Origin of the sequence: Micromonospora halotolerans, from assembly GCF_032108445.1 — a bacterium.
Taxonomy (GTDB): Bacteria; Actinomycetota; Actinomycetes; order Mycobacteriales; family Micromonosporaceae; genus Micromonospora; species Micromonospora halotolerans.
In genome coordinates, this window is the sequence record NZ_CP134876.1 from 2778902 (window position 1) to 2835302 (window position 56401).

The window sequence follows — 56401 nt, forward strand, 5'->3', positions numbered from 1 at the left end:
CAGCTCGGCCGCGGAGCTGGTGACCAGCCGGACCGGCCCGAGCGCGTCGGTGCGCGCCGGGTGGTGGGCGTGCGGCAGCCACTTGACCCACTCCCACCCCGCCCGGCGTTCCGGCCCGGCGCAGACGGCGACGAGCAGTTCGTCGGGGGCGTGGAAGACGGCGAGCTGGGTGAGCACCGCCCGGGCCAGCGCCTGGGCGGCCGGGGAGCCAGCCCCGCGGACCTCGCCGGCCGGGCCGCGGACGAAGACCCGGGCGAAGCTGCGCAGCGAGAGCGCCACGGGCAGGTCGGGCACCACGGAGTACGCGTCCAGGAAGCGCCGCAGCGCGCCGGCGGTCATCGGCTCCAGCTCGTCGAGCGGCCGGGTGACCGGCGGGAGCAGCGGGGTGGCCAGCGTCTGCGGCCCGACCCCGACCCGGACCACGGCGAAGTCCGGGTCGCCTGGCCGGCGTTCCCAGACCCGGTGGCTGTCCACCGTCGACCAGAGCCGCCCCGGGTCGGGGTGCCGGTAGTAGAGCCCGGCCCGCTGCGCGCCGGCGGTCTCCCGCACCCGCCGGCGCAGCGCGGCGAGGTGCCGGAGGTACTCCCGGCGGGCGGCCATCATCTCCGACTTCTTCGGGCCGGCGCTGCCCCACGAGGTCACCAGCATCGCCACCGAGGAGAGCCCGAACATGCCGCCCACCACGTACGAGTAGGCCCCGCCGCCCCGGCCGAACATCATGGCCATGGCCACCGTCCCGCCGAGCATCGGCAGCACCATCAGCGCCTGCTGCCAGCGCCCACCGGCCACCGCGGGGATCTCCGGCGGCGCCTCCACGGGCAGCTCGCCGGCCGGGATCTCCGGGGCCGGGCGGCGTGGCGGCCGCTTGACGACGACAGTGGACACTCGGCCTCCCCATGGCTCTCGGTAACCTGAGCCTGGCTCATCGTAGGTAAAGTCCACTCGTCCGTCAGCCACCGTTCCCGCTCGATATGGAGAGACATCGATGACAAGCGGGCTGGCCCGGGTCACGATCAGCGCCCCCCGGCGGCGGGTCGACGTGGCCCTGCCGGAGCAGGTTCCCCTCGCCGAGCTGCTGCCCGAGGTGCTCCGGCACGCCGGGGAGGGCCTGGCCGACGACGGCGAACGGCACGGCGGCTGGGTGCTGCGCCGCACCGACGGGGCGGTGCTCGCCACCGCGCAGGCGCTGCTGCCCCAGGGCGTCCGCGACGGCGAGGTGCTGCACCTCGTCCCGGCCCGCGCCCAGTGGCCCGAGCTGGAGTACGACGACGTGATCGAGGCGATCGCCGACGGTGCCCGCCGGCGCGGAGCCGCCTGGTCGCCCCGGGCCACCCGGGCCGCCGCGCTGGCCGGGGCGGGCGTCCCGCTGGCCGTCGGGCTGCTCGCCGTGCTGGCCGCCGGTGCCGGGCCGCACCGCGGCTGGCCGGTCGCCGCCGCCGTGGCCCTGCTCCTGGTGCTCGCCGCCACCGCCGCCTCCCGGGCCTACGGCGACGGCCCGGTCGGCGCCACCCTCGGCGGGTACGCGCTGCCCTGGGCCGCCGCGGCCGGCGCCCTGGCGGTCGGCTCCGGCGACCCGGTCGGCCCGTTCCGTCCGCTGCCCTGGGTCGGCGCGCCCGAACTGCTCGCCGGCTCGGTGGCGCTGCTGCTGGTGTCGGTGCTGGGCCTGCTCGGGGTGGCGAGCCGGTCCCGGGTCTTCCTGGCCGGCGCGACCACCGGCGCGGCCGGCGCGGCGGCCGGCCTCGGCGGGCTGTTCCTCGACCCGGCCGGCACCGCCGCCGTGCTGCTCTGCGCGCTGGTCTTCGCGCTCGGCGGGCTGCCGCTGCTGGCCATCCGGCTCGGCAAGGTGCCGCTGCCGCCGGTCACCCTGCCCGCGCCCGGCGTCCGTGACCTGCCCGACCGGGCCCGGGTGCACGCGGCCGTGGCCCGCACCGAGGAGATGCTGACCGGGATGCTGCTCGGGCACGCGGTGCTGGCCGTCGCGGCCACCGCGGTGCTCGTCACCATCGGCGGGCTCGCCGGTCGGCTGCTGGCGGCGGTGGGCTGCGGGGTGCTGCTGCTGCGCTCCCGGCTCTTCGTGGCGGTCCGCCACCGGGTGCCGGCCGTCGCCGCCGGACTGGCCGGGTACGCCCTGCTCGGCGCGGTGCTCGCCGACCGGTCCGGTCCGGCCGGCCGGCTGGCGCTGACCGTCGGCGGGCTGGCCCTGGCCCTGGTGGCCGTCGCGGCCGGCGCCACGTACGCCCGCCGGCCGGTCTCCCCGTACCTCGGCCGGCTGGCCGACCTGACCGACACCGCGCTGGTGGTCGCCGTGGTCCCGGTGGCCTGCGCGGTGCTCGACCTCTACGACCGGGCCCGCGGCCTGCTCGGCTGACCCGCACGCACGAGGGCCCGGGTCGCTCCGTGGAGCGGCCCGGCCCGTCGGCGTGGATCAGATCAGTGCAGGGTCTCGCCGCGCTCGGCGGCCTCCTTGGCACGCTGGTACGAGGCCACGATCTCGGCCTCGGCCTCGGTGCGGCCCACCCAGGTGGCGCCCTCGACCGACTTACCCGGCTCCAGGTCCTTGTAGACCTCGAAGAAGTGCTGGATCTCCAGCCGGTCGAACTCGCCCAGGTGGTGGATGTCCCGCAGGTGCTCCTGGCGCGGGTCCTCGTAGGGCACGCAGAGGACCTTGTCGTCGCCGCCCTTCTCGTCCGTCATCCGGAACATGCCGATGGTGCGGCAGCGGATCAGGCAGCCCGGGAAGGTGGGCTCGGGGACCAGCACGAGCGCGTCCAGCGGGTCGCCGTCCTCGCCCAGGGTGCCCTCGATGAAGCCGTAGTCGGCCGGGTACTGCGTGGAGGTGAAGAGGGTGCGGTCCAGCCGGATCCGGCCGGTCGCGTGGTCCACCTCGTACTTGTTGCGGTGACCCTTCGGGATCTCAACCGTGACGTCGAAATCCATCTCCCACGCTCCCTCGTTTGCCCACGCTGGCTGACGGAAACCAGTGGCGCCGCCCACCGGACGGGGTGAACGCTCCCCGCCGGCTCCGGCCGCCGCATAGTGTTCGGACCGAAGTAGTGTCACCCAAGGCGCTTTTGAGCGGGGGAGGAGGGGGTCGTGGGGAGGGAAGATTCACACTACCGCCCCGAGGGAGTTGACGGGCGCGGATCCGCGGGTCCCGCCTCCGGCGGGGCCACCGGCCGCGTCTCGATCCCCGGCACCAACCCCGCCCACCGCCCCGGGCCGGCCGCCGGGTCCGCCCCGGTGGGCCGCGCCAACCCCGGGGAGTACGGCCACCCCGGCCCGCGGGACCACGGCCACGCCGACCCCCGGCAGTACGGCGCCGCGTCGCGCGACCACGGCCACGCCGACCCCCGGCAGTACGGCCAGGCCGCCCCACAGGATCACGGGCGGGCCGCCCCACGGGACTACGGGCGGGCCGCACCGCGCGAATACGGGCACGCCGCGCCGCGCGGCTACGGGCAGGCCGCCCCGCAGGACCACGGGCCGGGTGCGGCCGCGCCGGTGAGCTGGCCCGGGTACGACGCGCCCGGCGGCATCCCGGTGAGCCCGCCGGTGCCCCCGGTCGGGGCGGCCCCGCCTCCGCCGTCGCCCCCGCCTCCGCGCCCGCGCCGCCTCCGGCTGGTCGCGGTGCTGGCCAGCGTGCTGATCGTCGCCCTGGCCGCGGTCGGGCTGGCCGTGGTCCGTCCCGGCCCGCTGGCCGGCTGGCTGGGCGGGGACTCGCCGACCGCCGCCGCGCAGTCGCCCGAGCCGGACCCGCCCGTCGTGCTGGCCGGCGCGGACGGCAACGCGCCGCTGCCCACCCCCGACGGGGTACGCGCCGCGCTCGAACCCCTGGTCCGCGCCGCTGCGCTCGGCGACCGGGTGAACGTCTCGGTGGCCGACGTGGCGACCGGCCAGGCGCTCTACGGCACGGGGCAGGACAGCCCGACCGTGCCCGCGTCGGTGACCAAGCTGGCGACCGGGGTCGCCGTGCTGGCGGCCCGCGGCCCGGCGTACCGGATTCCCACCCGGGCGGTCGCCGGCCCGACCCCCGGCGAGGTGGTCCTGGTCGGCGGCGGTGACCCGACCCTCGCGGTCGACAAGAACGGCTTCTATCCCGGCGCGGCCCGGCTGGACGACCTCGCCGCCCAGGTGCGCAAGGCGCTCGGCGGCACCGCCCCGACCAAGGTCACCGTCGACTCGTCCCTGTTCAGCGGCCCCGTGTACGAGCCCGGCTGGGACTCCGACATCCCCACCGGCGGGTTCGGCGCGGCGATCACCGCGCTGATGACCGACGGCGCGCGGCGGGACGCGGCGGAGGCCCGGCGCACCGCCGAGGCCACCAACCACGCGGCCGAGCGGGTGCCCCAGCCGGACCTGACGGCCGGACGGCAGTTCGCCAAGCTCCTCGGGCTCTCCGGAGCCGACGCCGAGGTGAAGCGGGGCACCGCGCCCGCCGCCTCCGGCGAGACGGCGTCCGGGACGCCCGCTCCCGGCGCCGAGCTGGGCAAGGTCCAGTCGCTGCCGATGGTCCGCCTGGTCGACATCATGATCAGCGACAGCGACAACGTGATCGCCGAGGCCATGGCCCGCCAGGTCGCGCTCGCCAAGGGCAAGCCGGGCTCGTTCGCCGGTGGCGCGGCCGCCACCGACCAGGTGCTCGGCGAGCTGGGGCTGCCGGCCGACGAGATCAGCCTGGCCGACGGCAGCGGGCTGTCCCGCACGAACCGGATCAGCCCGTCGCTGCTCACCGACCTGATCACGCTCGCCGGCAACGGCAGCCATCCCGACCTGGCCGCGATCTTCGGCGGGCTGCCGGTGGGCGGCTGGTCCGGCACCCTGGACGAGCGCTACCAGGCGGCGGTGACGAAGGCCGGCGCGGGCGTGGTCCGGGCGAAGACCGGGACGCTCAGCGGGGTGAACGCCATCGCCGGGCTGGTGACCACGGCCGACGGCCGGCTGCTCACCTTCGCCGTCCTCACCGACCGCACCCCGGACACCCTCGACGAGACCCGGCAGGCCCTCGACCGGATCTCCTCGGCGCTGGCCGGCTGCGGCTGCCGCTGACCGTTCCGCCCGGTGCGGCCGGCGTCGATCGGCGCTCGTGAGCCCGGGTGGGGGTGTCGCGGCGCGGGTACGGTGGGTTCATGGCGCAGTTCGTGGACTGGGATCTGGCCGCCGCGACCGCGGGGGCGCTGGGCAAGTCGGGCCCCCGGGTGTCGTACGCCGAGGCCACCGACGTGGTGGGCGAGCTGCGCCGGCTGACCGAGGAGGCCGCCGGTCACGTCGCTGACTACACCGGCCTGCGCCCCCAGGTCACCCACCCGCCGGTCCGCGTGGTCGACCGCCGGGACTGGGCGGCCGCCAACATCGCCGGCCTCCGCGAGGTGATCACGCCGCTGGTGGACCGGCTCTCCGGCGACAAGCGCCCCGGCCCGCTCACCGAGGCGATCGGTTCCCGGCTCACCGGGGTGCAGGCCGGCACGGTGCTGGCGTACCTGTCCGGCCGGGTGCTCGGCCAGTACGAGGTCTTCGCCGGTGACCCCGGCCAGCTGCTGCTGGTCGCCCCGAACATCGTCGAGGTGGAGCGGAAGCTGGGGTGCGATCCCCGGGACTTCCGGCTCTGGGTCTGCCTGCACGAGGTGACCCACCGCACCCAGTTCACCGCCGTGCCGTGGATGCGGGCGTACTTCCTCAGCGAGGTGCAGGCGTTCGTGGACGCGTCGCAGGGCGGCGAGCACCTCCTGGAACGGCTGCGCCGCGCGGTGGCCACGCTCTCCGACGCGGTGAAGGACCCGGACAGCCGGGCCAGCGTGCTGGACATCGTGCAGACCCCCGCGCAGCGGGCCGTGCTGGACCGGCTCACCGCGCTCATGACCCTGCTCGAGGGGCACGCCGAGTTCGTCATGGACGGCGTCGGCCCGCAGGTCATCCCCAGCGTCGAGTCGATCCGGGCGGCGTTCAACCGCCGCCGCGAGTCCGGCAACGCGCTGGAGAAGGCGATCCGCCGGGTGCTCGGCATCGAGGTCAAGATGCGCCAGTACGCGGAGGGCCGCAAGTTCGTGCACGGGGTGGTGGACCGGGTCGGCATGGCCGGCTTCAACAAGATCTTCTCCTCGCCGCTGACCCTGCCCCGGCTCGACGAGCTGGGCGACCCGGACGCCTGGGTGGCCCGGGTGCACGGCGGTGCGGCGACCATTCCCCCAGCCGCCGGCTGAGTTGGTGAGCGCGAGGAGTGAGCCGGGGTTGCGAGCCCCGCAGTCGCGAACGAAGACGAGCACCGTGAGCGCGAGGAGTGAGCCGGGGTTGCGAGCCCCGCAGTCGCGAACGAAGACGAGCACCCCTGTTGCCCCGCCGGTCGCCGCCGTCCGGCTCGCCGTGCGCCGGGCGTTGACCGGGCTGCCCGGGGCCGGGCCGGTGCTGGTCGCCTGCTCCGGCGGTGCCGACTCGCTGGCCCTGGCCGCGGCCACCGCCTTCGTGGCGCCCCGCCTCGGCCGCCGGGCCGGCCTGGTGACCGTCGACCACGGCCTGCAACCCGGCTCGGCCGAGCGCGCCGAGACCGTGGCCGGCTGGGCGCGCGACGCCGGTCTCGACCCCGTCGAGGTGGTTCCGGTGCGCGTCGCCGGCCGGCCGGGCGGCCCGGAGGCGGCCGCCCGGGAGGCCCGGTACGCCGCCCTGCTGGCCAGCGCCCGCCGGCACGGCGCGGCCGGGGTGCTGCTCGGGCACACCCGGGACGACCAGGCCGAGACGGTGCTGCTCGCGCTGGCCCGGGGCGCCGGCCCGCGCGGCCTGTCCGGCATGCCGCCCCGCCGCGAGTGGGACGGGGTGCCGCTGCTGCGCCCGCTGCTGGACGTCTCCCGCGACGACACCCGGGGTGCGTGCGCCGCGCTGGGGCTCACGCCCTGGGCGGATCCACACAACGCCGACCCCGCGTACGCCCGCTCGCGGGTCCGCGCCGACCTGCTGCCGGCGCTGGTCGAGGCGCTCGGTCCCGGTGTGGTGGGCAACCTGGCCCGGACCGCCCGGCTGCTGGCCGCCGACACCGCCGCCCTGGACGACCTCGCCGCCGCCGCGCTCGCCGAGGCCCGGGCGGCCGAGGGTGGGCTCTCGGTCGACGCTCTGGTCGCGCTGCCGGCGGCCGTCCGTACGCGGGTGCTGCACGCCTGGGCCCGGGAGCTGGGCGCCTCGCCGGCCGCCCTGTCGCACCGGCACGTGGCGGCGCTGGACGCCCTCGTCACGGACTGGCACGGGCAGGGTCCCGCACACCTGCCCGGCGGCCTCTGCGTGCGCCGCCACGGCGGCCGCCTCACCACCTGACCCCTCCGGCGGTGCCGCGTCGATCCACCAGCTCGGCGAGGTGGCGGTATCCCAGGCCGACCCGGGGTCGCCGGGAGCCGCCGGAGGCGGTAGACAGGGCTCATGGCGTACCCCCGGCAGCCGCTGCTGGCCCCCCACGGCGCCGTCGCGACCAGCCAGCCGCTCGCGGCGGCCGCGGGTCTGGCCGTGCTGCGGCGCGGCGGCAACGCCGTCGACGCGGCGCTGGCCACCGCGATCACCCTGACCGTGGTGCAGCCGCCCTCGAACGACATCGGCGGCGACCTGTTCGCCCTCGTCTGGGACGGCGAGCGGCTGCACGGCTTGAACGCCTCCGGCCGCTCCCCGGCGGCGCTGACCCGGGAGGTCGTGCTGACCGCGACGGGCGGGCGCGGTGCGGCGCCGGTCGACGCGCTCGGCGGGGCGCAGGGCGACGGGCCGGCCGTGCCGGCCCGGGGCTGGCTTCCGGTGACCGTGCCGGGCGCCCCGGCCGGCTGGCGCGACCTGCACGAGCGGTTCGGCTCGCTGCCCTTCGCCGAGCTGTTCGCCGACGGGATCGGCTACGCCGAGCACGGCTACCCGGTGGCCCCCGGCACGGCCGCCGCCTGGGCGCGCGGGGTCGCCGCGCACGACGCGTTGACCGGGGCGGAGCACGCCGAGTTCCGCCGGGTGTTCACCGTGGGCGGGCGCGCCCCGGGGGCGGGCGAGTGGTGGCGCAACCCCGCCGCCGCAGGCACGCTGCGGCGGATCGCGGAGAGTGGGGCGGTGGACTTCTACCGGGGGCGGATCGCGGCGGCGATCGACGACCACGCGGCCCGGACCGGCGGTTTCCTGACCGGCGACGACCTGGCCCGGCACGCCTCGACCTGGGTCGACCCGGTCTCGGTGCGCTACCGGGGGCACGAGGTGTGGGAGCTGCCGCCCAACGGGCAGGGGATCGCCGCGCTGCTGGCGCTCCAGGTGCTCGACGGGGTGGATCTGGCCGCGCTGTCCCCCGAGGAGCGGCTGCACTGGCAGATCGAGGCGGTGAAGCTGGGCTTCGCCGACGCGCACGCCCACGTGGCCGACCCGGAGCGGGCCGACGTGCCGACCGCGGCGCTGCTCGACCCGGGCTACGCGGCGGTCCGCCGGGGCCTGGTCACCGGGCGCGCGGGCGACCCGGTGGCCGGCAAGCCGGAGCGCGGCGGCACCGTCTACCTCTGCACCGCCGACGCGGGCGGCATGATGGTCAGCCTGATCCAGTCGACCTACCTGGCGTTCGGCTCGCACGTGGTGGTCCCCGGGCACGGGTTCGCGTTGCAGAACCGGGGCCTCGGCTTCCGCCTCGACCCCGACCACCCCAACGTGGTGGGGCCGGCGAAGCGGCCGTTCCACACGATCATCCCGGGGTTCCTGACCCGGGACGGGGCGCCGGTCGGCCCGTTCGGCGTGATGGGCGGGCACATGCAGCCGCAGGGGCACGTGCAGCTCGTGTCGGCCACCGTCGACGCGGGGCGCAACCCGCAGGCGGCCCTGGACACCCCGCGCTGGTACTGGCACGCCGGCCGGACGCTGCTGGTCGAGCCGGATCTCGACCCCGAGGTGGTCGCTGGCCTGCGGTCCCGGGGGCACGAGATCACCGTCGCGGCCGAGCCGTCGGTGTTCGGGTACGGCCAGGCGATCTGGCGGGCGCCCGGTGGCGGCTACACGGCCGGGTCGGAGTCCCGGGTCGACGGCGCGATGCTCGGCTGGTGATCAGGCGCCCACCCGCTCCCGGAACGTGGTCCGGTACGCGAGCGGGGTGGTGCCGACCCGCCGGGTGAAGTGGTGCCGCAGCGCCGCCGCGTCGCCGAACCCGGCCTGGTCGGCGACGCTCTCCACGCTCAGCCGGGTCTCCTCCAGCAGCCGCCGCGCGAGCAGCACCCGCTGGTTGGTCAGCCAGTCGTGCGGCGTCGTGCCGGTCTCGGCCCGGAAGCGGCGGGCGAAGGTGCGGGGCGCCATGCCGGCCCGGGCGGCCAGCTCGTCCACGGTCACCGTCCGGTCCAGGTGCCCCATCAGCCACTCCAGCACCGGCTCCAGGGTGGGCGCCTCGGGCGCCTTCGGGATGGGCGCCTCGACGTACTGGGCCTGGCCGCCGTCGCGGTGCGGCGGGACGACCATCCGCCGGGCCAACCGCGTGGCCGTGGCCGAGCCGTGCGCTTGGCGGACCAGGTGCAGGCAGGCGTCGATGCCGGCGGCGGTGCCGGCGCTCGTGAGCAGCCGCCCGTCCTGGACGTAGAGCGAGTTGCAGTGCACCCGGGCCGCCGGGAACCGCTCCTGCAGGTCGTCGACGTGCCGCCAGTGGGTGGTGCAGTCGCGCCCGTCGAGCAGCCCCGCCGCGCCGAGCACGAACGCCCCGGAGCAGACGCTGAGCAGCCAGGCGCCCCGGTCGGCGGCCCGGCGCAGCGCGGCCAGCACCGGCTCGGGGACCGCCGTCATCCCGTCCCCGTGGGCGGGCACGGCCACCAGGTCGGCGTCCTCGACCGGGGCCAGGTCGGCGGTCGGGGTGAGCAGGAAGCCGGACCGGCTGCGGACGGGCCCGCCGTCCACCGTGCAGACGTCGAACCGGTAGCCGGGGAAGCCGTCGGCCGTGCGGTCGGTGCCGAACACCTCGGCGACGACACCGAGTTCGAACGCCGCGACCTCTTCGAGGGCGACGACGGCGACCGATCTGAGCATGTGACGAGGGTAACCCCACGGGTGGCAGGAAATCGAGGCTCGGTGGCATTCCTGCCACTGTCCGGCGGGGGCGGCGGCCCGCAGACTCGATGGTGTCCGGTGCGCACCGGCGGCGAAAACCACCTCAACCATGCGAAAGCGAGCGCCGCCATGACCGTTCTGCTGCTCCTGCTCTTCCTGCTCCTCCTCGTCGCCGCCAGCGCCTTCGGCCTGACCGCCGACACCCGGGACTCGGCCGACTGGAAGCCGACCGAGGACGGGCGCCGCTGGCGCTCCGGCACCTGCTGAGGTGATTTGCTCCATCTGCGCCGTCAATCCTCGGCGGGACCGCGCCAAAAGGGGCGGCCCCGCCGACGGAGGCCATCTGGCGTACGGCAGGCTAGGAGCATGGCTGACGGCTCCTGGTACGACGCCGACATCGACCACGTGATCATTTCCGAGGCGCAGATCCGCGAGAAGACCGCGGAACTGGCCAAGCAGGTCTCGGCGGACTACGCCCACGTCGAGGACGGTCTCCTGCTCGTCTGCGTGCTCAAGGGCGCGGTCATGTTCATGGCCGACTTCGCCCGCGCGCTGGGCCGCCAGGGCCCGCCCGCCGAGCTGGACTTCATGGCCATCTCCTCGTACGGGCAGGGCACCACCTCCTCGGGCGTGGTCCGGATCCTCAAGGACCTGGACCGGGACATCGCCGGCCGGCACGTCGTGGTCGTGGAGGACATCGTCGACTCCGGTCTGACCCTCTCCTGGCTGCTGCGCTACCTGGAGTCGCGCTCCGCGGCCAGCGTCGAGGTGGTCGCCCTGTTCCGCAAGCCGGACGCGGTCAAGGTGCCGGTCCCGGTGAAGTACGTCGGCTTCGACATCCCGACCGAATTCGTGGTCGGCTACGGCCTCGACTTCGGCGAGCGCTACCGCGAGGTGCCCTACGTCGGGGTGCTGAAGCCCGAGGTCTACGCCCGGGCCTGACCCCGGCGCCCGGCTGGTCGTCAGCCGACGTTCAGCGGGCTCTCAGCCTTCCGGTCTACGGTAGAGGCCGGTGACGTGGAGGCACCCTCCATGCCCGACCCCTCGAACCGCGTGACCGTGCGGTCGGGTGGCGGGTGGGGAGCTCCCCGCCACGCCGGCTCAAACCCGGGTTCGCCGTACGCGTAAGTGCCGGGCTCGCAAGCTCACATCTGGCGCGAACGGTGTACCGTCGAATGACCGCGGCGCGGCAGTTGAGGCGCCCCGGGGTCGGGGCCGGCCCGCACGGCGGCTGCGGCCGCCGCCCGAGGCGGCGACACCATTCAGACGGTCAGGACGTCGATCAGGAGGATGCGGGCGCCTCGGTGCCCGACAACAGCATGGAACGTACGCGTTTCTTCCGCCGACCGGTGGTCTGGATCATCCTGGTCATCCTCGGCGCCGTTGTGCTCAGTCAACTTTTCACGGCTGGCCCGAGCTACCACCGCGTGGACACGTCGGTGGCGCTGGACCAGCTCCACACCGCGAAGATCAACAAGGCGGTCTTCCAGGACAAGGAGCAGACGCTCCAGCTCGACCTGGCCCAGAAGACGAAGTTCGGCGACACCACGACCGACCGGATCGAGGCCCAGTTCCCCTATGAGGTGGGCGGCCAGGTCTGGAACGAGGTCCTGGACGCCAAGGCGGCCAACCGGGTCACCGGCCCGGCCGACACCAAGGTCTCCTCGGACAGCATCTGGGTGAGCCTGCTGGTCAACCTCCTGCCCATCGCGCTGCTCGTGCTCCTGCTGCTGTTCTTCATGTCGCAGATGCAGGGCGGCGGCTCGCGGGTGCTCAACTTCGGCAAGTCCAAGGCGAAGATGATCACCAAGGACACGCCGAAGACGACCTTCGCGGACGTGGCGGGGGCGGACGAGGCCGTCGAGGAACTGCACGAGATCAAGGACTTCCTGCAGAACCCGGCGAAGTACCAGGCCCTGGGCGCCAAGATCCCGAAGGGCGTGCTGCTCTTCGGCCCGCCCGGAACCGGTAAGACCCTGCTCGCCCGCGCGGTCGCCGGCGAGGCCGGCGTGCCGTTCTACTCCATCTCCGGCTCGGACTTCGTGGAGATGTTCGTCGGTGTCGGCGCCAGCCGGGTCCGCGACCTCTTCGAGCAGGCCAAGTCGAACGCGCCGGCGATCGTCTTCGTCGACGAGATCGACGCGGTCGGCCGGCACCGCGGCGCCGGCATGGGCGGCGGCCACGACGAGCGGGAGCAGACCCTCAACCAGCTGCTGGTCGAGATGGACGGCTTCGACACCAAGGGCGGGGTCATCCTGATCGCCGCCACCAACCGGCCGGACATCCTCGACCCGGCGCTGCTGCGCCCGGGGCGCTTCGACCGGCAGATCCCGGTCGACGCCCCCGACATGGAGGGCCGCAAGGCCATCCTGCGGGTGCACGCCAAGGGCAAGCCGTTCACGCCCGACGTCGACCTCGACTCGGTCGCGCGGCGCACCCCCGGCTTCAGCGGCGCCGACCTGGCCAACGTGATCAACGAGTCCGCGCTGCTCACCGCCCGCAAGGACCAGCGGGCGATCACCAACGACTCCCTGGAGGAGTCGATCGACCGGGTGATCGCCGGTCCGCAGCGCCGGACCCGGGTGATGAGCGACCAGGAGAAGAAGATCACCGCGTACCACGAGGGTGGGCACGCGCTGGTCGCCTGGGCGCTGCCGCACGCCGCGCCGGTGCACAAGGTGACCATCCTGTCCCGGGGCCGGTCGCTGGGCCACACCCTGGTCCTGCCGACCGAGGACAAGTACACCCAGACCCGGGCCGAGATGATCGACACCCTGGCGTACGCGCTGGGTGGCCGGGCCGCCGAGGAGCTGGTCTTCCACGAGCCCACCACCGGCGCCGGCAACGACATCGAGAAGGCCACCCAGCTGGCCCGCGCGATGATCACGCAGTACGGCATGAGCTCCAAGCTCGGTGCGATCAAGTACGGCACCAGCGGTGACGAGCCGTTCCTCGGCCGGAACATGGGCCACGAGCGGGACTACTCGGACGCGGTGGCCGCCGAGATCGACGGCGAGATGCGGGCGCTGATCGAGCTGGCCCACGACGAGGCCTGGGAGATCCTGGTGGAATACCGGGACGTCCTGGACAACATCGTGCTCGAGCTGATGGAGAAGGAGACCCTCTCCACGGCCGACATGGCCCGGATCTGCGCCCGGGTGGCGAAGCGCCCGCCGATGGCCCCGTACCACGGCTTCGGCAAGCGTCAGCCCTCCACCGAGCCGCCCGTGCTCACGCCCGCGGAGAAGGAGACCCTCAAGGCGCAGGCCCAGGCCGACGGCGCCGCGGTCGGCGGGGCTCCCTCGAACAACTCGGACGGTACCCACTGACCACCGACCCGACGGCCAGCTCCCCCCACCGGGAGCTGGCCGTCTCCGCGACCGAGCCCGACGGGGACGACGCGCTCGACTACGTCGCCGCGCGCCTGATCAGCGGCAAGCTGACCGGGCGGCCGGTGGAGGAGAGCGTCGACCTGGCCCGCATCGAGAAGGCGGTCCGGGAGATCCTGATCGCGGTCGGTGAGGACCCGGACCGGGACGGCCTCCGGCAGACGCCGGCCCGGGTGGCCCGCGCGTACGCGGAGCTCTTCGCGGGCCTGCGGGTGGACCCGGCGCAGGTGCTCAGCACCACCTTCGAGGCCAACCACGAGGAGTTGGTGCTCGTCCGGGACATCGACGTGATGAGTCTCTGCGAGCACCACCTGCTGCCGTTCCGAGGCAGCGCGCACATCGGCTACATCCCGGGGCCGGACGGCCGGATCACCGGCCTGTCCAAGCTGGCCCGGCTCGTCGAGGTGTTCGCCCGGCGCCCGCAGGTGCAGGAGCGGCTCACCTCCCAGATCGCCGATCTGCTCATGAACAAGCTGGCGCCGCGCGGCGTCGTGGTGGTGCTCGAGTGCGAGCACATGTGCATGGCGATGCGCGGCATCCAGAAGTCCGGCGCCAAGACGATCACCTCGGCGGTTCGGGGCACCCTCCAGCACGACGCCAAGTCGCGCGCCGAGGCGATGTCCCTGATCATCCCGCGCTGACCGCACCGACACCGGGCCCTTCCCCCACGGGAGGGGCCCGGTGCCGTGTCCGGAGTCAGCCGGCCAGCATGGCCAGCAGCAGGCCGGCCGTGGTCAGCACTGCCGGGACCAGGCAGACCAGCGCGCCGAAGCGCGGCGTCCGGTCCACCCGGTCGGCCGGGCGGGGCCGGAACAGCCGCCCCACGGCCAGCCAGCCCAGCATGAACGCGACCGCCGGCAGCGGCAGCCCCACTACCAGCGCGACCACCGTCACCGGACCCGTGCCGGCGACGAGGAGCAGCGTGAGCTGGATGAGCGGCACCACCAGCGCCAGCGGCCCGTAGACCAGCAGGTTGCGCGGATACGCCGGCCAGCGGGCCAGCCGGGGCAGGCCCCGCGCGGCGAGGCTGTCGTCCGCCGCGTCCGCCCAGCCCCGGGCCGTCCGCAGGGCCGCCAGCACGGCCGCGGGACCGGCCGCCATCGGCCGGGCCGCCTCCGACACCTCGGGGGGCGTCGGCACCAGCGAGATCGCCGGGACGCCCAGCTCCCGCAGCCGGGACTGCTGCGGGGCGAGCCGCTCACGGACCGCGGTCAGCTCCTCCCGGGCGGCCGCCACGGACCGGGCCTGCTCGCCGGCGGCGGTCGCCGCGGCCCGGCGTACGCCGTCTAGCTGCCGGGCGGCGGCCACGTAGTCCGCCCAGGCCGCACCGGCCGGGTCCAGGTCGACCGTCGGGCCGCCGGACCGGGGCGCGGGCACCGCCGTGCCGGTCTCACTCATGGGGCGTCCTCCCCGAACGGGACCAGCACCGTGCCCTGCTCGCCCGGGCCGTCCCAGAGGACCGCCCGGCCCGGCCGGGGTCGCCAGAGCGTCGGCCGGTCGAAGAGCTGCTCCAGCCGGCCGCCCGGCACGTCGGTGACCACCACGGCGGTCAGCTTGTCCACCTCGCCCTCCGGGCCGAGCAGCCCGGCCAGCGGCGCCGCCGTCCGCCACCAGCCGAGCAGGTGCCGGCCGGCCGGCGGCCCCTCCAGCAGCAGCGCGCGCAGCAGCTCGGGGGGCAGTTCGGTCGCGTCCGGCACGTCCAGCCCGAACACCACCAGGTAGCCCGGTTCGTCGGCTGCCATCGCCGCCCGCAGCCCGGTCACGTCCACCGTCTCCACCCGGTGCCGGCCGGCCAGCTCGGCGGCGAGCACGCCGGCCGGCTCGGCCGACCCGTTGGCCAGCGGCGCCAGCACGAACCGCGCCGCGCCGGGGTGGGCCGCCGCCGCGCTGCGCACCGCCGTGACCAGCAGCCGCTCGGCCTCCTCGTCCCGGCCCAGCACCGCCAGGTTCCGGCCGGCGGCCGGCCCGAGCGGCACGGCCACCGTGGAGCGTCGGACGTCCACCGCCCGGCCGAGCAGCGCGGCCGGCGCGTGCGCCCGGCCGGCCAGCGCGGCCCGGTGCCGGGGATCGTTGGCGAGCAGCGGGCGGGCGAACCCGGCGAAGACCACCGGCGGGGCGGCCCCCTCGGGCCGGGCCGACCAGAGCCGGTGCCGCAGGTCCGCGAGGACCGCCGGGTCCTCGTGCGGATCGGGGAACCGGATCATCCGCTCGTGGCCCCGGGTCGCGCCCCGCGGGCCGCCCAGCCCGCCGGCCGTGTTCACCACGGCGGTGCCCACCGGCAGGCCGGCGGCCGAATCGTTGGTCGGCTCCAGGACGGCCGAACCGCCCGGCAGCGCCACCCGGACCGGGAACTGGCCGAGCAGCGGGTCGCGCGGGCCGCCGATGCCGAGGTCGCCCTCGCCGGCCAGGACCAGGTGGATCCCGTACGACCGGGCGGCGCGGGCCAGCCCGTCGAGCCGGGCCAGCAGGTCGGCGGCGAGCCGGTCCCGCTCGCGCAGCAGCAGCGGGAAGTTGTCGATCACACAGACGATCCGGGGCAGCGACTGGTGCTGGCGCAGCTCGGCGTAGCGCTGCCCGCCGGCCCGCCGGGCCGCCTCCTCCCGGCGGTGCAGCTCGGCCTCCAGCACGCCGAGCAGGTCCGCCACGTACTCGCGGTCGGCGGCCATCCCGGCGGCCCGGACCTGCGGCACCCAGGACCGGTCCCGCTCGGTCTGGAGGAACTCCACGAAGGACTCGCCGTCGTCGAGGTCGGCCAGGTAGAGGACCAGCTCGTCCGGGCCGTAGCGGGCCGCCAGGCCGAAGAGCGCGTCGGTGAGGAACGCCGACCGCCCGGCCTGCGAGCGGCCACTGACCAGCCAGTGCGGGGTCAGCTCGGTGAAGCCCAGGCTGACCGGCCGGCCGGCGGCGTCGCCGACCGTCGTGGTGAGCCCGTCGACCGAACCCTCCGCCCAGAGGTCGCCCTCGGGCAGCAGGTCGGTGAGGGCCAGGCGGGAGCCGTCCTCGATCTGCCGGGCCAGCCGCCGGCACACCCCGGCGACCAGCTCGGCGGCCGGATCCTCGTCGAGGAAGACCGGGCAGTTCAACCCGCCCGGCGACTCCGCCCCCGGGCTGCTGAACCCGGCAGTGGGTGGGTCGCCGACCAGCGCGTACGCGGTGCGCACCGCGAGCGGGGTGGCCTGCGGCAGCGGCACCCCGGCGGGCCAGCCGGCCACCACGAGGTGCAGCCCGGCCCGGGGACCCTGGGCGGCCAGCTCGGTGAGCCGGTCGAGATCGGACGGTGCGGCCCCGTCGGGCAGGGCGGCCACCATGAGTAGCAGCGTGCGGTCGTGCCCGCGCTGGCGGGCGGTGCCGGCGGCCACCCACTGCTCGGCCTCGGCCAGCACGGCCCGGAGCCCGGCCTGGTCGGTGGCGGACGGCGGCAGCAGACCCGCGTCGGCCAGCGCCGCGTACCCGGCGAAGGTGTCGCCCGGGGCGCCGTCGACCGCGCGGGCCAGCAGGGCGCCGGCCGGACTGGCCGCGAACAGCCGCAGCAGCAGGGCCCGGAGCAGTCCGGCCACCCGCGGGTCGCCGGCGTCGGCGTCGATGCTCAGATGTCCACTGCCGAGCAGCGGCACCAGTGCGGGGAACCGGGCGTCGTCCAGCGGCGCGGCGGCGCCCACCCGGACGAAGGCGGGCGGACCGTCCCCGGGCGGGGCCGTCGGGGTCAGCGTCTCCAGCGGGTCGCCGGCCCAACCCGGCGCGGCGACCGCCGCCGCGGCACGGAGCCGCTCGGCCAGCTCGTACTGTCGGTGGTGGTCGGCGGGGGCGGGCCGGATCTCGTCGAGGATCCCGGCCGCCGCGGTCGCGGTGGCCTCGGCCCTGCGGTGCAGCGCGGCGGCCCGGCCGGCGCGCGCCTTCGGACTCGCCACCCGTCCACCTCTCTTCCCGAGGCCGACATCTCCTCCCCGGTGGTGACGGTATCCCAGCCGGCGGCCGTCCTCCGGGATGTCGGTCGGCGCGGTGTCCGGCCTCCGCGGTGAGCAGCCTCACCCGCCAGGGGTTCGCCACGGCCTTCATTCGGACGGAGCGCCGCAGGGCGGTGCGGAGGCCGAACTATGCCGCAGATCCGCCAGTTCTGAGGCATTGGGTACGCGGCGCGCAGCCGATAGCCTCAGGAGGTGGAATCAGTGCAGCCCCCCGCCGGTTCCCAGGTCTCCCGCGTACCGGCGCAGCGGACCCCGCCGGAGCAGTCGGTGCCGCTCGCGCCCGCTCCGGCGCCGGTACCCCCCAAGCGGCGGCTGCGGACCGTGCTCGCCGTGGTCGCCGGGGTGCTGGCCCTGGTCTGTGCGGGCGGCGGCATCGTCGGGTTCGTGCTGTACGACCGCGCCACCGCGCCCGACCGCAGCGCCCCAGATGTGGTGGTGGCCAACTACATCCAAGCGTTCATGGCGGACCGCAACGACACTAAGGCGCAGGAGTTCACTTGCGAGGGTCCGACCGATTTCGACGGCTTGCGGGCAGTGCGGGATGATCTAGTAGCGCGCGAGAAGAGATTCGACACGACGATCTCGGTGAGCTGGGGCGCGTTGAGCACCGAAAAGTCTGGTGATGAGGCCCTTGTTCAAGTCGACCTCATAATCTCGGCCTACGTCGACGGAATCTCCCAGAGTGACCGGCAGGCCTGGCGGTTCAAGACCAGGCGAAGCGACGGCTGGGGCGTCTGCGCGGCCGAGCGCATCGGCTGAGGCCCTACTCCAGCCAGAGCAGGTGCACCGGAACCTCCAACGTGGTCGGCGCCTGGCCGCGCCAGGCCCATCGGTACCACTCCAGTTCCGGGGCCACCCGGACGCAGATGTCCCCGTCCGCGCCCGAGTAGGTCTCGGTGACCGCGCGCAGGTCGCGCCGCTCGGTCGACCCGGCCACGTGCACGACCCGCCGACCCGTGACCGCGTCGGCCTCGAACACCGGAGTCGGTGGGCGCCGGGTGGGCACGTCGAGCGAGACCAGCCGGATGCCCGACTCGGCCGGTGGTCGCCGCTCGCCCACGGTCTCCACCCAGACCCGCTCCACCGGGACCAGCGGCGCGAAGACCTCCACCTGCTCGGACTCGGCGCGGTACCACTCGTGCTCGGGGATGACCGGCACGTAGGTGCGGCTGCCCTGCACGACCCGTTCGTCGGCGCGCAGGTCGCCGCGCCAACCGAGGCCGGGCAGGCCGACCAGCACGCGGCGGCCGCGCAGCTCGATCCGGCCGGTGGCCGGGACGACCTCGACCGGGCGGGGCGGCTGCGGGGCCCAGTCGGGCCGGTCCGCGAAGGGGTCGGGCAGCGGGTTGCTCATGTGCGCGTGCGCCTCACGAGGTCCCGTCCACCGGGGCGCCACGCTCGCGCATGAACGGCACCGGATTGATCGCACCCCGGCTGGACCGGTCGCTGTCCACATGCACCTCGAAGTGCAGGTGCGGGCCGGAGGAGTTGCCGCTGCTCCCGGAGAGCCCGATCTGCTGGCCCGCCGCCACCATCTGCCCGGGCACGACCTGGGGTCGGTGGATCATGTGGCAGTAGCGGGTGATGTAGCCGCCCGCGTGCAGGATGTCCACGAACCAGCCGCAGCCACCCTTGCCCGGCCAGCCGTCCCGGTCGCAGTCGCGCTTCCCCGAGTGGTCGGGGTCGCAGCGGGCCACCAGCACCCGACCGGCGGACGCGGCGTGGATCGGCGTCTCCTTGTCGGCGTCGAGGTCGACCCCGTTGTGGCTGGGCCGCTGGGTGGTGCGGAAGCCGGAGACCACGCCGCCGGGAAGCGGGGCGGTCCAGCCGGAGGCGGCGATCCGGGCGCCGGCCGCGGCGTCGCAGACCGCCTTGCCGGCGATCTCGACGGTCCGGGCGGCCCCGCCGGCGAGCGCGTCCACGATCCGGCCCGCCAGGTCCTCGTGCTTGGCGTAGGCGTCCGGGAAGGCGCTGACCTGCACCCGCTGCGCCACCACGGTCAGCGGCCGGTCCTGCCAGTTCCGCACCTTGACCATCTTCTCGTAGAACTTCCGAGCCGTGTACGAGGGCGTCATCCGCTGCTCGACGCTGCCCCACCCCGGCCGCTGCTGGAACAGGCCGAGCGAGTCGTGGTCGGCGCCGACGCCCTCGTGCGGCAGGGCCAGCGACGCCGGCACCTTGCGGTTGGCGAGGTTGCGCAGCCCGGACTCCTGCATCGCGGTGGCCAGCGCGATGACCCAGCCGCGGGCGGGCACCTTCATGTCCTGCCCGACCTTGATGATGACGGCGGCGTTGCGGAGTTGGGCGTCGCCGTACTCGGTGAAGCGCGGCATGTCCCCGGTGAGGTTGACCTGGTAGGTCGGGTCACAGTTCAGGCCGGCGAGCACCCCGTCCTTCTGGTCGCCGCCCAGTTCGGTGAGGAGGAACGCGCCCGCGCCGCCGACGCAGCAGAGCAGGGTGAGCACCGTGGTGACCGCGGTGAGCAGCACGCCGACCCGCAGCTTGCGGCGGACCGGCGCGGTGACGCCCGGCGCGGCGTTCACTGCCGCTCCCAGTCGACCGCGTCCACCAGCCACCGACCGTCGGTGGCCACCAGTTCGAGCCGGAGCCGGCCGTCGTCGAGGGGGATCAGCGCCTCCACGAAGGACTCCGTCCGGGGCCGGAGGGTGACCGCGCCGGCCACCCGGCTGGCGGGCACGCTCTCCGGATCGGCGCCGGTCATCTTGTCGAGGAGGGCGGGCGTGGAGAGCGGCCGCAGGCGCGACTGCCACGCCTCGCCGCTGCTGCCCGGACCGGTCAGCCACGCGGTGGTGAACCGGCTCGCGGTCTGTTCCGGGGTGGCCTCGCCCGGTCGGGTCTTCGGCGAGACCGCAGCGGGCGGGCTCGACACGACCCCGTCGTCACCGACGTGCGGGTCCACCGTGCTGATCGGCTGGGTCGGGCGGGTGCTCAGACCGAGGGTCGGGTCGACCGGGCCGGAGACCAGCCGGGCCGCGCCGATCACGCCGAAGACCAGGACCGCGATCACCAGCGCGACGCCGAGCCGGGACCGCAGTATCCGGGTGACGAGGAATTCCAGTGCCCGTCGCACCGGTCTCACCGTGCCTCGGAACGGATCCGCGGTGCCGGCTTCGGCGCCGGGGCGCGCCCGGCCGAGTCCGGCCGGTAGACGGCGAAGGAAGGCGCCTCCTCGGGCACGTTCGGCCCGGTCCAACCCGCCGACCCGCGGCGCTGCCGGGGCGCGGCCGTGCGGCCCGAGCCGCGCTCGGCCGGTGGGGCATCCTCGGGCCGGTCCCGCCCGTCGGGCCGGTCCCGCTCGACCACCCTCGCGGTGTGCGCCGGGTCCTCGTGCCGGGCCTCCGGCCGCAGGCTGCGCTGGTCGGCCGTCACGGCGCGCCGCCGGCCCATCGCCGGCTCGGCGGTGCCACCGGGCTCGGCCACGTCGAGGCGGGCCGCGATGCGCATGTCCCGGAAGAACCGCCGGTGCCAGGACCCGGCCGAGCTGACGGCCTCGCTGCTGTCCTTGCCGCCGAGCTGCGTGATCCGCCGGTACGGGCGGAGCAGCAGCCAGCCCACCACGCCGCAGAGCCAGACCAGGACCACCTGGAGCCAGCCGGGCAGGGTCGGCGTGTTCATGATCAGATCCACGGCGAACAGGTAGATGGCCGCGCCGGTGCCGAAGATGGCGATGTTGAAGACCGCGGCGACCACGGCGTTGGCCAGCCGCCGCAGGCCGGCGCTCGCGGGACGCATGAGCCCGACCGTGCCCAGGATCGGCGCGGCGATCACCGCCCACCGGAAGATCAGGAAGCCGAGCAGCACCAGCACCGAGGCGGTCAGGTCGAACATCGCGAAGAGCAAGGAGGCCAGCACCGCGATGAATCCGGCCCCGATTCGGTCCATGTCCCGGACGCCCTGGAGATACTCGTACGCCTCCGGGTCCTCCGACTTGATCTGCTCGGCCACCCGGGCCCACTGCTGCTGCTTGGCCTTGATGACCACATCACGGGTCGCGGGGTTTGCGCGGACCGACTCGGCTTCATCCCAGGTCAGCGACTTGGCGTCATAGAGCGCCGCGCCGTACTTCTTGGCGGTCTCGCTGTCGGCGGAGCCGAGCACTCCCCGCAACCAGTTGCGGTAGAGCATCGTCTCGGTCGCCGTGTCGCTGGCCCGCACCGCCGGCGGGCGCTTGTCGACACAGGCGTTCGGGTTCGGCAGGGCGCACTTGTCCGGGGGGATGTCCTTGGACGCCGGGCCGACGGCGTCGTGCACCACGCCGAGGGTGGTGATCAGGGTGCTGTCGGCGATGTTCGCCGACTTGACCGGCCAGGCGGCCAGGGCGGTCACCGCCACCATCACCAGGATCGCCCAGCCGGCCGTGGTCATGGCGTTGCTCATGTCCGACTGGCGCGAGCGCCACAGCAGGTAGAGGCCGACCACGCAGATGGTGATGATGCCGAAGACGCTGAACACCTTCTGGTAGACGGCCTTGGTGGCCTGCTCCACCAGCGGGTCGGCCCAGCGCCACATCGTCCGCGGGTCCCAGGCACGCTCACGCAGCGCGTTGGACGCCCCGATGATCGCGTTGGCGAACATGAACTCGCCGTTCGCGACCATGGTGGTGAAGCGGTAGTCCGGATGCAGCACCGAGGAGGCGCAGCCGCCGTCGACGTCGTACGTGGTGTAGCTGTATCCGGCGTACCCGTAGTCGCTGTAGAGGCCCTTGGGGCCGGGCTGCTTGGCGGAGTCGGGACGGGAGGCGAACCAGCCGGCCAGGCCGGAGTCCGGCGCTCCGGGCACGGGAGCGTTGCGGCACTCGACCTGGTCCTCGCTGACCGCCTTGAGCTTGGCGACGCAGGCGCGGAAGTCGGCCTGCCACTGCTTGGTGCTGCACAGCTCGGCCCGGGCCTGGGCGGTCGGCGTGGCGGCGTACGCGGGTGTCGCCCCGACCAGCGGCCAGGAGATGGTGGCCCCGGCCAACAGGCCGAGTGCGAGGAGGAGCGCCGCGATCCGTGCCCGGGCCCTCGCCATGTCACGCCTCCAGATCAGCCAGGACGGTCGGCAGCTGCCCGGCGGCCTGGGCGACCGCGGCGGGGGTGGTGTCCAGGTGGTCGAGCAGCCCGTCGACGTACGACACGTCGACCCGGACCTTCTGCACGCGACCGTCGACGTCGCGCATGACGAACTCGCGGAAGCCGAGCCGGGCGGCCGAGCCGCTGTCGGCCTGCGACAGCGAGGCGAGGGTGGCCTCGTAGCCGTCGTTGACCGGCACCCGGAGCAGGCGCAGCGCCTCGGAGGCGATCTCGGTGTCCTCGGCGATGCGGCCGACGAAGACGGTGGAGACCAGGTTCTGCACGTCGAGCCCGAGGATGTCCTTCGGGTTCTGCGACGCGACCAGCGCGGCGAGGTTCCACTTACGGGAGTCGCGGGCCAGGCGGACCAGGAACGACCGGCCGGAGCGCCAGCCCTCCATGAAGTGCGCCTCGTCCAGGCCGACCAGCTTCCGGGAGGACATCGAGCCGCCGTAGCAGCGGCGGACGGCCAGCCGGTGCGCGGTGTGCAGCATCGGCAGGGCCAGGGCCTCCTCGGCCGACCAGTACTCCCGCTCGATCTTGAGGTCGGGCAGTCGGAGCCCGGCCATGGTGATCACGGTGAGCGCCGCGTCGGCGCCGAGCAGCCCCTCCGGTGGCCGGCCGAAGAAGAGCATGGCCAGCGGCATCTCGGCGGTGTCGAGGAGCAGGTTGGCCAGCTCCCGGCCGGCGTCGTCGTCGAGCCCCTGCAGGCAGGCGACCACGTCGTCCAGGGTGGAGGCCTCCTCGGCCGGCACCTGGCGGACGGCGTGCCGGAACAGGGTGGCCGTGGACGCCTCCCGGGCCACCTGCGGCGGCACCAGCATCATGCAGATGTCCTGCACCAGCATGCGGCGCTCGGCGCGGGCGTTGGAGACCGCGATCTCGAACTCCCGGTCGCCGGACGCCCCGGCGCCGAACTCGCTGCGCAGCGGCGTGGGGATCAGCGCGTACGGCGCCAGCGTGCCCTGCTCCGAGCCGGTCAGGTTGAGCACCCGCGAGTAAGGCGCCAGCTCGGGCATGGCGCAGAGCCGGGCCAGCGGGCCGGACGGGTCGAGCAGGGTCACCTGCACGCCGCGCCGGGCGGCCAGGTAGCCGAGTGCGCCGAGCAGGGTGGACTTGCCACCGCCCGGCTCGGCGACGAAGACGGCGAGGCCGGAGCGCTCGCGGACCTCCATGGGGAAGTGCAGGTCGAGGAAGACCGGGCGGCGGCAGGTGCCGGCGGTCCGGCCGATCAGGTCACCGCGCCGGTCGCCGACCGTGGAGGCGGCCTGGGGCAGGGCGGCGGCGAGCAGGTTGACCGGCATCCGCCGGACGTAGCCGGTGTTGGCGATCGGCTCGCCGGGGATGAACTCGCGGGCCAGCCAGTCCTGGTTCTTCGGGTGCTGGAGCGAGATGCGCAGCTCCCGCGAGTAGAGCTGGATGAGCCGGCGGGCCCGCTCCAGGCACTCCTCACGGGTCCGGCCGCCGACCGCGATCCGGTGCCAGCCGTGCGCGCGGGCCGAGTCCACCGGCAGGCCGGTGGTCATCTCGTCGCCGATCACCAGCGCCCGCTTGGCCAGCCGCTCCAGCTCGGGCGGCGCGTCGATGCCGTGCTCGGCGTAGTCGAGCTGCTGCGACCGGATCATCCGGAGCCGGTGTTCGAGGTTCCGGAAGGAGTCGCCGGGGCCGAGGATGTCGACCCGGGTGGAGAGCTCCATGGGCCACGGCAGCCGCTCGTGGAAGTGCAGCCAGGGTTCGTGCCGCTCGGGGATCTCCAGCGGCTCCATCCGGCCGACCGCGAGCACGGCCACGTGCCGCTCCTCGCCGGTCATCCGGTTGACCAGCTTCACGGTCGAGCCGTACGGGGTGCGGTAGCGCTCGACCTGCTCGGTGAGGGCCAGCAGGTCGCCGCGTTCCCACCGCCCGTTGGTGATGGGAGACAGCACGCCGGGCGGCGCCATGCACAGCGCCACCGAGCGGTAGAGCAGCCACTCCAGCTCCTGGGCGGTGACCCGGCGGCCGCGCATGCCGAACGCGCCGAGCACCTCGTCGAACTGCTCGACGGTGCGGCCCAGCCGGCGCCGCTCGCCGTCGGCGGTGCCCCGGCCGAAGGTGCGCAGCAGCCGCTCGGTGAGCGAGTCGCCCAGCGATCGGCGGGCGAAGGTGACGCCGAGGTAGGTCTGCCCCTCGGCGTGGTTGACGGCCATGAGGTGCCGCTGCGCCGCGACCAGGTGGTCGGCCCAGCCGGTGGTGCCGGGCACGTCGGGCAGCGGCGCGGCGGTGTGCGCGTCGATGGTGCGGGCCCACTCGTCGGCCGGGAACGGCCGGGTGGTGCGGCGCAGGTGCAGCCGGAAGCCGGCCAGGCCGGCGTACTGCTCGGAGATCGCGGAGAGCAACGCCTCGCGCTCGGCGTCGGGGCGGAACGCCCAGCGCACCTCGGGCAGCCAGTACCAGGCGGTGACGGTGTTGGGGGTGAAGGTGAGGTGGCCGGCGATCTCCGTGATGGCCAGCTCGACCGAGGGGTCCCGATCGCCGAACTTGATCTTCGGGGCCCGGACCCGGACCGGCTTCGCGGGCCTGCCCCCGCGCTCGGGGGACCGCTGCCGGGGCGTGGCCACCTCGCGCGCGGGCGGCGGGGCCAGCTCGCGGGTGGGTGCGGTGGCCATCTCGCGTCCGTTCGGCCGCGCCGGCTCGGCGGTTCGCCGGTTGGTCCGACGGGCGGGGCGCTCGACCGGGCTCTCGGGCTCGGTCGACTCCGGCTCCACGGTGGACCGGAGCGCCGGCAGCCGGTCGCCCACCTGGTGGGGCACCCGGGTCCGGGTGGCCGGCGCCGGTTCGAGGGCGGGCTGCTCCGGCGGTTCGGGGGCGGCGTGCGCCGCCGGGCGGGCGGCCTCCGGCGCCTCGCGCGGCCGGCCCACCGGGCGGACGCCGGGCGCGCCCTCGCGGAGCCGGCCAGCGGGCGGCTGCCCCTCCGGCAGGGCGGGCACGGCCGGCGGGGACGGCAGGGCGGGTTCGACCGGAGCGGCGTGCGGAACCGGCAGGGCCGGCTCGACCGGAGCGTTGTGCTGGTGCGGGATCGGCAGCGCGTCCCGGCCGACGCCGCGCCGCGGCGGGGCCACGACCGGCTCCACCGGGGCCGGCGGGCCGGCGGGCGGGTTGGCCGGCCGGCGGACCCGGGGCTGCGCGCCGCCGAAGAGGTCGAGGAAGGGGGAGTCGATGTCACCGCTGTCGCCGGCCACCGGCTCCCGCTGCTCGGCACCGCGGGGAGCCAGCGGCCGGGGCGGCTGGAAGACCCCGACGCGACCGTGCTGGGGACTGGTCACCAGGGCCGGGTCGAGGGTGGCCTCGTCCAGCTCCTCGTCCGGTGGGTAGTCAAACGACCGCGCACGGTTACCGTAGGGCCCGGCCGGACGTCCGGCCGGGGAACCCGGCGTGGAAGAGCGACTCATGCGACCGCCTCACCCGCGTCGTTCGTCTGCGCCGTCGGCGTACGCCCGGTCATGCCAGTTCCTCCCGGATCCTGATCCGGCTCGCGACGAGGCGCGGGTCGCGCAGCTCGGCGGCCGGCTCCCGGGTGCGTCGCCAGTCGGTCAGCGCGGTCCGGATGACCATGCGCGCCGGCCGGTCCGGGTCGACGTACCGGAAGATGAACGAGGTGGTCACGATGGCGAGCGAGATCTCCCAGGCGGGAAAGAGCTCGACCTGGAGCGTGAACAACCAGTGGATGAACATGTAGAGGGGTACGAGCAGCATGAACAGGCCGTACTGGGCGTACGGCAGGTGGACGGGAAGGGTGTACCCGGGCGGCCCCAGGTAGACGAGGCGTGCCCGGTAGATGTCGTCGTCGGTGCGCAGCCGCATCGTCGCCCAACGCCTATTCGAAGATCAGCTTGATGAGGTAGTCGCCGACGAAGAAGAGTGTGGCGGCGCCGGCGATGAAGGCCAACCCGATGATCGCGATGGCGGAGCTGGTCAGCACCTTGGAGATCTCGCCCCGGCTGGCCCGGCCGATGAAGATCACGCCGAGCACCGCGAGCAGGATCGGCGCGATCTTGCTGGCGAAGAAGGAGACGACACCGTTGGTGTCGATGCCCTTGGGGGCCGGCTCGGCGAGTGGAGTCGACGCCAGGGTGTGGAGCGCGTGGTCGACGGCGGTGGACGCCGTCCCCATGAGCTCGATGGCGATCACTGGAAAACCTCCCCAAGGTCGCGGCCGGCGGCGCCGCGGTGGTGCATGTGGGCAAAGCCTGGCGGGATGGTGCTCGTTCCACACAGCGTCGGCGACGCTGCGTTCGTCACCCACCACACAGGGTGGCGAGCTTTGGGGGAATTCGTCCCGCTTCGGCCCTCCCTCCAGGCTTCGCCATCTCGATGCTGGGCAATTCCAAAGCGTACGGCCCGGCCCCCTTTGCGACAACCCGCGAAGAGTCGACCCGGAACGGTCCCGAAGACCGATCGTACACCTGTTCCAATCGGCACGTCAGGGGCGCCGTCCGGCGGGGTCGCCCGGGCCGCCGGAAGCCCCCGTGGCGACCGGTACTGTCGGGTCCGTGACCGATCTGGTACGGGCGGAGGCCCCGGTGGTGATGGGCGTCCTCAACGTCACGCCCGACTCCTTCTCCGACGGTGGCAGATACGCCGACCTGGACGCCGCCGTCGCACACGGAGTGCGACTGCGGGCGGCCGGCGCGGACCTGGTCGACGTGGGCGGCGAGTCGACCCGCCCGGGCGCCGAGCGGGTCGACGCGGAGACCGAGATCGCCCGCGTGCTGCCGGTGATCCGCGAGCTGAGCGCCGCCGGCATCCCGGTCAGCATCGACACCAGCCGGGCCCGGGTGGCCGAGGCCGTCCTCGCCGCCGGCGCGGACGTGGTCAACGACGTCTCCGGCGGCCTGGCCGACCCGGACATGGCCCGGGTGGTCCGGGACGCCGGCTGTCCCTGGGTGCTGATGCACTGGCGGGGCCACTCGCGCGAGATGCGGGACCTGGCCCGGTACGCCGACGTGGTGGCCGACGTGCGGGCCGAGCTGAGCCGGCGCGTCGACGAGGCCCTGGCCGCCGGGGTGTCCGCCGACCGGATCATCGTCGACCCGGGGCTGGGCTTCGCCAAGACCGCCGCGCACAACTGGGAGCTGAGCGCCCGCCTGCCCGAGCTGGTCGACCTCGGTTTCCCGCTGCTGTTCGGGTCGAGCCGCAAGTCCTACCTGGGCCGGTTGCTGGCCGACGCCGACGGCAACCCCCGGCCGACGGCCGAGCGGGAGGCGGCCACCGTCGCCACCAGCGTGCTCGCCGTGGCGGCCGGCGCCTGGGGGGTGCGCGTGCACGACGTGCGGGGCACCGCCGACGCGCTCGCCGTCTGGCGGGCCACCGGCCGCCCGCGCCTGGCCCGGCCCACCACCGAAGGGGAAGAGCGATGACCGACCGGATCGAGCTGACCGGCCTGCGCGCGCACGGCCGGCACGGCGTCTACGACTTCGAGCGGGCCCAGGGCCAGGAGTTCGTGGTGGACGCGGTGCTCGAACTCGACCTCGCCCCGGCCGCCCGGTCGGACGAGGTGACCGACACCGTGCACTACGGCGAACTGGCCGAGAAGCTGGTCGCCGTGGTCACCGGCGAGCCGGTCAACCTGATCGAGACGCTCGCCGACCGGCTGCTCGCGGTCTGCCTGGCCGAGCCGCTGGTCGCCGCCGCGACGGTCACCGTGCACAAGCCGGAGGCCCCCATCCCACACACCTTCCGGGACGTGGCGGTGACGATGCGGCGTACCCGATGACCCGGGCCGTGCTGTCGATCGGCAGCAACCTGGGCGACCGCCTCGCCCACCTGCGCGCCGCGGTGGCCTCGTTCGGCGACACCGTCCTGGTGGTCTCCGGCGTCTACGAGACTCCACCGTGGGGGGACGCCGACCAGCCCGCGTACCTCAATGCGGCGGTGCTGGTCGGGGACCCGGCGGCGACCCCGCGCGACTGGCTGGCGCGGGCCCGGGCCGCCGAGGCGGCGGCCGGGCGCACGCGCGACCCGGAGCGGCGGTACGGGCCGCGCACCCTGGACGTGGACGTCATCGCGGTCTGGGACGCGGCCGGGGAGCCGGTGCGCAGCGGCGATCCGGAACTGACGCTGCCGCACCCCCGGGCCCACCTGCGCGCCTTCGTGCTGCGGCCCTGGATCGACATCGAGCCGCACGGCCGGCTGCCCGGGCACGGCTGGCTGACCGACCTGCTCAACGCCGAGCCGCTGGCCTCCGACGCGCTGGAACTCAGTCCGCGCCCCGATCTGGCGTTAGAGTCGGACACATGACCCTGTGGAGCCGGACGGCATGAGCCAGGCGCAATCCCCACGGGACCCGGACCGTTTCCGGATGGGTCCGACCCGGATCTCCACGCTGGTGGTGGCCGCGCTTGCCGCCGCCGCGCTGGCCTGGCTGCTGATCAGCGCGTTCTACTACGAGATGGCGCCCGACCTGCCCTGGCTGCCGGTCGTCACGCTGGCCGGCCTGGCCGTGCTGGAGGGGTACGCGGCGGTCAACACCCGCGGTCGCATCGAGCGCCGCCCCGGCCGTGACCCGGTGAACCCGCTGCTGGTCGCCCGGTTCGTGGTGCTGGCGAAGGCGTCCGCCCTGGCCGGGGCCATCTTCGCCGGCTTCTACGCCGGGCTGACCGGCTGGCTCTTCGTCGAGCGGACCAACGCCGCCGTGAGCGACCGGCCGGCCAGCGGGGCCGGGTTTCTCGCGTCGCTCGCCCTGGTCGCGGCGGCGCTCTGGCTGGAGCGCTCCTGCCGGGTCCCCGAGCAGGAGGACGACGAGGACCGCGAGCCCGGCGACCGGGAGACTCCGCGCGGCCGCCTCTGATCAGGGGGTTCCCAGCGTCTCCCCCCGCAGGTACCGTGCCTGGCGACCGGAGAGCAACGGCCGCCGCCGGTCCGCCCGCGCGTCGGACCACGCGGCCGGCCATGTGGGAGGCGCGGGCCATGGGGTACGACGAGACGGGCCGGACTGCGCCGGTGGAGACGTCGTCCGGGGTGCCCGCGGCCGTGCTGGAGAACGTCTTCGACGACCCCAGCCACGGCGAGCCCGGCCGGGACCGGATCGGCGTGCACGTGGTCTGGGAGTTCCTGCTGCTGCTCGGGCTGGCCGCGCTGACCTGGCTGCTCTGGCGCGAGGACGCGGACGCGCTGCGGGGCGGCGCGCTGAAGACGCTGCTGGTCGACGTGGCCGGGCTCGGGCTGCTCACCCTGGCCGCCGGGCTCAGCCTGCGGGCCGCCGTCGTGAACCTGGCGGTCGGGCCGGTCGCGCTGGCCGCCGCGCTGCACTTCGCCGAGCAGGGCGACCGCGGCCTGCGGGAGGCGCTGCTCCCGGCGCTCGCGGTGGCGGCGCTCGGCGGGCTGGCGCTCGCGCTGGCCGTGGTGGTGCTGCACGTGCCCGCCTGGGCGGCCAGCCTGGCCGGCGCGGCCGGCGTGATCGTGTACATCGAGCGGCGGACCACCCCCATCGTGGTGCAGGGCGGCTACGACCCCCGCCGCACCGCCCTCTACCTCTTCGTCGGTTTCGCCGCGGTGGCCGTCCTGGGCGGGCTCTTCGGCGCGATCAAACCGGTCCGCCGGCTGCTCGGACGGTTCCGGCCGGTCGCCGACCCGGCCCGGCGGCGGGGTGCCGCAGCCGCCACGGTGGCCGCCCTGGCCCTGATCGGCTCGACCGTCCTGGCCGTGCTCGGCGGGGTGCTCATCGCCGCCAACGCGGACGGCCCGGTGGCGCCCACCACGGGCCTCGACTGGTCGGTGCTGGCGATCGGCGCCGTCATGCTCGGCGGCACCAGCGCGTACGGGCGCCGGGGCGGGATCTTCGGAGCCCTGCTGGCGGTCTGCGCCGTGGAGGTCTTCCTGGCCTGGGCCGTGGCACAGGACTGGACGATCAGCCGGTGGGCCGTCGGCGGGGCTACCCTCGGCGCCGGACTGCTGGTCACCCGGCTGGTCGAGACGTTCGGCCGGCCCCGGCCGGCGCCGCCGAACGCGCTCCCGGCCGGCCCGACCGGTCCCGCCGGCGATGGCGCGATCAGCACCGGCTGGGCGCTGACCTCCCCGCCCGAGCCGGGGGACGCCTGGCCGTCGGTGCTGCCGGTGCGGACCACCGACACGGTCGACTCGTGGGAGTCGCCGCGCTGGGAGAGCGAGCCGCGCCGCTGGGACGCCGGGGACCGCTGACCCCGGCGGCCGCCCGGTGCCGCCGCCGAGTCCGGCGGGCCGGAGGTGATCTCGCCGGTTAGGCTCGGCGGCATGACGGACACTCCTGCCCCCGGCGGTCGTACCTTCGACGAGCTGGACAAGCTCTCCACCGAGGACCTGCGCGAGCAGGCGTTCCACCTGGCCCGGGAGCGCCGCGACGTCGAGTTCTTCTGGTCGGTGCTGCGGCACATGCCCAACGCGGACGAGGCCGCGATCCTGGACGGCGCCCCCAACTCCATCGGGCCGATCGTCGACGAGGCCAACGCGCTGTGGCGGGAGATGACCGGGCACGGCTACGAGGAGCCGGAATCCACGCCGCTGCTGCGGGCCGCCTTCATCGACTACCTCATGAAGCACTGAGCGATGGCCACCCGCCGGCCCTCGGCGGTGGACCGGGTACGCAGGTTTGCCCGGCGCGGTGGGCCGGGAACTGACCGCCCCATGGCCCTCACCAACCGCTCCCGCACCGTGGCCTCGTACGGCACGGCCGCCGGCACCGGCACGCTCGCCGTGCTCCTGCTCGTCGCGGTAGGCGGCAGCCCCACATACGTGGGATGGGTGCAGGACCACACCGAACCGACCGGGGCCGGTGGCTGGTTCCTCCGGCTGCTCGCCTGGCCGGCGTGGCGGCTGCACGCGGACGACCCGTCGCAGGGCGTGCTCGCCACCAACCTGCGGGCGATCCTGCTGGTCGTGCTGGCCGCGACACTGCTCTACCTGCTGCCCGGCCCGCAGGTGGCCCGGGTGGAGAGTTCGGGCAGCCAGTTCTTCTCCGGCTGGGGCGCGTACGCCCTGGCCGCCGGGGTCACGGCCCTGCTGGCCACCCTCCTCGGGCCGCACGGGTCGCTCTTCGCCGCCTTCCAGTCCGCCAGCACCGGGGTCACCTACGGCTTCTTCGCCGGCTGGATCGTCGGCCTGGCCAGTCTGGGCGGCCGGGCCTGACCGCCGGATCGTCGGCCTGGCCAGTCCGGTCCACCCGGCGCGGCCGGGCCTGACCGGTCCGTGCGCCCTCTAGTCCAGCACGCCGAGGCCGAGCACCCGGGCCCGGCTGAGCAGCCCCACCGGCTTGCCGTCCTCGGTGACCACCGCGTGCTCGGCGCCCGAGGTGAGCAGCCCGCCCAGCGCGTCGTACGCCGAACCGCCCAGGGGCACGGTCGGCAGGTCGGCCCCGCCGTCGGCCGGGAGCGGGTCGAGCACCTCGCGGGTCACCGGGGTGACGGCCAGCCGGCGGATGCCCCGGTCGGCGCCGACGAACTCGCGGACGAACGGCGACGCGGGCGACCCGAGCAGGGCGGCCGGGACGTCGTACTGCTCCAGGCGGCCGCCCTCGGAGAGCACCGCGATCCGGTCGCCCAGCCGGACCGCCTCGTCCAGGTCGTGGGTCACCAGCACGATGGTCTTGCGGACCTCGGCCTGGAGCCGGAGGAACTCCTCCTGGAGGCGGGTCCGGACGATCGGGTCGACGGCCGAGAAGGGCTCGTCCATGAGCAGCACCACCGGGTCGGCGGCGAGCGCGCGGGCCACGCCGACCCGCTGCCGCTGGCCGCCGGAGAGCTCGTGCGGGTAGCGGCGGCCGAACTGCCCCGGGTCGAGGCCGACCAGCTCCAGCAGCTCGTCCACCCGCGCCCGGGTCCGCTCCCGGGGCCAGCCGAGCAGACCCGGCACGGTGGCCACGTTGGCGGCGACGGTCTGGTGCGGGAAGAGGCCGACGTTCTGGATGACGTAGCCGATGCGGCGGCGCAGCGTCACCGGGTCGACCCGGGTGACGTCGTCGTCGCCGAGCAGGATCCGCCCGTCGGTGGGTTCGATCAGCCGGTTGATCATCCGCAGGACGGTGGACTTGCCGCAGCCGGACGGGCCGATCAGCACCACCAGTTCGCCGGCCTTGACCTCCAGGCTCAGCTCCCGCACCGCCTCCGTGCCGTCCGGGTAGCGCTTGCGGATGCGCTCCAGGGTGATCGAGGCCGCGCCGTGTCCGGCGGCCGGGGTAACGTCCACGTGTGTCCCTCCACCTGAGCTACCGGGCCGCGCCCGGTAACCCGTGGTTCTCCTGGCAGTACGTGCGGGACAACTCTGACACGATCCTCGCCGCCTTGCGTGAGCACACCTGGCTGACCGCCCGGGCCGTGCTGATCGCGGCGCTCGTGGCGCTGCCGCTCGCCGTGGCCGCGTACTGGTTCCGCTCGCTGGCCGGCCCGATCCTGGCCCTGACCGGGGTGCTCTACACGGTCCCCTCGCTGGCGCTGTTCGCCTTCCTCGCGCCCTACCTGGGCATCGGCGCGATCACCGTGCTCACCGTGGTGGCGCTGTACGCGCTGCTGGTCATCGTGCGCAACGCGCTGGCCGGGCTGAACCAGGTGCCTCCCGAGGTGCGGGAGGCCGCCGAGGGCATGGGCTACGGGCGCTGGGGCCGCCTGCTCCGGATCGAGCTGCCGCTGGCGCTGCCCGGCATCCTCACCGGCCTGCGGCTCGCCACGGTCTCCACCGTGGCGCTGGTCACGGTCGGCGTGGTGGTCGGCCGGGGCGGCCTCGGCCAGCTCATCTTCGCCGGCTTCCAGAACAACTTCTACAAGGCCGAGATCATGACCGGCACGGTGCTCTGCGTGCTGCTGGCGCTGGTGCTCGACCTGATCCTGGCCGCCGTCGGCCGGATGCTCACCCCCTGGCTGCGGAGGCGGAGCTCGTGAACCCGGTGCAGCAGGCGATCGTCTGGTTGAACGACCCGCTCAACTGGTCCATCCCGGGCGGCATCCTGGACCGGCTGGGCGAGCACCTGACCCTGTCCGCGCTGGCGGTGCTGCTCGGCTGCGTGGTGGCCTGGCCCATCGGGCTCTGGCTCGGTCACACCGGCCGGGGTGGCGGCCTGGTGCTGCTGGTGTCCAACGTCACTCTGGCCATCCCGACCCTGGCCCTGCTGACCATCCTGCCGCTGACCTTCCTCGGCTTCGGTCGGCCGGCGGTGGTGGTCGCGCTCGCGGTCTTCGCGGTGCCGCCGCTGCTGGCCACCGCGTACACCGGGGTGCGGCAGGCCGACCCGGAGGCCCGGGACGCGGCGCGCGGCATGGGGCTCTCCGGCGGGCAGGTGCTGCGCCGGGTGGAGCTGCCGCTCGCGGTGCCCTACCTGGCGGCCGGCTTCCGCACCGCCGCCGTGCAGGTGGTGGCCACCGCGGCGCTGGCCTCGTTCGTCAACGGCGGCGGGCTCGGGCAGATCATCCGGGCCGGGTTCGGGCTCGACATCGCGGCCGGCGGCGGCCAGATCATCGCCGGTGGCGTCCTGGTGGCCGGGCTGGCGCTGCTCGTCGAGGGGGTGCTGGCGCTGGTGGAGCGGGCGGTCACCCCGCGCCCGCTGCGCCGGGCGCGCCGGGCGGCGACCCGCCGCGCGGCCGACGCCACGGCGGGCACCTGAGCCAACACCGATGACGATCCGGTGACGAAACTCGCTCGAAGTTGTCGGTCGGGTCCGGAAGATATTGGCTGGAGTCGCGGGCGTTCGATCGGATCGCCCGTCGGACACGCGGCCGGCCCGGGACGGGTCGCGCCGGGACACGGAAGGCGGGCAACTGATGCACGCACGTTCACGTTTGGCTGCGGGAGCGCTCGGCGCCCTCGCCGCGGCCAGTCTCCTCACCGGCTGCGGTGGCGCCGGTTCCTCCGGCACCGACGCCCCCGAGCAGGGCGCGTCCGGGGCCGGTTGCGCCCCGGTGGCGGGCGACAAGCTGGTCGTCCTCACCGACGACAAGAAGCTCCAGAACACCGACAACATCATCCCGGCGATCAACAAGAAGGCGGCCACGCCGCAGCTCGTCGCCGCGCTCGACAAGGTCTCCGCGAAGCTCGACACCCCCAAGTTGATCGAGCTGAACCGGGCGGTCGACGTCGACCGGAAGACCCCGCAGGTCGCGGCGAAGGAGTTCGCCGACGCCAACGGCGTGACCGAGGGTGTCGAGAAGGGCCCCGGCGGCCAGGTGACGGTCGGCGCCGGCAACTTCAGCGAGAGCCAGACGATCGCCGAGCTCTACAAGATCACGCTCACCGCGGCCGGCTACCAGGTCAAGGTGCAGACCATCGGCAACCGCGAGCTCTACGAGCCGGCCCTGGAGAAGGGCCAGATCCAGGTTGTTCCCGAGTACGCGGCGACGATGGCCGAGTTCCTGAACACCAAGGCCAACGGCAAGGACGCCCAGCCGGTCTCCTCGCCCGAGCTGGACAAGACGGTCAGCGCGCTGAAGGCGGGCGGCGACAAGGTGGGCATCAGCTTCGGCCAGCCCGCCCAGGCGCAGGACCAGAACGCCTTCGCCGTCACCAAGGCGTTCGCCGACAAGTACCAGGTCGCCAGCCTCTCCGACCTGGCGGCAAAGTGCTCCGGCGCGGCCACCGTGCTGGCCGGCCCGCCCGAGTGCCCGCAGCGGCCGAAGTGCCAGGCCGGCCTCGTCGAGGTCTACGACCTCAAGGCCGGCTCGTTCAGCTCGCTCGACGCGGGCGGCCCGCAGACCAAGAACGCCCTGAAGACCGGCGCGGCCAGCGTCGGCCTGGTGTTCTCCTCCGACGCCGCGCTCGCCGCCAGCTGACCACCGCCGCCGCGCCGGCGGGGCCCCGGGCCCGCCGGCGCGGGGCAGTCGCCGTGGCCGGGCGTGAAGCCCTGGTCACCGGCGTTTACATCGATGCTTTCGGCCCGTTCCCTACCGGGGCAACTCTCGGTAGTCTGCTCAGCCATGCCCGCCTCGGTCGCCCCCGCCGAAAACCGCAGTCCGCAGCTGCTGACCGTCCTGTTCTGGATCGGAGTGGCGCTCGCGCCCCTGGCGGCCCTCATCCTGCTGGTCGCCGACGGCAACGGCCCGCTCCGGTTCGGCGCCGTGCTGGCGATCCTGGCCGTGGTGCTGATCGGCCTCTCCGTCGCGCTGCGGGCGGAGAGCGGCGGCGGGGCCTCCGGCGCGGAGGAGTTGCGCGAGGAGATCGAGCAGCTCCGCCGGGAGCTGCGCAGCGAGATCGTGGCCGCCGCCCAGCGCGGCAACCAGGCACTCGACCAGGCCCAGCGGACCCAGGAGTCGGTCACCGCGATGCGCCGCCGGCTCGACGCCGCGGCCGCCGGCATCGCCGCCGCCGCGGGCCTGACCACGAGCGCCGCCGAGGAACCGCCCGGTGGCCGCGCCCGGGTGCCGGCCACCGAGCCCCACGACGAGGGGCGCGCCCGCACCGAGCCGGGCCGGGGGCAGCCCAGCCGGGACGAGGACGAGGCGGTGCGCCGCCCGCAGCCCGCCGCCCGGTACGGCGCGGACCCCGCTGCCGACCACCCCCGCCACGGCGCCGACCGCCCCCAGGCCGGTGTCTACGGCAGCGACCGCCCGCAGGCCGGTGTCTACGGCGCGCCCCGCGCTCCCGAGCCGGAGGTCCGGGCGGAGCCCCGGCAGGTCGGGGTGGTGCACCACACCGAGACCGTGCACGTCACCACCCGCCACACGATCGTGGGCGGGGACGCCGACCCGGCCGGCACCCACTACGGCGGCTACGCCGGCCGCTGGTCTCCGGCCCCCGAGGAGCGTTCGTGGAGTGGCGCGGAGCCGGAGGAGCGCCCCCGCGCCGGATACCGGAGCGCCGACGACGAGCGCTCCCGGTCGGGGCAGGTGGGCGGCGCCTGGTCCGGCTCCCGGGACGACGCCTCCTGGTCGGCGGCGCCCGGCGGCGAGCACCCGTGGGCGGGTGTCGGCCGGGCCGGTGACGACCGTGGCGGGTCCGCGCGGGAGGCCGACGACCGCGGCCGGTCCCCGCGGGAGAGCGAGGATCGTGGCTGGTCCACGCGGGAGGGCGACGACCGGGGCTGGTCGGGCCCCCCGGCCGACGACCGGTCCTGGTCGGCCGGCCCGGGCGAGCAGCGATCCCGACCGGCCGCCGATCGGATCTGGCGATCGGGCCCGGAGGGGCCGGCCGGCGACCGGTCCTGGCCGCCGGGACCCGGCGGCCGGGAGGAGGCCGGCTGGGCCCCCACCCCCCGGGACGAAGCCGTCCACGGCGGCCAGGTGGGCTGGGCGGGGCAGGGCGACCGCACCGGGCCGGGCGGCTGGGCGGGCCAGGGTGACCGGGGCGGCTACGGCGAGCGAACGGCCGACGGGCGGGCGGGGACCGGTGCGGGCTGGACGCCGGCCGAGCAGCCCGGCCGGGCGGTGGCCGACGACCCGGACGGTGACTACTGGTCCGAGCTGCGCACCGGCAACCGGTGGGCCGAGGTCCGCGACGACGAGCACGGCCGGGAGATCCGGGTCGGGGAGCGGCGGGCCGCGGTGCACGCCGACGGCGGGGGCACCGAGTACCGGGTCGAGGACCGCTGGGCAGCCGTCCGCGGCGGCGCCGGTTCCGGGGAGGCGGGCGGCGGCTGGGCCGAGGAGGGCCGGCCGGCGCTCCCGGCCGGCGGGGTGCCGGTGCCGGACGAGTGGCGGCCCCCGACGCAGCGCAGCAGCCAGCCCGAGTGGCGCCAGGTCGAGCCCGAGCCGGCCCGCTACGGCTACCCGCCGCGCGACGAGGCCCCCCGGGCCGGGGGTGCCCGGGCCACCGACCGCTGGCGCTGAGCCCCGGGCTACTTGTCGATGTCGCCGACCACGAAGAACATCGAGCCGAGGATGGCGATCAGGTCCGGCACCAGGCAGCCCGGGAGCAGGGTCGCCAGCGCCTGCACGTTGGCGTACGACGCGGTGCGCAGCTTGAGCCGCCACGGGGTCTTCTCGCCCCGCGACACGAGGTAGTAGCCGTTGATGCCGAGCGGGTTCTCGGTCCAGGCGTAGGTGTGCCCCTCGGGCGCCTTGACCACCTTGGGCAGCCGCGTGTTCACCGGCCCGCTGAGCCGGTCGACCCGGTCCAGGCACTGCTCGGCGAGGTCGAGCGAGGCGTACACCTGGTCGAGCAGCACCTCGAAGCGGGCGTGGCAGTCCCCGGCGGTCTTGGTGACCACGGGCACGTCGAGCTGGTCGTACGCCAGGTAGGGCTCGTCCCGGCGCAGGTCCAGGTCGAGCCCGGAGGCCCGGGCGACCGGCCCGGAGGCGCCGAACGCGGCGGCGTCGGCCGCGGACAGCACGCCCACGCCGACGGTGCGGGCCAGGAAGATTTCGTTGCGCCGGATCAGGTTGTCCAGGTCTGGCATCCGGCGGCGCACCTCGCCGATCGCGGCCCGGGCCCGCGTGGTCCAGCCGGCCGGCACCTCCTCCTTGAGCCCGCCGACCCGGTTGAACATGTAGTGGATCCGGCCGCCGGAGACCTCCTCCATGACCGCCTGGATGGTCTCCCGCTCGCGGAACGCGTAGAACATCGGCGTGATCGCGCCGATCTCCAGCGGGTAGGAGCCGAGGAACATCAGGTGGTTGAGCACCCGGTTCAGCTCGGCGAGCGCCATCCGCAGCCAGACCGCGCGCTCCGGCACCTCCATGCCCATGAGCCGTTCGACGGCGAGCACCACGCCCAGCTCGTTGGAGAACGCGGAGAGCCAGTCGTGCCGGTTGGCCAGCACGATGATCTGCCGGTAGTCGCGGACCTCGAACAGCTTCTCCGCGCCCCGGTGCATGTAGCCGACGATCGGTTCGGCGGAGACCACCCGCTCGCCGTCGAGCACCAGCTTCAGCCGGAGCACGCCGTGCGTCGACGGGTGCTGCGGCCCGATGTTGAGCACCATGTCGGTGCCGAGCTGCTCCCCGCCGGCCCCGGTGCCGACGGTCAGTTCGCGGAGGTCGCCGGCGTCGGTGGTCATGCCCGTCATCGTGCCATGAGCGGATCGAGGGTGATGTCGACCGGTTGCAGCAGCCACCAGTGCCCGCCGAGGCCGGCCGGGTCGGTCAGCTCGGCCACCGCCGACGCAGCGGCGAGCGCGCGCACGTAGCCGGCCGGGTCCCGGGAGGCCAGGCTCAGCGGCGGTCGCCCGCCGTCTGCCCCGAGCGCCCGCAGCCCGTCCCGCTGCGACACCAGGGTGTACGCACACCGCGCGACCCGCTCACCGGCGGAGGCGACCGAGTCCATGGCCACGTGCGCCGTCACGTCACACGACCCGTCCGGCACCGGCGCGACCTGCCGTCCACCCCGGTACCCGGTCAACGTCCCGCCGACCGGCCGGTCCTCCCGGCGGTGCCCGTAGTCCACGGCGAGCGCGAGTCCCCGCACCATCTTCCCGATCGCGGCCGCCCAGGCTTCGTCGCGAGTCCGGCCGATCTCCACTCGATCTCCCACCCCGTTGATCATGAGGTTTGCGTCGGGTGTGGCGGTCCCCGCCGACGCGAACTTCTTGATCACCGCGTCGGGGGGTGGGGCGGGCCACCAGTGGGCGAGCCAGTCGGCGTCCTCCGCGGTGACCGGGGCACCCGTCGACTCCTCGCCCGTTGCCGGGTCCACCTGCAGGTACCGCCAGCCCTCGGGGGTGTGCACCGCGAGGTCCAGCGGAACGTTGTCCAGCCATTCAGTGGCCACCAGCAGACCCGTGACGCCTTCCGGGATCTCGTCCAGCCACTCGATCTCCACCGGCAGGTCCTCGGGCCGGGGTGCCTTCTCGACGGCGATGAGGCGTACCCGGTCGGCCAGCGGAACCGGCGCGGCGGCCAGGGACCCGGCGGAGGCCGGCCCGGAGGACGACGGGCGGGCGGCGACCGACAACGACCGCAACAGCTCCCCGCGACCCGCGCCGACGTCCACCACGTCGAGCCGAGCGGGATGGCCGAGGGCGGCATCGAGAGAAGGCAGGAGCCGAAGCAGGCACGAGGCCAGGACCGGAGAGGCGTGGACGCTGGTGCGGAAGTGGGCGGCCGGCCCCGGGCCGGAGACGAAGAAGCCGTCCGGGCCGTAGAGGGCGCTCGTCATCGCCTCGCGCCAGCGGAGCGAACGTGCGGGGGGCGTCACCGTGCCGACCCTACGGCGGGCGGACGGCCGGCGCCCGCGCGACGTGGGCCGACGTACCAGAAGGGGCCGTTGGGCGTCTCCGGAGCGGCCCCTCCGCACCGCCGGTGAAGGTTTTCACACATCCTTGTTTCGGCTCTGTGGCCCCGGCGCATACTTGCGATCGACCGGTACCCCCTTCGAGGACTGGATCGATTGCCATGAGCGCACCCCTGCGTTCGCGTCCGGCCGCCCCACCGCGGGCCGCCGACGCCCCGCTCGTCTTCCCGCGCACCCTCACGGTCGGCGTGATCGGCGCCGGCCGGGTCGGCGCCGTGCTCGGCGCGGCCCTCGCCGCCGCCGGCCACCGGGTGGTCGCCGCCGCCGGCGCCTCCGGCGCGACCCGGGCCCGGATGGCGCTGCTGCTGCCGCAGACCCCCACCCGCACCGCCGCCGCCGTGGCCCGCGCCGCCACCGACCTGCTGGTCGTGGCGGTCCCCGACGATGCCCTCGCCGGCGTGGTGGCCGGCCTGGCCGAGGCCGGTGCGCTGCGGCCGGGCCAGGTGGTCGCGCACACGTCCGGCGCGCACGGGCTGGCCGTCCTCGCCCCGGCGGCCGCCGCCGGCGCCCGGCCGCTCGCGCTGCACCCGGCCATGACCTTCACGGGTACGCCGGACGACCTGACCCGCCTCGCCGGCATCTCCTACGGGGTGACCGCCCCGGCCGAGCTGCGCGCGTTCGCCGCCCGGCTGGTGGCCGACCTGGGCGGTGTGCCGGAGTGGGTGGCGGAGGGCGACCGGCCGCTCTACCACGCGGCGCTGGCGCACGGCGCGAACCACCTGGTGACCCTGGTCAACGAGGCCGCCGACCGGCTGCGCGACGCGGGGGTGGACCGGCCGGAGAAGGTGCTCGCCCCGCTGCTGCGGGCGGCCCTGGAGAACGCGCTGCGGCTCGGCGACGACGCCCTCACCGGCCCGGTCTCCCGGGGCGACGCGGGCACCGTGCGCCGGCACCTGGAGCGGCTGGCGGCGACCGCCCCGGAATCCGTGCCCCCCTACCTGGCGTTGGCCCGACGGACGGCGGAGCGGGCGGTCGCGGCGGGCCGGCTGCGGCCGGCCGACGCGGCGCCGCTGCTGGACGTCCTGGACGGCATGCAGGTGCCGGCGTGAGCCGGTTCTGCGAGGCCCGCAGTCCGGAACCGAGGAGGCACTGATGACGGAGTTGGTGCACACCCGCAAGGAGCTGGCGGCGGCCCGCGAGGGCCGCACCGGCACGGTCGGCGTGGTGATGACCATGGGCGCGCTGCACTCGGGGCACGAGGCCCTGCTGCGCGCCGCCCGGGAGCGGGCCGACCACGTGCTCGTGACGATCTTCGTGAACCCGCTCCAGTTCGGCCCGAACGAGGACTTCGACCGTTACCCGCGCACCCTCGACGCCGACCTGGAGATCTGCCGGCGGGCCGGCGCGGACGTGGTCTTCGCCCCCGCCGTGGAGGACATGTATCCGGAGGGTCAGCCGAAGGTGCGGCTGAACCCGGGCCCGCTCGGTGAGGACCTGGAGGGGCTGAGCCGCCCCGGCTTCTTCCACGGCGTGCTCACCGTGGTCATGAAGCTGCTCCAGCTCACGCGCCCCGACCTGGCCTTCTTCGGCGAGAAGGACTACCAGCAGCTCACCCTGGTCCGGCGGATGGTCCGCGACCTGGACGTGCCGACGGAGATCGTCGGCGTGCCGACCGTCCGCGAACCGGACGGGCTGGCCCTGTCCAGCCGCAACCGCTACCTGTCGGCGGAGGAGCGGCGGGCCGCGTTGAGCCTCTCCGCCGCGCTGCGGGCCGGCGTCGAGGCCGCCGACGGGGGCGCGGACGCCGGCGCCGTGCTGGCCGCCGCCCACCGGGCCTTCGACTCGGGTACGCCCGGCGCCCGCCTGGACTACCTGGTGCTCACCGACGCCGACCTGGAGCCCGGCCCGGTCTCCGGCCCGGCGCGGCTGCTGGTCGCCGCCTGGGTCGGCGCCACCCGCCTCATCGACAACACGGCGATCCACCTCGCCCCGCGTTCCTGACCCGACCAGATCCCTCGGAAAGGCACCCCGATGCTCCGGACCATGCTCAAGTCGAAGATCCACCGGGCCACGGTGACCCAGGCCGACCTGCACTACGTCGGCTCGGTGACCGTGGACGAGGACCTGCTCGACGCGGCCGACCTCATCCCCGGCGAGCAGGTCGCGATCGTCGACATCACCAACGGCGCCCGGCTGGAGACGTACGTGATCCCGGGGCGGCGGGGCAGTGGCGTGATCGGCATCAACGGCGCGGCGGCGCACCTCGTGCACCCGGGTGACCTGGTCATCCTCATCTCGTACGGGCAGATGGACGACGCCGAGGCGCGCTCCTACCAGCCGCGGGTGGTGCACGTCGACGCCGACAACAGGGTCGTCGACCTGACCGCCGACCCGACCACGGCCGCCCCGGGCACCGCCGGCGACCCGGTTCCCAACCCGCTGGCCGCCGCCCTCAACTGATCCCGGGCCGCACGCACGGTCTGTCACCGGAAGGTCATTTCCCGCTACCCTGGTCGGACCGTCGGAATCGACGGTCGTCGGGCTGGGGAGGCGCGATGGGCCGGGCGATGCGGAGGCTCGTCGCCGCGTTGGTCGCGGGGGCGGCGCTGGCGGCCGGCGCCGGGTGTGCTCCGTCGGGCGGGCTGGACGGGGATCTCACCGACGACTGGGGCGCCCTGCCGCCGGCCGGCGCGTTCACCCCGGCCGCCGGGGTCTGCCAGGTCGCCGACTTCACCCCCTCCGTTGGCCTGTCCGGCTACGACCCGGTCGGCTGCGACCTGCCGCACCGGGTGGAGACGGTGCACGTGGGGACGTTCACGGTCGAGCGCGCCGGCCCGCCGGTGCTCGGCTCCCCCGAGCTGCGGACGGCCTTCGCCGACTGCGACACCCGGGCCGGCGGCTACGTGGGTGACAACTGGCGGGCCGGCCGGCTGCGGCTGGCCGTGGCGCTGCCCACCGGGCCCGGCTGGGCGGCCGGTTCGCGCTGGTACCGCTGCGACCTGACCGAGCTGACCACGGTCGAGGCGGCGGCGACCGTGGTGACCCGGACGGGCAGCCTGCGCGGCGCGCTCAAGGGTCCGTCCCCGCTGCGGCTGGGCTGCCAGCGCACCGGCCGGGACGCGCGCCGGGTGCAGACGCTCACCCCGGTCGACTGCCGCACCGCCCACGACGCCGAGTTCGTCGGGGTGTGGGCGGCGCCGGAGCGCCCGTACCCGAAGAAGGACGCCGACTGGGCGCCCCTCTACACCGGCTGCAACACCGTCCTGGCGTCGTACGCCGGTGTGCCGGACGACCCGACGCTGCGGTTCCGCAGCGGGGTGGTGGTCCGCCCGCCCGGCGCCGGACGGTGGGCGGTCGGCGACCGAGGCGTGCGCTGCTACCTCTGGCTCAGCGACCGCACGGTGACCACCTCGCTCAAGGGGGCCGGCCCGGCGGGCCTCCCGGTGCGGACGAGGTAGCCGAAACCACTCGTCCCGCCCCCGACGCCCGGGACGAGAGCCCTTCGGGTTGACTGTTCCCATGGACCTTCCGACCGTCGACCTGCCGGCCCTGCCGAGGCTGCTCGCCGCGCCCGCACCCGGCTGGGTGGAGACCACCGACGTGATCGTCGTCGGCTCCGGGGTCGCCGGGCTGACCGCCGCGCTGCACCTGCGCGAGGCCGGCCTGCACGTCACCGTGGTCACCAAGGTCAACATCGACGAGGGCTCGACCCGCTGGGCGCAGGGCGGCATCGCGGCGGTGCTCGACCCGGCGGACACGCCGGCCGCGCACGCGTACGACACCGAGGTGGCCGGGGTCGGCCTCTGCGACCCGGCGGCGGTCCGGGTGCTGGTGGAGGAGGGCCCGACCCGGCTGCGCGAGCTGATGCGGATCGGGGCGGAGTTCGACCGGAACCCGGACGGCTCGCTCATGCTCACCCGCGAGGGCGGCCACCGGGCCGACCGGATCGTGCACGCCGGCGGCGACGCCACCGGTGCGGAGGTGCAGCGGGCGCTGCACGCCGCGGTGCGCCGCGACCCGTGGATCCGGCTGGTCGAGCACGCCCTGGTGCTGGACCTGCTGCGCGCCCCCGGCGACGGGCCGGACGGGCTCGGCCGGGCCTGCGGGATCACCCTGCACGTGCTCGGTGAGGGCAGCGAGGACGGCGTGGGGGCGATCCTGGGCCGGGCCGTGGTGCTGGCCACCGGCGGGATGGGGCAGATCTTCGCGGCCACCACCAACCCGGCCGTCTCCACCGGCGACGGGGTGGCGCTCGCGCTGCGGGCCGGCGCGGCGGTCACCGACCTGGAGTTCGTCCAGTTCCACCCGACGGCGTTGATCGTGCCGGCCGGTGAGCCCGGCGCGGGGCTCGCGCAGCAGCCGCTGGTCTCCGAGGCGCTGCGCGGCGAGGGCGCCCACCTGGTCGACGGCGACGGCAAGCGGTTCATGGTGGGCCAGCACGAGCTGGCCGAGCTGGCGCCCCGCGACGTGGTGGCCAAGGGCATCCACCGGGTGCTGCTGGCCACCGGACGACAACTCCAGCTCGGCGCGTCTGACGCCGCGCCGCGACCTGGAGCCGTCGGCGCGGACCACGTCTGGCTGGACGCCCGCCACCTCGGCGGCGACTTCCTGGCCCGACGCTTCCCGACGATCGTGGCCTCCTGCCTGGCCATCGGGGTGGACCCGGCCACCGACCTCATCCCGGTCGCCCCGGCCGCCCACTACGCCTCCGGCGGCGTCCGGACCGACCTGCGCGGCCGCACCTCGATCCCCGGCCTGTACGCCTGCGGCGAGGTCGCCTGCACCGGCGTGCACGGCGCCAACCGGCTGGCCAGCAACTCCCTGCTGGAGGGGCTGGTCTTCTCCCGCCGGATCGCCGAGGACATCGCCGCCGGGCTGCCCGAGCAGGCGAAGCCGGCCGAGGTCGGTGCCTGGGTGGGCGGTCAGGGCTGGCTCGTGCCGGCCGGGGCCACGCCGACCCTGCAACGGGCCATGACCCGGGGCGCGGGCGTGCTCCGCTCGGCGCCGACCCTCGCCGGTACCGCCGCTGCCCTCACCGAGCTGGGCCAGGCCCGGGGCGTGCCGCGCACCGCCGACTGGGAGGCGACGAACCTGATCACGGTGGCGTCGACACTGGTCGCCGCCGCGTACGCCCGCCGGGAGACCCGGGGCTGCCACTGGCGGGAGGACTTCCCGACGGCCGACGAGCGGTGGCGCGGCCACCTCGTGGCCGGCATCGGGGCGGAGGGCTTGTTGACCGAGCGCTGGGAGGAACAGTGAGCGCGAGGAGTGAGCCGGTCCTGCGAGCCCCGCAGTCGCGAACGAAGGAGGCACAGTGAGGGAGTCGACGGAGCGGGCGCTGCGGGCCGGTGGCCTGGACCCGGAGCAGGTCCGGCGGGTGATCGTCGACGCGCTCACCGAGGACCTGGGTCCGAACTTCCTCGACGTGACGAGCGTCGCCACCATCCCGGACGCGCAGAACGACACGGCCGACCTGGTCGCCCGCGCCGACGGCGTGGTGGCCGGGCTGCCGGTGGCCGCGGCCGTGTTCGAGCTGGTGGGCGAGGTGACCCGAGCGGACCGTACCGTCGAGGTGTCGCTGGTGGCCCACGACGGGCAGCGGGTGGCGCGGGGCGACGTGCTGGCCACGGTGACCGGTCCGACCCGGCTGCTGCTCACCGCCGAGCGGACGGCGCTGAACCTGCTGTCCCGGATGTCCGGGGTGGCCACCCACACCCGGGCCTGGGCCGACGCCCTGGCCGGCACCAAGGCGACCGTGCTGGACACCCGCAAGACCACCCCCGGCCTGCGCGCCCTCGAGAAGTACGCGGTCCGCGCCGGCGGCGGCACCAACAAGCGGATGGGCCTGCACGACGTCGCCATGATCAAGGACAACCACAAGGTGGCCGCGGGCGGGATCGGCGCCGCGTTCCGCCGGGTCCGGGAGGCGTTCCCGGACGTGCCCGTGCAGGTGGAGGTGGACACCCTGGCCGAGGCGGTGGAGGCGGTCGAGGCCGGCGCCAGCTTCCTGCTGCTGGACAACATGACCCCGGCGCAGCTGCGCGAGGTGGTGGCCGCGGTGGGCGACCGGGCGGAGCTGGAGGCGACCGGCGGGCTCACCCTGCCGGTGGCCGCCGAGTACGGGGCGACCGGCGTCGACTTCCTCTCGGTGGGCGCGCTGACCCACTCCTCGCCGATCCTCGACATCGCGCTTGACCTGCGGGAGGAGTGAGGGTCAGCCCAGCCGGGCGGTGAGCGCGGTGGCCGGCACCAGGTTGAAGATGACCTGGCTCTCGGTGTCGTCCCGGGCGTCCAGCCCGTACTTGGCGCGGAAGAGCTGGAGCGCGCGGTGGTAGATCTCGGCCTCCAGCTCGTCGGCCTCGGCGAGGGCGAACGCCTGCCCGGCCGCTTCCGGCCGGCTCGGCAGCACCACGGTCAGCCCGGCCAGCCCGTGCCGGGCGACGTTGCGGACAAGGTCGCCGCCGGCGATGTACCAGGTGCCGTCCAGCCGGACGTAGCGGGCGTCGCAGGACTCCAGCTCGGTGTCGCCCCGGCGGAGGCAGACGTTGAGCGTGAGGCAGGCGTCGAGGTCGCGCACCGGGGCGGTCTCCCACAGCTCGTTGAACCGGTCGTCGACGAACTCCCCGAGCGGGGTGGAGACGTAGGCCTCCAGCTGCTGGGCGTCGAAGGTCTTGCCGTGCACGGGGAAGAACGAGATGAACGCCTTGTCGTCCCAGCGGTACATCTGGACCGAGGGCGCGGTGGCGTAGATCCGTACCCGGAGGCGCGAGCGGGCGGCCGGCGCGAGCTGCTGCTGGAGCCGACTGAAGTGGTAGAGGTTGTTCATGATCGCCACGGCGGTGTCGGCGCGGCGCAGCTCCTCGGCGCGTAGCCGGACGGCGGGGGAGTCCGGGTCGAGCAGCAGCACCTTGACCGTGGCGCCGTTGGCCAGGGCGAAGCGCAGCGCGGCGAGGAACCGGTTGGTGTACGGCCCCTCCAGCATGCTGGTGAAGGTCTCCAGGATGGCGACCACCTCGCGGGACTGCGCCACCCGCTGGATCAGCGCGTCCCGGTCCAGCCGCGGGTGCTCGATGATGGTGGCGGTCCGGAGCTCCCGGAAGAGCGGGTTGAGCACCAGATAGGTCAGGAGCGTCATGATCAGGGCGGCGCCGACGTTGAGGTAGAGGTCGCCGCGGAAGGTCTGCCCGTGGCGCTGCCACGACTGCCCGGCCTGGACGATCATCCAGAGCGCACCACCGGCCAGCACGGCGAGCACCAGCACGTGCCGGCGCCGCCGTAGCAGGGCGCTGCGCCCCCGGACCCACCACATCCTCGACATGTCCGCCCCCGTCCGGCCGTGCCGTGGATAGAACCATGTTCATGCCGCGATGTGTTCAGGATACGGTTCGGCCGCCGCTGCGCGCCCGCCCGCGAGGCGGTTGTCTAGGCTGCGACCGTGCTGCTCTGCATCGACATCGGGAACACCAACACCGTGCTGGCGACCTTCGACGGCGACAAGCTGGTGCACAACTGGCGGATCAAGACCGACGCCCGGTCCACCGCGGACGAGCTGGGTCTGATGTTCCGCGGGTTGCTGGCCGGTGACGCCGTGGAGATCACCGGCGTGGCCGCCTGCTCGACCGTGCCGGCCGCGCTGCGCTCGCTGCGCACCATGCTGGCCCGCTACTACGCCGATCTGCCCAGCGTGATCGTCGAGCCCGGCGTGCGCACCGGCGTGCAGCTCGCCATCGACAACCCCAAGGAGGTCGGGGCGGACCGGGTGGTCAACACCCTGGCCGCGTACACCCTCTACGGCGGGCCGTGCATCGTGGTGGACTTCGGCACCACCACCAACTTCGACGTGATCAGCGGCCGGGGCGAGTTCCTCGGCGGCGCGTTCGCGCCGGGCATCGAGATCTCCTTCGACGCGCTCGCCGCCCGCGCCGCCCAGCTCCGCAAGGTGGAGGCCACCAAGCCGCGCTCGGTGATCGGCAAGAACACCGTCGAGTGCCTCCAGGCCGGCCTCTACTTCGGCTTCGCCGGCCAGGTGGACCGGATCGTCGAGCGGATGACCGAGGAGCTGGGCGAGGTGAAGGCCGTGATCGCCACCGGCGGCCTGGCCTCGCTGGTGCTCAGCGAGTGCCGCACCATCACCCACCACGAGCCGATGATCACCCTGATCGGCCTGCGGATGGTCTACGAGCGCAACCTCTGAGCCTCAGCGGCGGCGGGAGCGGAGGACGAGGGTGCGGTAGGGCAGCTCGACCGCCGCGCGGCCGGCCAGGTCGGGGTGGGTGGCGAAGAGTTCGCGCAGCTCCCGGTCGATCCGCGCCCGCTCGTCGGGCGGGGCGGTCAGCCAGTACGAGCGGGTGTGCAGCATGCCGACCACCTCGTCGGGGGTCAGCGTGGTGGCGTGGGCGAACTCGCCCAGCTCGACCGGTTCGAAGGCGGGACCGAAGTCGCTGTACTTCTCGGTCACGTCGCCGGCGTTGTCGCCGAGGTGGGCGATCCGGGTCAGTTCCGCCACCCAGGCCACCCGCTCGTCCCGGACGTTCCAGACCGGCGCGAACGTGCCGCCCGGCCGCAGCACCCGGGCGATCTCGGCGTGCGCCGGCTCCCGGTCGAACCAGTGGTAGGCCTGACCCACCAGCACCGCGTCGGCCGACCCGTCCGGCAGCGGCACCGACTCCGCGCTGCCGGCCAGCGCCGTGGTGCCCGCGGTGGCGGCCGCCAGTTGCGCCCGCATCCCCGGATCCGGCTCCACGGGTACGACCTCGTGGCCCAGCCCGAGCACCCCGCGGGTGAGGATGCCGGTGCCCGCGCCGAGGTCGACCACCCGGGCCGGGGCGGCCAGCCCGTCCAGCGCCCAGCGCAGCGCCTCCTCGGGATAGCGGGGGCGGAGCCGGTCGTACTCGGCGGCGGCGGCGCCGAAGGAGAGTGCCGGGATGACGTCGACCATCAGGCGAGGCTAGTGCGGCGGCCGGTCGCGCGGGGGGCGGCGGCGCCCGGCCGGGCGACCGAGGTGGGCCGCCCGGCCGGGCGGGGTCAGTTACGCCGCGCCCGGGCCACCAGCGTGCGGTAGGGCAGGTCGATCGTGTGCCGGCCGGCCAGCTCCGGGTGGGCGGCGAGGAGGTCGCGCAGCTCCGCGTCGACCTCGCGGCGGCGCTCCGGTCCGGCGGTCAGGTAGTGCGAGCGGGTGCGCACCATGCCGAGCAGCTCGCCCGGGGTCAGCGGGGTGGTGTGGTCGAACTCGGCCCACTCGGGCGCCGCGAACCGGGGACCGAAGCCGGTCACGGTCTCGCGCAGGTGGTCGACGGTGTCGCCGATCTCGGCGATCCGGTTCAGCTCGGTCACCCAGCCGACCCGGTCGTCCCGGAGGTTCCACACCGCCGCGAAGATCCCGCCGGCCCGCAGCACCCGGGCGATCTCCGGGTGCGCCCGCTCCCGGTCGAACCAGTGGTACGCCTGGCCGACCAGCACCGCGTCCGCGTACCCGTCGGGCAGCGGGACCGACTCGGCGCTGCCCTCCCGGGCGGCGACGCCGGGGGTGGCGGCCTCGAACTGGGCGCGCATCGCCGGGTCGGGCTCGACGGCGGTCACCGCGTGCCCGAGGGCGAGCAGGCCGCGGCTGACGATCCCGGTGCCGGCGCCCAGGTCGACGATGCGGGCCGGCGGGGTGAGGTCGCCGAGCGCCCAGCGCAGCGCGGCCTCGGGGTAGCGGGGCCGGTAGCGGTCGTAGTCGGCGGCGGCCGCGCCGAACGACAGGGCCTCAGTGGGGTCGGTCATGGCGGGCAGGTTATCCGGTAACGACCCGGCAGGCCCTTGAGTACGCTCGGGGCCTGACCCCGCCCGAAATCTCCGTCTGAGGAAGCGTGCCGTGACCGAGCAGAACGCCCTGCCAGTAGACCCCGCCGACGACCTTCCGGAGCAGATGAAGGTCCGCCGGGAGAAGCGGGACCGGATGCTCGCCGAGGGCGTCGAGCCGTACCCGGTCGGCTTCCCGCGGACCAGCACGCTGGCGAAGATCCGCGAGCGGTACGCCGAGCTGCCCACCGACACGGCCACCGGCGACCGGGTCTCGGTCACCGGCCGGGTGATCTTCGTGCGCAACACCGGCAAGCTCTGCTTCGCCACCCTGCGGGACGGCGACGGCACCGAACTCCAGGCGATGCTCTCCCTGGACCGGGTGGGCGCCGAGCGGCTGGAGGACTGGAAGCGCCTGGTCGACCTGGGCGACCACGTCGGGGTGACCGGCGAGGTGATCACCAGCCGGCGCGGCGAGCTGTCGGTGCTCGTCGAGGAGTGGGCGGTGACCGCGAAGGCGCTGCGCCCGCTGCCGGTGGCGCACAAGCCGCTCAGCGAGGAGGCCCGGGTCCGCCAGCGCTACGTGGACCTGGTGGTCCGCCCGCAGGCCCGGCAGATGGTTCGCACCCGGGCCGCCGCCGTGCGCAGCCTCCGGGACACCCTGCACGCGCAGGACTTCATCGAGGTCGAGACCCCGATGCTCCAGTTGCTGCACGGCGGCGCGGCGGCCCGCCCATTCGTGACCCACAGCAATGCGTTGAACACCGATCTGTATCTGCGAATCGCGCCGGAACTGTTTCTCAAGCGCGCGGTCGTCGGCGGCGTCGACCGGGTCTTCGAGATCAACCGCAACTTCCGTAATGAGGGCATCGACTCCTCGCACTCGCCCGAGTTCGCGATGCTCGAGACCTACCAGGCGTACGGCGACTACAACACCATGGCGGAGCTGACCCGAAATCTCGTGCAGCAGGCCGCTCTCGCGGTCGCCGGCTCGACGGTGGTCACCCACGCCGACGGCCACGAGTTCGATCTGGGTGGCGAGTGGCGCTCGGTGTCGCTGTTCGGTGTTCTTTCCGAAGCGCTCGGCGAGGAGGTCACCGTCCGCACCGAAAGGTCGCGCCTGGTCGAGTACGCGGACAAGGTCGGCCTCTCCGTCGACCCGAAGTGGGGCCCGGGCAAGCTGGCCGAGGAGCTGTTCGAGGAGTTGGTGGTCCCGTCGCTCCAGGCGCCCACCTTCGTCCGCGACTACCCGGAGGAGACCAGCCCGCTCACCCGGGCCCACCGCAGCGAGCCGGGGCTCGCCGAGAAGTGGGACCTCTACGTGCTCGGTTTCGAGCTGGGGACCGCGTACTCGGAGCTGGTCGACCCGGTGGTGCAGCGGGAGCGGCTGGTGGCGCAGGCGCAGCTCGCGGCGCGGGGCGACGACGAGGCCATGCGGCTGGACGAGGACTTTCTCCGGGCGATGGAGTACGGAATGCCGCCGGCCGGCGGTATGGGAATGGGAATCGACCGGCTCCTGATGGCGCTGACCGGCCTGGGAATTCGGGAAACCATCCTGTTCCCGTTGGTCCGGCCCGAGTAGCACACAAGCTTCTCCGGGTCGTTACCGCGTCCTATTGACGGAGCGAGCGGCGGGCGGGCTATTGTGCTCTTGTATTGCAGGAGCACAACCCTGCTCGAAAGGAATGTGGGACGTGGCCAAGCAGATCATTCACAAGCTGGTCGATGACCTGGACGGCGGGGACGCTGACGAGACCGTCAAGTTCGCGCTCGACGGTGTGCAGTACGAGATCGACCTCTCGGCTTCCAACGCTGAAAAATTGCGCGACGTATTCGCGCAGTACATCGCGCACGGCACGAAGGTCGGCCGTGGCGGCGTGGTCGTGGGTGGCCGGGCCGCCCGTGGGCGGGGCGGCGCGACCGCCGACCGCGAGCAGAACAAGGCCATCCGGGCCTGGGCCAAGAAGGCCGGCAAGGACATCTCCGACCGGGGGCGCATCCCGCAGGAGATCGTGGACGAGTACCACGCGAAGGCGGGGCACTGACCCCGACGACCCCGCAGCGGGCGACACGACGCCGGACCGGAGTGCCACTCCGGGCCGGCGTCGCCGTTTCCGCCCGGGCGCGCCGTCTGTCCGGTCCGTGCCGGGCGGGTGGCGCGGCGTCGCCGGGCACGGGAAGAAACCGGCGCCCGGGGCCGTTGTCCACAGGCGGTGGAGATTCTGTCCACAGGTTGTGGAAGACGGCGGCCGGGCGTCGACGCCCCCGCTCCAGCCCCTCGACCGGGCTTTTCCACCGGCGGTCGAATTTCGCTCTGCGCGTACAGGCGGGGGTACCGGAACACCTCCTGAGCGCGGACGGTTGTCAGAAACGACGCGTGCACGACCATTCGCGGGGACACACGACCTCAGCGGAGTCGGTCCGCGGCGATAGAGTAAGGAGGCACGGACGCCCGTCCCGGACGTCCGCGCACCGGCCCCGCCGAGATCTGACCATCAAGGCGCACGGCACGTGAGGAGCACGAGGGCATGTTCGAGCGGTTCACCGACCGAGCGCGACGGGTTGTCGTCCTGGCCCAAGAAGAGGCCCGGATGCTCAACCACAACTACATCGGTACGGAGCACATCCTGCTGGGCCTGATCCACGAGGGTGAGGGTGTCGCGGCAAAGGCCCTGGAGAGCCTCGGCATCTCCCTCGAGGGCGTCCGCCAGCAGGTCGAGGAGATCATCGGCCAGGGCCAGCAGGCGCCGAGCGGGCACATCCCGTTCACGCCGCGGGCCAAGAAGGTGCTGGAGCTGTCGCTGCGCGAGGCGCTGCAGCTCGGCCACAACTACATCGGCACGGAGCACATCCTGCTCGGCCTGATCCGTGAGGGCGAGGGCGTCGCCGCCCAGGTGCTGGTCAAGCTCGGCGCCGACCTCAACCGGGTCCGCCAGCAGGTGATCCAGCTGCTCTCCGGCTACCAGGGCAAGGAGCCGGCCGCGGCGGGCGCCGCGCCGGGCGAGGCCGCGCCGTCGACCAGCCTCGTGCTGGACCAGTTCGGCCGGAACCTGACCCAGGCCGCCCGCGAGGGCAAGCTCGACCCGGTCATCGGGCGCGAGAAGGAAATCGAGCGGGTCATGCAGGTGCTCTCCCGCCGGACCAAGAACAACCCGGTCCTGATCGGTGAGCCTGGCGTCGGCAAGACCGCCGTGGTGGAGGGGCTGTCCCAGAAGATCATCAAGGGCGAGGTGCCCGAGACGCTGAAGGACAAGCAGCTCTACACCCTCGACCTCGGTGCGCTGGTCGCCGGTTCCCGCTACCGCGGTGACTTCGAGGAGCGCCTCAAGAAGGTGCTCAAGGAGATCCGCACCCGCGGCGACATCATCCTGTTCATCGACGAGATCCACACCCTGGTGGGTGCGGGTGCCGCCGAGGGCGCGATCGACGCCGCCAGCATCCTCAAGCCGATGCTGGCCCGTGGCGAGCTGCAGACCATCGGCGCCACGACGCTCGACGAGTACCGCAAGCACCTGGAGAAGGACGCTGCTCTCGAGCGCCGCTTCCAGCCGATCCAGGTGGGTGAGCCCTCGCTGGCCCACACCATCGAGATCCTCAAGGGCCTGCGGGACCGCTACGAGGCGCACCACCGGGTCAGCATCACCGATGCGGCTCTCGTGGCTGCCGCCACCCTGGCCGACCGCTACATCTCCGACCGCTTCCTGCCGGACAAGGCGATCGACCTGATCGACGAGGCCGGTGCCCGGATGCGCATCCGCCGGATGACCGCGCCGCCAGACCTGCGGGACTTCGACGAGCGGATCGCCCAGGTCCGCCGCGACAAGGAGTCCGCGATCGACGCGCAGGACTTCGAGCGGGCCGCGCAGCTCCGCGACAAGGAGAAGCAGCTCCTCGGGCAGAAGGCCCAGCGGGAGAAGGAGTGGAAGGCCGGTGACCTGGACGTCGTCAGCGAGGTCGACGACGAGCAGATCGCCGAGGTGCTCGGCAACTGGACCGGCATCCCGGTCTACAAGCTGACCGAGGAGGAGACCTCGCGCCTGCTGCGCATGGAGGACGAGCTGCACAAGCGCGTCATCGGCCAGGAGGACGCGGTCAAGGCGGTCTCGAAGGCGATCCGGCGCACCCGGGCCGGCCTGAAGGACCCGAAGCGCCCGTCCGGCTCGTTCATCTTCGCCGGCCCGTCCGGTGTCGGTAAGACCGAGCTCTCCAAGGCGCTCGCCGAGTTCCTGTTCGGCAGCGAGGACGCCCTCATCCAGCTGGACATGTCCGAGTTCCACGACCGGTACACGGTGTCCCGGCTGGTGGGTGCCCCTCCCGGCTACGTCGGCTACGACGAGGGCGGGCAGCTGACCGAGAAGGTGCGTCGTCGGCCGTTCTCGGTGGTCCTCTTCGACGAGATCGAGAAGGCCCACCCGGACGTGTTCAACACGCTCCTCCAGATCCTGGAGGACGGGCGGCTCACCGACGGCCAGGGTCGGATCGTGGACTTCAAGAACACGGTCATCATCCTGACCACCAACCTCGGCACGCGGGACGTCGCCAAGGCGGTGTCGCTGGGCTTCCAGGCCTCTGAGGACTCCGAGTCGAACTACGACCGGATGAAGCAGAAGGTCAACGACGAGCTCAAGCAGCACTTCCGGCCCGAGTTCCTCAACCGGATCGACGACACCATCGTCTTCCACCAGCTGCGCGAGAACGAGATCCTCTCGATCGTGGACATCATGATCGCCCGGATCGAGACGCAGCTGAGGAACAAGGACATGGGCCTGGAGCTGACCGACAACGCCAAGAAGTACCTGGCGAAGAAGGGCTTCGACCCGGTGCTGGGCGCGCGGCCGCTGCGTCGCACGATCCAGCGCGACATCGAGGACAACCTGTCCGAGCGGATCCTCTTCAACGAGCTGACCCCGGGTCAGATCGTGGTGGTGGACTGCGAGGGCGACCCGAGCGACATCGACAAGTCCAAGCTTGTCTTCCGGGGCGCCGACCGGCCGGTGGCCGTGCCGGACGCGGTCCCGGCGGACCTCGGCGGCACCGCCGCCACGGGCGCGGACGACGCCGCGTAAGTTCGGGCAACTGATCGAGGGCGACGGCCCCGGTAGGCGAGAGCCACCGGGGCCGTCGCCTTTTCTCATGCCCCCGTAAAGGGGCGGGGGAGCGGGACCGGAGGGCCGTCGCCGACGAGCCGGAAGGACTCCTCGCCGACCGGCTCGACCAGGCCGTCGGTGACCAGCCCGGCCAGCGCCCGGGCCCGCTGCACGTCGTCGTGCCAGACCTGGTCCAGCCGCTGGTGCGGCACCGGCCCGGAGGCGTCGCGGAGCACCGCGAGGAGCAGGCCGCGCACCTGCCGGTCGGTGCCGGCGTAGCGCTGGGGGCGGCGGGTCGGGCCGGCCGGGGCCGGCTGGCCGGAGGCCCGCCAGGCGCAGCTCGACTCGACGGGGCACACCCCGCAGCGCGGGGCCCGGGCGGTGCAGACCACCGCGCCGAGTTCCATGAACGCCGCACTGGCCAGGGCCGCGGCGGCCGGCTCGGTGGGCAGCAGCTCCTCGGTGGCGACCAGGTCGGCGGGGCGGGTGGCGGGTCCCGCGTCGGCTTCGCCGGCGATCGCCCGGCACACCACCCGCCGGACGTTGGTGTCGACCACCGGGTGCCGCTGGCCGTACGCGAAGGCCGCCACCGCCCGGGCCGTGTACGTGCCGACCCCGGGCAGCGCCAGCAGGTGGTCGAGCCGCTCCGGCACCTCACCGCCGTGCCGTTCCACGATGGCCACCGCGCAGTCGCGCAGGCGTACGGCCCGGCGGGGGTAGCCGAGCCGGCCCCACATCCGGATCGCCTCGGCCGGCGTGTCCTCCGCCAGCGCGGCCGGCGTCGGCCAGCGGGACAGCCACGCCTCCCAGGCCGGCAGCACCCGGACCACGGGTGTCTGCTGGAGCATGACCTCGCTGACCAGGATCGCCCAGGCGCCGACCCCGGGTTCGCGCCAGGGCAGGTCGCGGGCGTTGCGTTCGTACCACCGGCTGACCAGGGTGGCGAAGGTGGGCTCAGACATCGCGCCGCCCAGGATGTCACGGGCGGCTTTCCCGCGGGTTGGGCGGGGCGGGCGGGCCGTCGCGGCCGGCCGGCGGCAACGGGGCAGAATGTCCGGATGAACGAGCTCGCGATCACCGTCATCGGCCGGGACCGGCCGGGCATCGTGGCCGACGTCGCCGAGGTCCTCGCGCGGCTCGGGGCGAACCTCACCGACTCGACGATGACCCGGTTGCGGGGACACTTCGCCATGACCCTGATCTGCGTGGGTCCGGCCGCCGCCGACGTCGAGGCCGCGCTGGCCCCGCTCGCCGCCGAGGGCCAGCTGCTGGCCACCGTACGCGCGGTCACCCCCGACGGGCAGACCGCTCCCGGCGGCGAGCCGTACGTGATGGCGGTGCACGGCGCGGACCGGATGGGCATCGTGGCGGCGATGACCCGGGTGCTGACCGACGCGGGCGGCAACGTGACCGACCTGAGCACCCGGTTGACCGGTTCGCTGTACGTGGTGGTCGCCGAGGTCGAGTTGCCGCCGGGCAGCGCCGACGAGGTGGCCGGCCGGCTCACCCGTACCGCTGCGGAGCTGGGCGTGGGGGTCAGCCTCCGCCCGGCGGACACGGACCTCCTGTGACCGCGGAGGAATACGCCGGCCTGGGCGGCTGGACACCGGAGAAGCTCGACGTCCCCGGGGCGGTACGCCCGGTCGTGGCCGCGCCCGACCCGGTGCTCAGCCGGCCCGGCCCGGCGGTCGACCCGACCTCGGCCGAGGTCGTCCAGCTGGCCGCCGACCTGGTCGCCACCATGCGGGTGTCGCCGGGCTGCGTGGGCCTGGCCGCGCCGCAGGTGGGGGTGAGCGCCCAGGTGTTCGCGGTGGATGTGACCGGGCACCCGAAGGCCGTCACCGTGCACGGCGCGTTCGTGCTGTGCAACGCCACCGTGGTGGAGGCGAGCCGCTGGAAGGCCGGGCGGGAGGGCTGCATGTCGGTGCCCGACCTGACCGGTGACGTGAAGCGGGCCAGCCGCCTGGTGGTCGAGGGGGTCCTGCCGGGCAGCGGTG

General features: G+C 74.5%; 52 protein-coding genes (2 of these 52 cut by a window edge). 33 read left to right on the top strand and 19 right to left on the bottom strand.

Features of this window, described 5'->3' with window-relative positions; genetic code table 11:
- On the bottom strand, nucleotides 1–885 hold the 5' portion of the coding sequence (gene eccCa, locus RMN56_RS13220) for a type VII secretion protein EccCa (RefSeq protein ID WP_313724077.1). Its footprint begins 3072 nt before the window's first position; only the first 885 of its 3957 coding nucleotides appear in the window; its start codon is at nucleotides 883–885; the stop codon falls past the left edge of the window.
- A 100-nt stretch (nucleotides 886–985) separates the two neighbouring features.
- Between eccCa and eccD the strand changes: the two genes are divergently transcribed.
- Entirely contained in the window at nucleotides 986–2368 is a 1383-nt protein-coding gene (eccD, locus tag RMN56_RS13225; RefSeq protein WP_313724078.1) for a type VII secretion integral membrane protein EccD, read from the top strand.
- 62 nt (nucleotides 2369–2430) lie between these two features.
- On the opposite strand, the gene RMN56_RS13230 is transcribed toward eccD, so the two are convergent.
- A complete protein-coding gene (locus RMN56_RS13230) occupies nucleotides 2431–2937 on the bottom strand; it encodes an inorganic diphosphatase (protein WP_091266984.1) in 507 nt (168 codons plus the stop codon).
- Between the two features lie 597 nt (nucleotides 2938–3534).
- On the opposite strand from RMN56_RS13230, the gene dacB reads away from it, so the two are divergent.
- From dacB to RMN56_RS13250, 4 genes are all read left to right on the top strand, one after another.
- Nucleotides 3535–5046 carry a D-alanyl-D-alanine carboxypeptidase/D-alanyl-D-alanine endopeptidase gene (gene dacB, locus RMN56_RS13235; RefSeq protein ID WP_376787321.1) on the top strand — a complete coding sequence of 504 codons (1512 nt, stop codon included), beginning with the start codon at nucleotides 3535–3537 and terminating at the stop codon, nucleotides 5044–5046.
- Between the two features lie 80 nt (nucleotides 5047–5126).
- A complete protein-coding gene (locus RMN56_RS13240) occupies nucleotides 5127–6197 on the top strand; it encodes an Rv3626c family coenzyme F420 biosynthesis-associated protein (protein WP_313724079.1) in 1071 nt (356 codons plus the stop codon).
- An 88-nt stretch (nucleotides 6198–6285) separates the two neighbouring features.
- Entirely contained in the window at nucleotides 6286–7296 is a 1011-nt protein-coding gene (gene tilS / locus RMN56_RS13245; RefSeq protein ID WP_313724736.1) for a tRNA lysidine(34) synthetase TilS, read from the top strand.
- Between the two features lie 102 nt (nucleotides 7297–7398).
- Entirely contained in the window at nucleotides 7399–9027 is a 1629-nt protein-coding gene (locus tag RMN56_RS13250) for a gamma-glutamyltransferase family protein (RefSeq protein ID WP_313724080.1), read from the top strand.
- Here the strand turns inward: RMN56_RS13250 and RMN56_RS13255 are convergent, their stop codons facing one another.
- Nucleotides 9028–9990, bottom strand: a complete 963-nt coding sequence (locus RMN56_RS13255; RefSeq protein ID WP_313724081.1) for a GlxA family transcriptional regulator — start codon at nucleotides 9988–9990, stop codon at nucleotides 9028–9030.
- Nucleotides 9991–10140: 150 nt separating this feature from the next.
- Here RMN56_RS13255 and RMN56_RS13260 point away from each other — a divergent pair, with 150 nt between their 5' ends.
- The 4 genes from RMN56_RS13260 (at nucleotide 10141) to folE (ending at nucleotide 14041) form a co-directional block, all read left to right on the top strand.
- Nucleotides 10141–10278 (top strand): hypothetical protein, encoded by a 138-nt coding sequence (locus tag RMN56_RS13260; RefSeq protein WP_262282688.1) that lies wholly within the window; start codon nucleotides 10141–10143, stop codon nucleotides 10276–10278.
- 99 nt (nucleotides 10279–10377) lie between these two features.
- Nucleotides 10378–10953, top strand: a complete 576-nt coding sequence (gene hpt / locus RMN56_RS13265; RefSeq protein WP_262282689.1) for a hypoxanthine phosphoribosyltransferase — start codon at nucleotides 10378–10380, stop codon at nucleotides 10951–10953.
- Nucleotides 10954–11330: 377 nt separating this feature from the next.
- Nucleotides 11331–13340, top strand: coding sequence for an ATP-dependent zinc metalloprotease FtsH (gene ftsH, locus RMN56_RS13270; protein WP_313724082.1), 2010 nt, complete (start codon nucleotides 11331–11333; stop codon nucleotides 13338–13340).
- A 35-nt stretch (nucleotides 13341–13375) separates the two neighbouring features.
- Complete coding sequence (folE, locus tag RMN56_RS13275; protein WP_313724737.1) at nucleotides 13376–14041, top strand: GTP cyclohydrolase I FolE; 666 nt, start codon at nucleotides 13376–13378, stop codon at nucleotides 14039–14041.
- Between the two features lie 55 nt (nucleotides 14042–14096).
- On the opposite strand, the gene RMN56_RS13280 is transcribed toward folE, so the two are convergent.
- Nucleotides 14097–14798: a hypothetical protein gene (locus RMN56_RS13280; RefSeq protein ID WP_313724083.1), complete on the bottom strand. Its 702-nt coding sequence runs from the start codon at nucleotides 14796–14798 to the stop codon at nucleotides 14097–14099.
- Nucleotides 14795–17308 carry an FtsK/SpoIIIE domain-containing protein gene (locus tag RMN56_RS13285; protein ID WP_313724084.1) on the bottom strand — a complete coding sequence of 838 codons (2514 nt, stop codon included), beginning with the start codon at nucleotides 17306–17308 and terminating at the stop codon, nucleotides 14795–14797. The genes RMN56_RS13280 and RMN56_RS13285 overlap by 4 nt, the downstream gene beginning before the upstream one ends.
- Before the next feature lie 258 nt (nucleotides 17309–17566).
- Between RMN56_RS13285 and RMN56_RS13290 the strand changes: the two genes are divergently transcribed.
- Nucleotides 17567–18124 carry a hypothetical protein gene (locus tag RMN56_RS13290; protein ID WP_313724738.1) on the top strand — a complete coding sequence of 186 codons (558 nt, stop codon included), beginning with the start codon at nucleotides 17567–17569 and terminating at the stop codon, nucleotides 18122–18124.
- Between the two features lie 4 nt (nucleotides 18125–18128).
- Here the strand turns inward: RMN56_RS13290 and RMN56_RS13295 are convergent, their stop codons facing one another.
- The 7 genes from RMN56_RS13295 to RMN56_RS13325 are packed head-to-tail and all read right to left on the bottom strand — an operon-like array spanning nucleotide 18129 to nucleotide 26605.
- A complete protein-coding gene (locus RMN56_RS13295; RefSeq protein WP_313724085.1) occupies nucleotides 18129–18719 on the bottom strand; it encodes a hypothetical protein in 591 nt (196 codons plus the stop codon).
- Nucleotides 18720–18732: 13 nt separating this feature from the next.
- A complete protein-coding gene (locus RMN56_RS13300) occupies nucleotides 18733–19908 on the bottom strand; it encodes a M23 family metallopeptidase (RefSeq protein ID WP_313724086.1) in 1176 nt (391 codons plus the stop codon).
- Nucleotides 19905–20465, bottom strand: coding sequence for a hypothetical protein (locus RMN56_RS13305; protein WP_313724087.1), 561 nt, complete (start codon nucleotides 20463–20465; stop codon nucleotides 19905–19907). Before RMN56_RS13305 ends, RMN56_RS13300 begins: the two co-directional genes overlap by 4 nt.
- Nucleotides 20462–22396 carry an MFS transporter gene (locus RMN56_RS13310; RefSeq protein WP_313724088.1) on the bottom strand — a complete coding sequence of 645 codons (1935 nt, stop codon included), beginning with the start codon at nucleotides 22394–22396 and terminating at the stop codon, nucleotides 20462–20464. The genes RMN56_RS13305 and RMN56_RS13310 overlap by 4 nt, the downstream gene beginning before the upstream one ends.
- A 1-nt stretch (nucleotide 22397) precedes the next feature.
- Nucleotides 22398–25865, bottom strand: coding sequence for an ATP-binding protein (locus tag RMN56_RS13315; protein WP_313724089.1), 3468 nt, complete (start codon nucleotides 25863–25865; stop codon nucleotides 22398–22400).
- A gap of 49 nt (nucleotides 25866–25914) precedes the next feature.
- Nucleotides 25915–26277 carry a hypothetical protein gene (locus RMN56_RS13320; RefSeq protein ID WP_091317037.1) on the bottom strand — a complete coding sequence of 121 codons (363 nt, stop codon included), beginning with the start codon at nucleotides 26275–26277 and terminating at the stop codon, nucleotides 25915–25917.
- Nucleotides 26278–26290: 13 nt separating this feature from the next.
- Nucleotides 26291–26605, bottom strand: a complete 315-nt coding sequence (locus tag RMN56_RS13325; protein WP_313724090.1) for a hypothetical protein — start codon at nucleotides 26603–26605, stop codon at nucleotides 26291–26293.
- A 361-nt stretch (nucleotides 26606–26966) separates the two neighbouring features.
- Between RMN56_RS13325 and folP the strand changes: the two genes are divergently transcribed.
- The 7 genes from folP (at nucleotide 26967) to RMN56_RS13360 (ending at nucleotide 31575) form a co-directional block, all read left to right on the top strand.
- Complete coding sequence (gene folP / locus RMN56_RS13330) at nucleotides 26967–27833, top strand: dihydropteroate synthase (protein ID WP_313724091.1); 867 nt, start codon at nucleotides 26967–26969, stop codon at nucleotides 27831–27833.
- Nucleotides 27830–28189 carry a dihydroneopterin aldolase gene (gene folB, locus RMN56_RS13335; protein ID WP_148430943.1) on the top strand — a complete coding sequence of 120 codons (360 nt, stop codon included), beginning with the start codon at nucleotides 27830–27832 and terminating at the stop codon, nucleotides 28187–28189. Before folP ends, folB begins: the two co-directional genes overlap by 4 nt.
- Nucleotides 28186–28713, top strand: coding sequence for a 2-amino-4-hydroxy-6-hydroxymethyldihydropteridine diphosphokinase (folK, locus tag RMN56_RS13340; RefSeq protein ID WP_262282700.1), 528 nt, complete (start codon nucleotides 28186–28188; stop codon nucleotides 28711–28713). The genes folB and folK overlap by 4 nt, the downstream gene beginning before the upstream one ends.
- Before the next feature lie 61 nt (nucleotides 28714–28774).
- Nucleotides 28775–29263 carry a DUF3180 domain-containing protein gene (locus RMN56_RS13345; protein WP_376787297.1) on the top strand — a complete coding sequence of 163 codons (489 nt, stop codon included), beginning with the start codon at nucleotides 28775–28777 and terminating at the stop codon, nucleotides 29261–29263.
- Nucleotides 29264–29382: 119 nt separating this feature from the next.
- Nucleotides 29383–30612 carry an ABC transporter permease gene (locus RMN56_RS13350; protein ID WP_313724093.1) on the top strand — a complete coding sequence of 410 codons (1230 nt, stop codon included), beginning with the start codon at nucleotides 29383–29385 and terminating at the stop codon, nucleotides 30610–30612.
- A 72-nt stretch (nucleotides 30613–30684) separates the two neighbouring features.
- Entirely contained in the window at nucleotides 30685–30993 is a 309-nt protein-coding gene (locus tag RMN56_RS13355) for a hypothetical protein (RefSeq protein ID WP_151465377.1), read from the top strand.
- Nucleotides 30994–31074: 81 nt separating this feature from the next.
- Complete coding sequence (locus RMN56_RS13360) at nucleotides 31075–31575, top strand: hypothetical protein (protein ID WP_313724094.1); 501 nt, start codon at nucleotides 31075–31077, stop codon at nucleotides 31573–31575.
- Between the two features lie 69 nt (nucleotides 31576–31644).
- Here RMN56_RS13360 and RMN56_RS13365 read toward each other — a convergent pair whose 3' ends face one another.
- Entirely contained in the window at nucleotides 31645–32631 is a 987-nt protein-coding gene (locus tag RMN56_RS13365) for an ABC transporter ATP-binding protein (RefSeq protein WP_313724095.1), read from the bottom strand.
- A 2-nt stretch (nucleotides 32632–32633) separates the two neighbouring features.
- On the opposite strand from RMN56_RS13365, the gene RMN56_RS13370 reads away from it, so the two are divergent.
- The 4 genes from RMN56_RS13370 (at nucleotide 32634) to RMN56_RS13385 (ending at nucleotide 37193) form a co-directional block, all read left to right on the top strand.
- Nucleotides 32634–33320, top strand: a complete 687-nt coding sequence (locus RMN56_RS13370; RefSeq protein WP_313724096.1) for an ABC transporter permease — start codon at nucleotides 32634–32636, stop codon at nucleotides 33318–33320.
- Nucleotides 33317–34039 (top strand): ABC transporter permease, encoded by a 723-nt coding sequence (locus RMN56_RS13375; protein WP_313724097.1) that lies wholly within the window; start codon nucleotides 33317–33319, stop codon nucleotides 34037–34039. Before RMN56_RS13370 ends, RMN56_RS13375 begins: the two co-directional genes overlap by 4 nt.
- Before the next feature lie 157 nt (nucleotides 34040–34196).
- Nucleotides 34197–35201 carry a glycine betaine ABC transporter substrate-binding protein gene (locus RMN56_RS13380; RefSeq protein WP_313724098.1) on the top strand — a complete coding sequence of 335 codons (1005 nt, stop codon included), beginning with the start codon at nucleotides 34197–34199 and terminating at the stop codon, nucleotides 35199–35201.
- A 144-nt stretch (nucleotides 35202–35345) separates the two neighbouring features.
- Entirely contained in the window at nucleotides 35346–37193 is a 1848-nt protein-coding gene (locus tag RMN56_RS13385; protein ID WP_313724099.1) for a hypothetical protein, read from the top strand.
- An 8-nt stretch (nucleotides 37194–37201) separates the two neighbouring features.
- Here the strand turns inward: RMN56_RS13385 and RMN56_RS13390 are convergent, their stop codons facing one another.
- Complete coding sequence (locus tag RMN56_RS13390) at nucleotides 37202–38371, bottom strand: NADH-quinone oxidoreductase subunit D (RefSeq protein ID WP_262282710.1); 1170 nt, start codon at nucleotides 38369–38371, stop codon at nucleotides 37202–37204.
- Nucleotides 38368–39459: an SAM-dependent methyltransferase gene (locus RMN56_RS13395; RefSeq protein WP_313724739.1), complete on the bottom strand. Its 1092-nt coding sequence runs from the start codon at nucleotides 39457–39459 to the stop codon at nucleotides 38368–38370. Before RMN56_RS13395 ends, RMN56_RS13390 begins: the two co-directional genes overlap by 4 nt.
- Nucleotides 39460–39695: 236 nt before the next feature.
- Between RMN56_RS13395 and RMN56_RS13400 the strand changes: the two genes are divergently transcribed.
- From RMN56_RS13400 to nadC, 6 genes are all read left to right on the top strand, one after another.
- Nucleotides 39696–40643 (top strand): Rossmann-like and DUF2520 domain-containing protein, encoded by a 948-nt coding sequence (locus RMN56_RS13400; RefSeq protein ID WP_313724100.1) that lies wholly within the window; start codon nucleotides 39696–39698, stop codon nucleotides 40641–40643.
- Nucleotides 40644–40686: 43 nt separating this feature from the next.
- On the top strand, nucleotides 40687–41535 hold the full coding sequence (gene panC / locus RMN56_RS13405) for a pantoate--beta-alanine ligase (RefSeq protein ID WP_313724101.1): 849 nt from the start codon (nucleotides 40687–40689) through the stop codon (nucleotides 41533–41535).
- 30 nt (nucleotides 41536–41565) lie between these two features.
- Nucleotides 41566–41994 (top strand): aspartate 1-decarboxylase, encoded by a 429-nt coding sequence (gene panD, locus RMN56_RS13410; RefSeq protein WP_099163397.1) that lies wholly within the window; start codon nucleotides 41566–41568, stop codon nucleotides 41992–41994.
- 95 nt (nucleotides 41995–42089) lie between these two features.
- Nucleotides 42090–42992, top strand: coding sequence for a septum formation family protein (locus RMN56_RS13415; protein WP_313724102.1), 903 nt, complete (start codon nucleotides 42090–42092; stop codon nucleotides 42990–42992).
- A 61-nt stretch (nucleotides 42993–43053) separates the two neighbouring features.
- Nucleotides 43054–44793 carry an L-aspartate oxidase gene (locus tag RMN56_RS13420; RefSeq protein ID WP_313724103.1) on the top strand — a complete coding sequence of 580 codons (1740 nt, stop codon included), beginning with the start codon at nucleotides 43054–43056 and terminating at the stop codon, nucleotides 44791–44793.
- Nucleotides 44794–44848: 55 nt separating this feature from the next.
- A complete protein-coding gene (gene nadC, locus RMN56_RS13425) occupies nucleotides 44849–45745 on the top strand; it encodes a carboxylating nicotinate-nucleotide diphosphorylase (protein ID WP_313724104.1) in 897 nt (298 codons plus the stop codon).
- Between the two features lie 3 nt (nucleotides 45746–45748).
- On the opposite strand, the gene RMN56_RS13430 is transcribed toward nadC, so the two are convergent.
- A complete protein-coding gene (locus RMN56_RS13430) occupies nucleotides 45749–46852 on the bottom strand; it encodes an acyl-CoA synthetase family protein (protein ID WP_313724105.1) in 1104 nt (367 codons plus the stop codon).
- Between the two features lie 117 nt (nucleotides 46853–46969).
- On the opposite strand from RMN56_RS13430, the gene RMN56_RS13435 reads away from it, so the two are divergent.
- Nucleotides 46970–47728 carry a type III pantothenate kinase gene (locus tag RMN56_RS13435; RefSeq protein ID WP_262282719.1) on the top strand — a complete coding sequence of 253 codons (759 nt, stop codon included), beginning with the start codon at nucleotides 46970–46972 and terminating at the stop codon, nucleotides 47726–47728.
- Between the two features lie 3 nt (nucleotides 47729–47731).
- Here RMN56_RS13435 and RMN56_RS13440 read toward each other — a convergent pair whose 3' ends face one another.
- Together RMN56_RS13440 and RMN56_RS13445 are read right to left on the bottom strand one after the other, a co-directional pair.
- Entirely contained in the window at nucleotides 47732–48472 is a 741-nt protein-coding gene (locus tag RMN56_RS13440) for a class I SAM-dependent methyltransferase (protein ID WP_313724106.1), read from the bottom strand.
- An 86-nt stretch (nucleotides 48473–48558) separates the two neighbouring features.
- Entirely contained in the window at nucleotides 48559–49299 is a 741-nt protein-coding gene (locus tag RMN56_RS13445) for a class I SAM-dependent methyltransferase (RefSeq protein WP_313724107.1), read from the bottom strand.
- A 91-nt stretch (nucleotides 49300–49390) separates the two neighbouring features.
- Between RMN56_RS13445 and lysS the strand changes: the two genes are divergently transcribed.
- The 3 genes from lysS (at nucleotide 49391) to RMN56_RS13460 (ending at nucleotide 54383) form a co-directional block, all read left to right on the top strand.
- A complete protein-coding gene (gene lysS, locus RMN56_RS13450; protein WP_313724108.1) occupies nucleotides 49391–50899 on the top strand; it encodes a lysine--tRNA ligase in 1509 nt (502 codons plus the stop codon).
- Between the two features lie 112 nt (nucleotides 50900–51011).
- A complete protein-coding gene (locus RMN56_RS13455; protein WP_091267630.1) occupies nucleotides 51012–51362 on the top strand; it encodes a histone-like nucleoid-structuring protein Lsr2 in 351 nt (116 codons plus the stop codon).
- A 483-nt stretch (nucleotides 51363–51845) separates the two neighbouring features.
- Nucleotides 51846–54383, top strand: coding sequence for an ATP-dependent Clp protease ATP-binding subunit (locus RMN56_RS13460; RefSeq protein ID WP_313724109.1), 2538 nt, complete (start codon nucleotides 51846–51848; stop codon nucleotides 54381–54383).
- A gap of 65 nt (nucleotides 54384–54448) precedes the next feature.
- On the opposite strand, the gene RMN56_RS13465 is transcribed toward RMN56_RS13460, so the two are convergent.
- Nucleotides 54449–55366 (bottom strand): iron-sulfur binding domain-containing protein, encoded by a 918-nt coding sequence (locus RMN56_RS13465; protein ID WP_313724110.1) that lies wholly within the window; start codon nucleotides 55364–55366, stop codon nucleotides 54449–54451.
- A gap of 96 nt (nucleotides 55367–55462) precedes the next feature.
- On the opposite strand from RMN56_RS13465, the gene RMN56_RS13470 reads away from it, so the two are divergent.
- Entirely contained in the window at nucleotides 55463–55975 is a 513-nt protein-coding gene (locus RMN56_RS13470; protein ID WP_313724111.1) for a glycine cleavage system transcriptional repressor, read from the top strand.
- Nucleotides 55972–56401, top strand: partial view of a peptide deformylase gene (locus RMN56_RS13475; protein ID WP_313724112.1) — the 5' portion only. Its footprint extends 134 nt past the window's final position; 430 of the gene's 564 nt are visible here — the first part of the coding sequence; the start codon lies at nucleotides 55972–55974; the stop codon falls past the right edge of the window. Before RMN56_RS13470 ends, RMN56_RS13475 begins: the two co-directional genes overlap by 4 nt.

Excerpts from the sequence above, each read along its gene's own strand:
- eccD (WP_313724078.1), top strand. The coding sequence starts at position 986 with ATGACAAGCGGGCTGGCCCGGGTCACGATCAGCGCCCCCCGGCGGCGG.
- RMN56_RS13230 (WP_091266984.1), bottom strand. The coding sequence starts at position 2,937 with ATGGATTTCGACGTCACGGTTGAGATCCCGAAGGGTCACCGCAACAAG.
- RMN56_RS13240 (WP_313724079.1), top strand. The coding sequence starts at position 5,127 with ATGGCGCAGTTCGTGGACTGGGATCTGGCCGCCGCGACCGCGGGGGCG.
- RMN56_RS13250 (WP_313724080.1), top strand. The coding sequence starts at position 7,399 with ATGGCGTACCCCCGGCAGCCGCTGCTGGCCCCCCACGGCGCCGTCGCG.
- RMN56_RS13255 (WP_313724081.1), bottom strand. The coding sequence starts at position 9,990 with ATGCTCAGATCGGTCGCCGTCGTCGCCCTCGAAGAGGTCGCGGCGTTC.
- RMN56_RS13260 (WP_262282688.1), top strand. The coding sequence starts at position 10,141 with ATGACCGTTCTGCTGCTCCTGCTCTTCCTGCTCCTCCTCGTCGCCGCC.
- hpt (WP_262282689.1), top strand. The coding sequence starts at position 10,378 with ATGGCTGACGGCTCCTGGTACGACGCCGACATCGACCACGTGATCATT.
- ftsH (WP_313724082.1), top strand. The coding sequence starts at position 11,331 with ATGGAACGTACGCGTTTCTTCCGCCGACCGGTGGTCTGGATCATCCTG.
- RMN56_RS13280 (WP_313724083.1), bottom strand. The coding sequence starts at position 14,798 with ATGAGTGAGACCGGCACGGCGGTGCCCGCGCCCCGGTCCGGCGGCCCG.
- RMN56_RS13295 (WP_313724085.1), bottom strand. The coding sequence starts at position 18,719 with ATGAGCAACCCGCTGCCCGACCCCTTCGCGGACCGGCCCGACTGGGCC.
- RMN56_RS13310 (WP_313724088.1), bottom strand. The coding sequence starts at position 22,396 with ATGGCGAGGGCCCGGGCACGGATCGCGGCGCTCCTCCTCGCACTCGGC.
- RMN56_RS13315 (WP_313724089.1), bottom strand. The coding sequence starts at position 25,865 with ATGAGTCGCTCTTCCACGCCGGGTTCCCCGGCCGGACGTCCGGCCGGG.
- RMN56_RS13320 (WP_091317037.1), bottom strand. The coding sequence starts at position 26,277 with ATGCGGCTGCGCACCGACGACGACATCTACCGGGCACGCCTCGTCTAC.
- folB (WP_148430943.1), top strand. The coding sequence starts at position 27,830 with ATGACCGACCGGATCGAGCTGACCGGCCTGCGCGCGCACGGCCGGCAC.
- folK (WP_262282700.1), top strand. The coding sequence starts at position 28,186 with ATGACCCGGGCCGTGCTGTCGATCGGCAGCAACCTGGGCGACCGCCTC.
- RMN56_RS13345 (WP_376787297.1), top strand. The coding sequence starts at position 28,775 with ATGGGTCCGACCCGGATCTCCACGCTGGTGGTGGCCGCGCTTGCCGCC.
- RMN56_RS13350 (WP_313724093.1), top strand. The coding sequence starts at position 29,383 with ATGGGGTACGACGAGACGGGCCGGACTGCGCCGGTGGAGACGTCGTCC.
- RMN56_RS13355 (WP_151465377.1), top strand. The coding sequence starts at position 30,685 with ATGACGGACACTCCTGCCCCCGGCGGTCGTACCTTCGACGAGCTGGAC.
- RMN56_RS13360 (WP_313724094.1), top strand. The coding sequence starts at position 31,075 with ATGGCCCTCACCAACCGCTCCCGCACCGTGGCCTCGTACGGCACGGCC.
- RMN56_RS13380 (WP_313724098.1), top strand. The coding sequence starts at position 34,197 with ATGCACGCACGTTCACGTTTGGCTGCGGGAGCGCTCGGCGCCCTCGCC.
- RMN56_RS13385 (WP_313724099.1), top strand. The coding sequence starts at position 35,346 with ATGCCCGCCTCGGTCGCCCCCGCCGAAAACCGCAGTCCGCAGCTGCTG.
- RMN56_RS13390 (WP_262282710.1), bottom strand. The coding sequence starts at position 38,371 with ATGACGGGCATGACCACCGACGCCGGCGACCTCCGCGAACTGACCGTC.
- RMN56_RS13395 (WP_313724739.1), bottom strand. The coding sequence starts at position 39,459 with ATGACGAGCGCCCTCTACGGCCCGGACGGCTTCTTCGTCTCCGGCCCG.
- RMN56_RS13400 (WP_313724100.1), top strand. The coding sequence starts at position 39,696 with ATGAGCGCACCCCTGCGTTCGCGTCCGGCCGCCCCACCGCGGGCCGCC.
- panC (WP_313724101.1), top strand. The coding sequence starts at position 40,687 with ATGACGGAGTTGGTGCACACCCGCAAGGAGCTGGCGGCGGCCCGCGAG.
- panD (WP_099163397.1), top strand. The coding sequence starts at position 41,566 with ATGCTCCGGACCATGCTCAAGTCGAAGATCCACCGGGCCACGGTGACC.
- RMN56_RS13415 (WP_313724102.1), top strand. The coding sequence starts at position 42,090 with ATGGGCCGGGCGATGCGGAGGCTCGTCGCCGCGTTGGTCGCGGGGGCG.
- RMN56_RS13420 (WP_313724103.1), top strand. The coding sequence starts at position 43,054 with ATGGACCTTCCGACCGTCGACCTGCCGGCCCTGCCGAGGCTGCTCGCC.
- RMN56_RS13430 (WP_313724105.1), bottom strand. The coding sequence starts at position 46,852 with ATGTCGAGGATGTGGTGGGTCCGGGGGCGCAGCGCCCTGCTACGGCGG.
- RMN56_RS13440 (WP_313724106.1), bottom strand. The coding sequence starts at position 48,472 with ATGGTCGACGTCATCCCGGCACTCTCCTTCGGCGCCGCCGCCGCCGAG.
- RMN56_RS13445 (WP_313724107.1), bottom strand. The coding sequence starts at position 49,299 with ATGACCGACCCCACTGAGGCCCTGTCGTTCGGCGCGGCCGCCGCCGAC.
- RMN56_RS13460 (WP_313724109.1), top strand. The coding sequence starts at position 51,846 with ATGTTCGAGCGGTTCACCGACCGAGCGCGACGGGTTGTCGTCCTGGCC.
- RMN56_RS13465 (WP_313724110.1), bottom strand. The coding sequence starts at position 55,366 with ATGTCTGAGCCCACCTTCGCCACCCTGGTCAGCCGGTGGTACGAACGC.
- RMN56_RS13470 (WP_313724111.1), top strand. The coding sequence starts at position 55,463 with ATGAACGAGCTCGCGATCACCGTCATCGGCCGGGACCGGCCGGGCATC.